Genomic DNA, 56777 nt, shown 5'->3' with positions numbered 1-56777 from the left:
CGCGCTGGGTTCGATGATGTCGGTAATCGGCCGCAACTACGGCTCGCGGGCCGCGGTCGATCTCCAGATGATCGGCTGCTGCGGGCCGATCCTGATCGCCTGCCTGTTCACCGGCGATCTCCATCTTTCGGCGCTGGCCATCCTGCTGGTCCCCTTCGCGCTGACGACGCGGTTCATGGCGAACGGCATCCGGGATTTTCTCTATCAGAACGTCATTTCCTCCCGGACCATGGCTGTCGTCGCCGGACGTTTCGACATCGCGCTCAACACCATCTCCCACGGGCTCGTCATGCTCGACCGGGAAGGGCGGATCCAGGTGGTCAACCGCCGCGCCCGCGACCTGCTCGGTCTCCACCTGCAGCGCGAACTGAAGGACCGGGACTTTGCCGCCGTGCTCTGCGAAGATGCGGGAAACGTACCGGCTGGCATCCTGCGGCAGCTCTATCGGCTTGCGGATGGCTCGCTCGAACGCGCGCTTCTGACATTCAAGGACGACCGCCATCTGGACTTCTCCGTCAGTCGGCGTTCCGATGGCGGGGTGGTGCTGATCTTCGAGGATGTCAGCGCGCGGATCGAAGCCGAGGAGAAGATGCGGCACATGCTGCAGTTCGACGCGCTGACCGGCCTTCCGAACCGCGCCCACTTCGCTGATCTTGCAGTGGAAAAAGTGCGCGATCGCGGGGAAGTACTTGCGGCGCTGGCGGTCTTCGACGTGGACGGTTTCAAGCACGTCAACGACATGCGCGGCCATGTGGTGGGTGATCGCCTGCTCGCCGCGATCGGGGCGCGGTTTGCAGCGCTCGAGACGGACGGTATCGTCACCGGCCGGCTGATCGGCGACGAATTCGTCCTCCTGTTGCTCGGCGCGGATGCCGGTGAACTGGAGCAGCGGATCCGGCAGATCCATGCGCACGCGCAGGGCGACTACAAGGTGGAAGGGCTCCGCCTGCCGGTAACCATGAATGGCGGCTGCGTCATCCTGACGTCCCGCGATTTCGACATGGAGAACTGGCAGATCAAGGCGGATCTCGCGGTCAACCATGCCAAAGCCGCCGGCAACGGTACGCTTGTCTTCTTCCGCCCGGAAATGGATGCGCAATACATCGACGAACAGAAGCTGCGGGGCGATCTCCGGCAGGCGATCCAGAACCGCGCCCTGCACGTGGTTTACCAGCCGCTGTACCTTCCGGACGGTTCGGGAATCGAATGCAGTGAGGCGCTGGTGCGCTGGCGCCATCCGGACCGCGGCGTGGTCGGGCCGAACGTGTTCATTCCGATGGCCGAGGACATGAACCTGATCTCCCAGATCACCTACCAGGTCATCGAGCAGGCCTGCCGCGACTGCGCGACCTGGCCGGAGGGGGTGGCGGTGTCCGTCAACCTGTCGATCCAGGACCTCGGCAACGACGATATCGTGACGTATGTGGCAGAGGTTCTCGACCGGTATGCGCTCTCGCCGTCACGGCTGCGCCTGGAGGTGACGGAAAGCTGCTTCATGGACGAGCCGGTGGCCGTCAGCGCCATTCTCAACCGGTTCCGGGCCACCGGCGTGACCATTGCGATCGATGATTTCGGCACCGGGTTTTCGAGCCTCAGCTATCTGGATACGCTGCCGGTGGATGTCGTGAAGATCGATCGGGCCTTCATCCGCAACATCGGCGAGGACGAACGCAAATTGAAGCTACTGCGCGGCATCGTCAATCTGTCGCGGGAGCTCGGCTTGAAGATCGTGGTCGAGGGCGTCGAGACGACGGAGCAGCTCGCGCTGATCAACCGTCACCGCTTTGCCGATCTGGTCCAAGGGTTCGTTTTCTCCATGCCGGTCGATTCTGCCCAGATTTCCGTCCTTGCTGCTGCGCCCAAGCCCGTAAAGCCTTCAACCGCTCGGCGCGGCGTCAGACAGACGCCGGTCCGCCGGCTGACGACCGCCGAGCGCTGATCCGCCTCTTGCGGCATTTTACCGCCTCCGCAAAGCTGGCGTACCCGGGAGCACTTAGGTGCCATTGCGCTTTCCCACGCCTTTGTGTAAGGCCTGAAGCAACGTCCGGCATGCTTTTCAAAAGGCATGATTCCGGGCAGGGACGAGGATTTTTCCGCACGCGGATGCTTTCATCTGCAAGGCCGTGTGCGGCTTGCTTCAAGGAGACGCGACTGATGGACAATCACCATAGCGGACCGGTGGAAACGGGCGCTTCCATGGACTATGCGGAACATGAAAAGACCTACAGCATGTTCCTCGCCGGCGCCAAATGGGGCTCGATGGTCCTCGTCGTGCTGTTGATTGCCATGGCCGCCGGCTTCTTCGGCGGCGTCGGCTTCCTCGGCAGCCTCATCCTGTTCGTCGTTCTCAACATCGCCGGCGCATTCCTGCTGCGCTGATCTTCACAAGCCGGCTTTTGCCCGTGGCCTGAGGAAGGACGGAGCATTCCGTTCTGTTGCGATACCGACTGGGAGGAGACAGTCTTTGGCAAAGATCATTCATGTAAGTCGCGAAGGCTCGGACGAACCGCGCGTGTCGGCGTCACCGGAGACGGTGAAACGCCTAGCTGGTCTTGGTTTCACCATCGTGGTCGAGAGCGGAGCGGGGATTGCCTCCGGTATCCCGGACGGTGATTTCGAGGCGGCAGGTGCACGCATCGGTGCGGCTTCGGATGCCGGTTCTGCCGACATCGTGCTTCGGGTCAACCGACCGACCGCTGCTGAAGCTGCCTCCTACAAATCCGGCGCGGTCGTCTTTGCGGTCATGGATCCTTACGGCAACGAAGCGGCGCTTGCCGCGATGGCCAAGGCCGGCCTGACGACCTTTGCCATGGAGCTGATGCCGCGCATCACCCGCGCACAATCGATGGACGTGCTGTCCTCCCAGGCAAACCTTGCCGGCTATCGCGCCGTCATCGACGCGTCCCACGAATATGGCCGCGCGATGCCGATGATGATGACGGCGGCCGGCACAGTGCCCGCCGCAAAGGTCTTCGTCATGGGGGCCGGTGTTGCCGGCCTGCAGGCGATCGCCACAGCCCGCCGTCTCGGTGCTGTGGTGTCGGCGACCGACGTTCGCCCGGCTGCAAAGGAACAGGTCGCCTCGCTCGGTGCCAAATTCATCGCCGTCGAGGATGAGGAATTCAAGGCGGCCGAAACGGCGGCCGGTTATGCCAAACCGATGTCGGAAGCCTATCAGGCGAAGCAGGCGGCACTCGTTGCCGAACACATCGCCAAGCAGGATATCGTCATTACCACGGCGTTGATCCCCGGCCGTCCGGCGCCGCAGCTCGTGACGCGTGCCATGCTATCCTCAATGAAGCCTGGTTCGGTTGCCGTCGACCTCGCCGTCGAGCGCGGCGGCAATATCGAAGGCTCGCAAAAGGGCAAGGTGGCAAGTGTCGAAGGCGTTACCGTGATCGGTTATGCCAATGTGGCCGGGCGCATCGCCGCCTCCGCCTCGGCGCTTTATGCCAAAAACCTCTTCGCCTTCATCGAGACCATGGTCGACAAGACCTCCAAGGAGTTCGCGGTCAATCCGGAGGACGAGCTGGTCAAGGCGACCATGCTGACCCATGCCGGCCATGTGGTGCATCCGAATTTCGCAGCGGCTGTCGCAGCTCTCGTCAGGGAGGCGCCGGCCGCGCCTGCCGCCATCGCTGAGCCGGTGCCGGCAAAAGCTGCCCGGCCGCGCAAAAAGGCCGTGGCGGAAAGTGCCGCGAAGGGGGAGGAGCTTTGATGGCCAACGAAATGATGAACAAGGCGCTCGAAGGGCTCGACCAGGCCGTCGCCGCGGTCAAGGCGGCAGCGGAAACGGCGCCGGATGCCGTGGCGCAGGCAGCCCATGGTGTATCGGGCGGGGCGATCGATCCCTTCGTCTTCCGGTTTGCGATCTTCGTGCTGTCGATCTTTGTCGGCTATTACGTTGTGTGGTCGGTGACGCCGGCGCTGCACACCCCGCTGATGGCCGTCACCAACGCCATTTCTTCGGTCATTGTCGTCGGCGCGCTTCTGGCGGTCGGCGTCGCAGCCAGCGGTTTTGCCACCGGCTTCGGCTTCATCGCGCTGGTGCTCGTCTCGGTGAACATCTTCGGCGGCTTCCTGGTGACCAGCCGAATGCTCGCCATGTACAAGAAAAAAGATCGCTGAGGGGTTCTGGAAACACATGTCGCAGAATTTCGCAGCCTTCCTTTACCTCGTTTCCGGCGTGCTGTTCATCATGGCACTGCGCGGACTTTCCCACCCGACCACCAGCCGCAAGGGCAATGTCTACGGCATGGTCGGCATGGGGATCGCCATCGCCACCACGCTGCTGCTCGCCACGCCGAGTTTCGGCGGCTTCATCCTGATCGTGCTGGCGCTCAGCATCGGCGGTGGGGCAGGTGCCTATATCGCCCGTACCATTCCAATGACGGCGATGCCGCAGCTCGTCGCGGGCTTCCACTCGCTGGTCGGTTTCGCCGCCGTCATGGTGGCCGCTGCCGCCCTTTATGCGCCGGCCTCCTTCGGCATCGGCGAGCCGGGCGCGATCCACGGCCAGGCACTTATCGAACTGGCGCTCGGTGCAGCGATCGGCGCGATCACCTTCACCGGATCGGTCATCGCATTCCTGAAGCTCGACGGGCGCATGTCCGGAAAGCCGATCATGCTGCCCTACCGGCACTTCATCAATGCCGGCCTGCTTCTTCTGGTCGTCATCTTCATGATCGGCCTGGTACAGACCGAAAGCCATGCGGATTTCTGGCTGATCGTCTTCCTGTCGCTGGCGCTCGGCGTGCTGATCATCGTGCCGATCGGCGGTGCAGACATGCCGGTCGTCGTGTCGATGCTGAACTCCTATTCCGGCTGGGCCGCCGCCGGCATCGGCTTCACGCTCGGCAACCTGGCGCTGATCATCACCGGTGCCCTGGTCGGCTCGTCAGGCGCGATCCTCTCATACATCATGTGCAAGGGCATGAACCGGTCCTTCATCTCGGTTATCCTCGGTGGCTTCGGCGGCGAGACGGCGGCAGCCGGCGGCGACGACGGCGTGCAGCGGACGGTGAAGCAGGGCTCCGCGGATGACGCCGCCTTCCTGATGCAGAACGCCGAGAAGGTGATCATCGTGCCGGGTTACGGTATGGCGGTCGCCCAGGCCCAGCATGCGCTGCGCGAATTGGCCGATACGCTGAAGAGCCACGGTGTCGAGGTCAAATACGCAATCCATCCGGTGGCCGGGCGCATGCCGGGGCACATGAACGTGCTGCTCGCGGAAGCCAACGTGCCCTATGACGAGGTCTTCGAGCTGGAAGACATCAATGCGGAGTTCGCGCAAGCGGACGTCGCCTATGTCATCGGCGCCAACGACGTCACCAATCCGGCTGCGCGCGACGACAAGTCCTCACCGATCTATGGGATGCCGATCCTCGACGTCGACAAGGCGAAGACCTGCCTCTTCGTCAAGCGCTCCCTCGGCTCGGGTTACGCCGGCATAGACAACACGCTGTTCTACAAAGATGGTACGATGATGTTGCTCGGCGATGCCAAGAAGATGACGGAAGATATCGTCAAGGCGATGAAGCACTGAGAAGAGCGAACAAATCGCAGCAAAGAGGCCCGGCAATGCCGGGCTTTTTTAATGTGCGGAAAGTGTTAGGATATACATTATTCAAAATGTCTATCCGGAGAGATGCCATGCAAGTTTCCAAGTGGGGCAATAGCCTGGCGGTTCGGTTGCCCGCGACAGTGGTCGAAGCTCTCGAGCTGAAGGAAGGCGACGAGATCCAGATACGGGCGGTTGATGCAAGGGAGTTCGAGGTGGCGCGCAAGCCCACGCGCGAGGAACTTCTTCAGCGGTTGAGAAAATTCCGGGGTCGTCTACCCGAGGACTTCGTGTTCGATCGGAACGAGGCGAATGCCCGGTAATTTCTATGATACCAATATCCTGCTCCATCTTGCTTCAGGTGACGCCACGAAGGCTGCGGCAGCCGAGCGCGTGGTCGATTTGGGTGGGGCGATCAGCATCCAGGTGCTGAACGAATTCGTTCACGTCGCACGGCGCAAGATGGGATTTTCCTGGGAGGATGTTTACTCCTTTATCACGACAATCCGCGCCCTTTTGACGGTCGTGCCCTTAACTATCGACATCCATGACAAAGGCCTTCAATTGGCCGAGCGATATAATTTTTCGATCTATGATGCGATGATCGTTGCCGCAGCGCTTTCCAGCGACTGTGATACCTTGTTTTCCGAAGATCTCCAGGAGGGGATGCAGATCGAAGGTCTTTCGATCGTCAATCCGCTGCAGAACACTTGATGACCATCCCCACCTCTCACCCGTTCGATTTCGATCCGACCTACGGCCTGGGGCTCAAGGAGTTGCGGGCGATTGCGCCGCCGGAGGCGCCGGAGGGTTTCGATGAGTTCTGGGAGCGCCGCTATCGCCGGGCGCTGGGTGTGGATCCGCGGCCAAAACTCCAGAAAAGCAAACTTGCCCATCCGAAATGGCATGTCTTCGACCTTACCTATATGTCGAGCGGCGCCTTTCCGATCGGGGGCTGGCTTCTCCTTCCGCGTCGGGGCGAAGTGCGGCGCGGTCTGGTCGTCGGGCATGGTTACGGCGGGCGCGATGCACCGGATTTCGACATGCCGGTGGACGAAACTGCGCTGCTTTTCCCATGCTTCCGGGGCATGTCGCGGAGCGCCCGGCCGCCGATCTCCTCTGATTCCAGCTGGCACGTGCTGCATGATATCGACAAGCCGGAACGCTACATCATCGGCGACTGCGTCGACGATCTGTGGATCGCGGTCAGCACGCTGCTCCTTCTCTACCCCTGGCTTGCCGGCCGGATCGGCTATAGCGGCGTCAGCTTCGGCGGCGGCATCGGCGGGCTCGGCATTGCCTATGACAGCCGCATCTGCCGCGGGCATCTGTCGCTGCCGACCTTCGGACATCAGGAACTGAGACTGAGGCTGCCGAGCATCGGCAGCGCCGCGGCGGTGCAGGCGTACCAGCAGAAATACGGCAATGCGCTTCCCACGTTGCGCCTGCACGATTCGGCGGTGGCGGCGGGACGCATTACCGTGCCGATGCTGATGAGCGTCGCGCTTTTCGATCCTGCCGTGGCGCCGCCCTGCCAGTTCGCGATCGCCAATGCGCTGCCGCAGCCCCCGGCGCCTTCAAAATTTAATGAAATCTTCATCCTCGACGCCGGGCATTTCGATTATCCTGGTCAGGAGGCGCAACACGCTATCCTCAACGAAAAGGTCAGGTCTTTCTTCGGAGCGTCATGAACCGCGAATATCATCGCTGGTACAGCCCCAGGCTTCACCGGGACATGGAACTCCTGGTGTTCGGCCATGCCGGTGCCAAGGTGCTGATGTTTCCGACGCGGGACGGGCGCTTCTTCGAATATGAAGAGCTCGGCGTCGTCGCGAGCCTCAGCGACAAGATCACTGCCGGCCATCTGCAGCTCTATTGCGTTGACGGGCTGGCAAGGGAGACATTCTACGCCTCGCATTGGCATCCGGCCGATCGCCTGCGCCGCCACGAAGCCTTCGAGGCCTATATCCTCGACGAGGTCCTGCCGCTGATGGCGAGGAACCCGCACGACTGCACCATCGCGCAGGGCTGCAGTCTTGGCGCCTTTCAAGCGGCAAACCTGGTCTTCCGGCACCCGCATCTTTTCCGCAAGCTGGCCGCTTTTTCGGGCCGCTACGATCTCACGCTGAAGGTCGAGTCCTTCGGCGATCTCTTGGACGGCTATTACGACGATAGCGTCTATTTCCACACGCCGTCGCATTTTCTTCCCGGTCTTTCAGGCGATTGGCGGCTCGACAGGTTGAGACAGGTGGAGATTGTCTTGACCATCGGCAATGCCGATCCCTTCCTCGACAACAACCGGCACCTGAGCCAGGTGCTCGCCGAAAAGGGCGTCGGGCACCAGATGCATGTCTGGGATGGACGTGCCCACCGGGCCGGCGCCTGGCGAAGGATGGCCGCTCTCTATATTTGAGCGGTTCTCAGCGCTGCATGGATGTCAGCTGGCGAGGCGCGGCGTACTGACGATCTTCAGGAACAGGGTGTTCATTGCCTTCTCGATGCCTTCGGAGGGGCTCACTTCGAAGAAATAGCCGGGGGAAGCACACTCCTCCATGCGGGTGCCTATCTCGTGCTGGAAAGGCTTGATCCAGTTCTTGTACCAGTCATTTGTTGGCAGCGGCAGGTAGGTCGTATAGAGAACGGCAATCTTGTAACCCTTCTTCTTCAGCACGTCGCAGGCCCTTATATCGATCGGCTCCTGACAGCGGGTTCCCGTGGTCTTCTTCGTGCAACCCGCGCCCTTGGCGCTGTCGTTCACACCATCGGAAACGAAGAACACGATCTTCTCGGGGCTCCCGGCAGAGAGGCCGGTCCCCGCCGGTCCCATCTGAGCTCCCATGTTCTTCAGCGCCCGGTCAAAATCGGTCTGCTGGTCATTGTCGTATCCCTGATAGGGAATGGACATCAGGTCGATCAACGCCGCCTTCTCCTTGGCTTTGACCAGGTCCGAACTGATGGAGCTGATTTCCAGAAGCTTTGTGTCCTCGGCCTTTTGGCCGAATGTATAGACTGCCATTCGGTACTGATTAGAAGCCTTGCGCACCGCCATCGCAGTATCCATCAAGGCTGCCGTGGCTTTGGCCACGACGTTGATGCGGATGGTGACGCCCAACTTCTTTGCAAGATTGTAGTAGCTGTTCTTGTCCTCGACGTCGTTCTTGACGATGTGGCAGGCAAAGGCGCATTGATCGGGAGTATTTGCCACCATCCTATTGATATCCGCGGTCGTGGCGCCCACGCCCATGGATGGCGTATTGTCGAGCAGCAGATAGAAATCGCGGAAGGTCTCGGTCTGGAAGACCGCCGTGGCCTGACCCGCGACCGTGATCTCACTCTTGTTGATGACTTTGAGCAGTGTGGTGGGAAGGGAAGCCGAATAGGTGAAGACGGCCTTGAGCTGATTGTCCTCGCGGACCACCGTGGCCTTGATGTCATTGAGGGTGAATCCACCGCTTCTTGCGAGCTGCGCGCGGAAGATGTTCTCGGCATCCTTGATGGCGGCTTCGATGGAGCCGTTGCCTGTCATCTTCATCGCTTCCGATACGCCGATCGAACTTTCCGCGACGGCGCCGAGCGCCGCCGCGTCGGCGGCGTCCTGAAGTTGCTGCTTGATCGTCAAGGCGTCTGCGAAATCGATCGACAAGCCTGCAACGCCGATAAGCGGCACGAGCATCAGAGCGCTCATGAGGCCAAAGTTGCCGGATCTGTCCCTCAGTAGTTTGCCAAGCATTCCACGCCCCTCGATTTTGAGGGGTCCAGAATATCGTGTAAGCGTAACGCCTTTATTAGAATTTATAGTTTACGCATATTAGAGATAAGCGGGGATGGAGCCGGAGATATTGCGGGCGCACGTCTTTGAGGCACCGGTTGCCCCGGTGCGATCAGTCCGCTTCATCGAGCTTGCTGCGTTGTCGATGTCAGCTCGTCGCACGGGTGCGCGCGGCACCATCCTGGGCCGGCTTGTAGTTGGGATCCAGACGGATGGCATGCGAATAGGACTTATAGGCCCGTGCCTTGTCGCCGCGGCGCTCATAGACCAATGCCTGGTTCGCCCATGATTCGGCGAGCTTGTCGTTAAGCTCGATGGCATGGTTGAAGTCGGCAAACGCGTTGTCGTCGTCGTTCAGGGCCACGTAGGAAATGCCGCGCCCGTTATAGGGTTCGGCCGAATTCGGCGAGAGCGAGATCGCCTTGGCAAAGTCCTCGATCGCCTGGGCATGCTGGCCGCGAAGCTGATAGATCAGGCCGCGATTGTGGTAGGCGCGGCCGTCGGTGGTGTCCAGCTCGATCGCCTTGGAGAAATCGTTGAAGGCTTCGTTGGTGCGGCCCGCCTGCCGGTAGATATTGCCGCGGCCGATATAGGCGACGTCGTAGTTCGGATTGATCTGCAGCGCCCGATTATAGTCGTTGGCGGCTTCCACCGGCTTGCCCATGTTGCGATAGACGAGCGCCCGGTTGGCATAGGCCTGGTAGAATTGCGGATTGAGCTGGAGGGCGCGGTTGAAATCGTTGAGCGCCTTCGAGAATTCGCCGGCCCGCCCGTAGGCCGTTCCACGCACGTTGTAGGCTTCCGGATCGTTCGGGCTGGCGTTGATGACGGTGGACAGGGACGCAATGTTTTCCTGGCTGCCCTGCGCGCGATCCACGGTGATCATGTCCGAGGTGGTATTGGTCGTCGAGCAGCCGGCCAGCGCAAGCGTCAGAAGGGTGGCGGAAAGTGCGGTCTTGCCGCGAATACTTGAAAAGATGGTCAAAGGGCCGGAAATTCGAGTTCCACGATTGAGAACGGCAGTTTTGGCGGCCATCAGACGCTTTTCCTCTTATCGGGCGAAAGGGTAGTTTCCTGCATGCCTTACCCCATTCCGGGCCTGAACATGCAGTCGGTTCAAGACCAAATCAAAAGAGCGGCGGCGCCCATGTCGCCACCGCCCTACAAGCATTAGAAAACGTCGAAATAACGGCCGATCAACGGCTCGGGCGCGGTGCAGCGATCAGGCCTTCACGCTGAGCGCGCTTGCGGGCAAGCTTGCGAACGCGACGAACGGCTTCGGCCTTTTCACGAGCCCGCTTCTGCGAGGGCTTTTCGTAATAGTCGCGCATCTTCATTTCACGGAAAATGCCTTCGCGCTGCATCTTTTTCTTGAGAGCGCGGAGCGCCTGGTCGACGTTGTTGTCGCGGACTAGTACCTGCACGTGAATCCCGTTCCTTTGGTTGTTGCTCGCCGAGATCGGTACGATTCGAGGCGAAAAAATAACGTCCGCCCGGCGTGAGCCTGAGCGATTGGTGAAGGCAGATATCAGAAGAGTCTGCGGAAGTCCAGATGGTCGATATCCTTTATCGATCAAAATCGATTTTGGGAGAGCGGCGCGTCCGGATGTACCGTTCCGGCCGCAAGTGCAAGGTATCACGGGAGGCGCAGAACGCGACCAATCGTCTCGCTCCCCGCTTTGTCGAAACAATCCTCGAATGCGTCGCAAAAGAGCCATTGCGACGGATATTGATTTGCGATGGGTATGGCTCTACCCAGAATGGCCGGTTTGTCGATCCCAGGAGTTTGAGGCGAGATGCGCAAATATTCGATTTTCGCCGTAGCCCGCGAGGCCTTGCGCGCCCACAAGGGCTGGGAGGCTCAGTGGAGCTCTCCGGAGCCCCGGTCAAGCTATGACGTCGTCATCGTCGGTGCAGGCGGGCATGGACTTGGTGCCGCCTATTATCTCGCCAAGGAGCACGGCATCACCAATGTCGCGGTGATCGAAAAGGGCTGGCTCGGGGGTGGCAATACCGGCCGTAACACGACCATCATCCGCTCCAACTATCTCTACGAAGAGAGCATGGACATCTATGAGCATTCCCTGAAGCTGTGGGAAGGCTTGAGCCAGGATCTCAACTACAACGTCATGTATTCGCCGCGCGGCGTGATGATGCTGTCGCACAATGTCCATGACCAGCAGTCGTTCAAGCGGCACATCAATGCCCACAGGCTTTACGGTATCGACAACGAATGGCTGACGCCGGAGCAGGCCAAGGCTTACTGCCCGCCGCTCGATATTTCCAAGACGGCGCGCTATCCGATCAATGGTGCGACCCTGCAGCGGCGCGGCGGCACGGCGCGCCACGATGCCGTCGCCTGGGGTTATGCGCGGGCGGCGTCCGACCGCGGCGTCCACATCATCCAGAACTGTGAGGTGACCGGCATCCGCCGCGGGCCGAACGGCGAGGTGCAGGGCGTGGAAACGACGCGCGGCTTCATCGGTGCGAAGAAGATCGGCGTCTCGGCCGCCGGCCACTCCTCGGTGGTCATGGAAATGGCAGGCGTGCGCGTGCCGCTCCATTCCACGCCGCTGCAGGCGCTGGTTTCCGAACCGCTGAAGCCGATCTTTCCCTGTGTCGTGATGTCGAACACGGTGCATGCCTATATCTCGCAGTCCGATAAGGGCGAGCTTGTGATCGGCGCCGGCACCGACCAGTACAATTCCTATTCCCAGACCGGCGGCCTGCAGATCATCACCCATACGCTCGATGCGATCTGCGAGCTTTTCCCGATTTTCCGCCGCGTGAAAATGATGCGCCAGTGGGGCGGCATAACCGACAACACGCCCGACCGTTCGCCGATCCAGGGCGTGACGCCGGTGCCGGGCCTATTCGTCAATTGCGGCTGGGGCACGGGCGGCTTCAAGGCGACGCCGGGTTCGGCCAACCTCTTAGCGCATCTGATCGCCAAGGGTGAGCCGCACCGTCTGGCGGCAGGGCTGACGCTCGACCGGTTCCGCACCGGCCGGCTGATCGACGAAGCGGCTGCTGCTGCGGTGGCGCATTGATGAGGAGCGGGATGTTTTGCCTTTCGGACCGAAACCTGCCCCTCACCCTAACCACATGGCGGTTGCATAGGGAAAAAGACAGTGCGGCATATCGATCTCCCCCCTTGAGGGGGAGATGCCCGGCAGGGCAGAGGGGGGTAAGCCTCTCGGCATATTCTTCCGACACTGTATTTGCTGCACCGTCGCTACCCCCCTCTATCACCTTCGGTGACATCTCCCCCTCAAGGGGGGAGATCAGCGGGAGTGTGTCTCGCTCGCCTACATCCTTCCAACGCCGGAGCCCCGCATGCTTCTGATCCATTGTCCCTATTGCGAGGAAGATCGCTCGGAACTCGAATTCCGCTGGGCCGGCGAGGCGCATATCGCCCGGCCGGAAAACATCGCGGCGATCACGGATGAAGAATTCGCGGAATATTTCTTCCTGCGCAACAACGAAAAAGGCCTCACCTATGAGCGCTGGCGGCATATCCATGGCTGCGGCCGCTTCTTCAATGCGGCGCGCGATACGGTGAGCGACAAGTTCCTGATGACCTATAAGGCCGGCCTGCCAAAACAGCCGATCCCGACGGCGGAACAAGCCGCAGCGATCGCAGAGGAAAAGACGGTGGAGACCTGGGAAGCGACGGAAGGAGACGCCCGATGAGCGCGTCTTCGAAAGATCTCGGCGCCTTCCGCATCAGGGGCGCCGGCCGGCACACGCCGGCCAGGACCGCGCGCTTCACCTTCGACGGCAAGAGCTACACCGCCATGGAGGGCGACACGGTTGCCTCCGCGCTTCTGGCGCATGGCGTGCATCTGGTCGGCCGCTCGTTCAAATACCACCGGCCGCGCGGCATTCTCTCTGCCGGTCCGGAAGAGCCGAACGCGCTCCTCGACGTTTCCCGGGATGCAGGCCGCCGCCAGCCGAACGTTCGGGCGACCGTGCAGGAAGTGTTCGATGGCGTGAAGATCGCCTCTCAGAACCGCTGGCCGTCGCTGAAATACGATATCGGCGCCTTCAACGACCTGCTGTCGCCCTTCTTCGCCGCCGGCTTCTATTACAAGACCTTTATGTGGCCGAAGGAAGCCTGGCACAAACTCTACGAGCCCTTCATCCGCCGGGCCGCAGGCCTCGGCGAGGCGCCGAAGGAAGAAGATCCGGATCACTATGCCAACCGCTATGCCCATTGCGACGTGCTGATCGCGGGTGCAGGCGTGGCCGGTTTGACCGCGGCCCTTTCGGCCGCCGCAACGGGTGCCAGCGTCTTCCTCGTCGACGAACAGCCGGAAGTCGGCGGTGCGCTGCATTTCGATGCGGCGGCCACCATCGACGGGATGAATGGTTACGAGTGGGCGCAAAAGACGGCGGCCAAGCTGAAGGCCATGCCGAATGTGACGGTGCTGACCCGCACGACCGTGTTCGGTTACTACAACCACGGTTTTGTCGGCCTTGTGGAGCGGGTGACCGACCACGTGGCCCGGCCGGGCAGGGATCTTCCCCGCGAGCGGCTGTGGCAGGTGCGGGCGAAACGCGTGGTGCTGGCGACGGGCTCGATCGAACGGCACATGGTTTTTGCCAACAACGACCGGCCGGGCATCATGCTGGCGTCCGCGGCGCGGACCTTCCTCAACCATCACGGCGTGGCGGTCGGCAAAAAGGTCGGCGTCTACACGGCACACGATTCGGCTTATGAAGCCGCTTTCGACCTCAAGCGGGCCGGCGTCTCGATCGCCGCGATCGTCGATTGCCGCAACCATCCGGGCGATGCGGTTTTGGCGGAGGCACGCGCGCTCGGCATCGACGTGCTGACGGGGCATTCCGTCGTCAACACATCCGGACGGCTGCGGGTCTCGTCCATGAGCGTCGTGCGCAACGGCGGCTCGAATGCCCGCAAGGTCGCGGTCGATTCGCTGATCGTCTCGGCAGGCTGGACGCCGTCCGTCCATCTCTTCTCCCAGTCGCGCGGAAAGCTGCGCTTCGACGAGCAGAACCAACGTTTCCTGCCGGATATCTATGCGCAGGATTGTGTCTCGGTAGGCGCCTGCAGCGGCACCGACAATCTTTCCGACCTGATCGACGAGGCGATTGCAGCCGGCGGCGGCGCGCTGGCGCTTTCCGGCGAAAACCGGTTCGAATGGACCGGCGGCATGATCGGTGCAGCGGAAGGTGCAGGGCCGGATCAAGTGGTCAAGGCTTTCGTGGATTTCCAGCATGACGTGACCGCCAAGGACATCCGCCTTGCGGTTCGCGAAGGCATGCATTCGATCGAGCACATCAAGCGTTTCACCACCAACGGCATGGCCTCCGATCAGGGCAAGCTTTCCAACATGCACGGCCTGGCGATTGCTGCCGAAATGCTGGGACGACCAATCCCGAAGGTCGGGCTCACCACCTTCCGTGCGCCCTATACGCCGGTCACATACGGCACGCTGGTCGGGCATTCACGCGGCGATCTTTTCGACCCGGCGCGCAAGACGCCGATGCACGTCCTGGAAGCGGCTGAAGGCGCCGAGTTCGAGGATGTCGGCAACTGGAAGCGGGCCTGGTATTTTCCGAAGCGCGGCGAAGACATGCATGCTGCCGTCAACCGCGAATGCCGGACCGTGCGCGAAGCGGCGGGCGTGTTCGACGCGTCGACGCTCGGCAAGATCGAGGTTGTCGGTCCGGATGCGGCGCAGTTCCTCAACCTGCTCTACACCAATGCGTGGGACACGCTGAAACCCGGCAAGTGCCGTTACGGCATCATGACTCGCGAGGACGGCTTCGTTTACGACGACGGCGTCGTGGGACGTCTTGCAGAAGACCGCTTCCATGTGACCACCACGACCGGCGGCGCGCCACGGGTGCTGCACCACATGGAAGATTATCTGCAGACCGAATTCCCGCATCTGAAGGTCTGGCTGACGTCGACCACCGAGCAATGGGCCGTGATCGCGGTGCAGGGACCGAAGGCGCGTGAAATCATCCAGCCTTTCGTCGAAGGGCTCGATATTTCGAACGAGGCTTTCCCGCATATGAGCGTTGCCGAGTGCAAAGTCATGGGGGTTCCGGCGCGATTGTTCCGCATGTCGTTTACCGGCGAGCTGGGCTTCGAAGTGAACGTTCCGGCCGATTACGGCCCGGCGGTATGGAAGGCCATCTGGGAACGGGCGGAGGGCATGGGCGCCTGCCTTTACGGCACGGAAACCATGCACGTGCTGCGCGCCGAGAAGGGCTATATAATCGTCGGCCAGGACACGGACGGAACCGTCACGCCGGACGATGCAGGGCTCGGCTGGGCAGTCTCCAAGAAGAAGGCGGATTTCGTCGGCATCCGCGGCCTGAAGAGGCCGGACTTGATCCGCGATGGCCGCAAACAGCTTGTCGGGCTTGTCACCAACAGGCCAAGCGATGTGCTGGAAGAGGGCGCTCAGATCGTCGCCGACCCGAACCAGCCAAAGCCGATGACCATGCTCGGCCATGTAACGTCGTCCTATTGGTCCGAGAATTGCGGCCGTTCCATCGCGATGGCGCTGGTGGCGGACGGCCGGGCGAGGATCGGTCAGACACTCTACGTGCCGATGAGCGACAGGACAATTGCCGTGGAAGTCACCGACATGGTGTTCTTCGACAAGGAAGGGGGCCGCATCCATGGCTGATCTTGCATCTCGCAGCCTGCCTCTCGCAGGCTTTCATGGCGGCTCCGCCACCGTTCGTCTCGAAGCAGCGCCGCCTGCCGAGCGGTTATCGTTGAGAGTGAGGCCGGAGGATCTGGCGGCACTCTCCGGCGCACTCGGCCTTGATTTGCCGACGAAGCCGAAAACTTCCGTTTCGGCCAACGGGCGCACGGCGCTCTGGCTCGGCCCGGATGAATGGCTGGTGATCGGCGACGTGAATGGCGGTCTGATGCAGGCTGCGGCAAATTCCGCAACGCTGCATTCGGCTGTCGATGTCTCTCACCGCAACACGGCGATCCTCGTGTCAGGTCCGGGTGCGGCCAATGCGATCAATGCCGGTTGCCCGCAGGATCTCTCGCTGAAGGCGTTCCCTCTCGGTGCATGTTCACGCACCATTTTCGGCAAGGTGGAGATCGTGTTGCTGAGGACCGCGGAGGATGCCTTTCGCGTCGAAGTATGGCGGTCGTTTTCCGACTATGCTTTCGGACTACTGTCGGAAGGCGCGCGGGACGCGTCGGTTTAAAATCGGACGGAGTGACTTTCTCCGAGCGGCGCGGTTCTTCATGCGGGAGAATTCGTGGATGCCGTTTGCTACCTGACTATCGTGGTAGGCGAAACAGTCTCGAACAACCTCGGAAACGATCCGAGCTGGACGCTCTTGCACGAGATCTTCGTGAACGAAATACAGGCTTGCAGGACACCGCTGTCCGGGCTGATGGACCAGACGATTTTCGGCGGATAGGTGTTCCGGCGCACCACCGGTATCCAGCCGCCGGACCAACCTGGAACCATATCGGTCGATGCAGTGGATCGACGCAAACACTCAAGCTTCGTGACAATCGTTTTCACGTTGACATAATAAACGCACCACCAGGTTATGTTTTGCTGGGTATCGACGGCAAGGCCATGAAGCGACCAGACGCCGTTTGAAAGCCCGGCGGTTGCTGCACGGAACTCGTATCTGTCGCCCGGCTCGGCAAGAGCCTGCGTGCGGATTAGGAGTGTAAGTGCGAGTGCGAATGGCACTATCGTACCCATGACTGCCTCGTGGTCGGTCAGTCATCGGATATTAACCTCTCGTCGCGCGAACGCATCGCCATCTTTTGACGTAGGCCCGACCCATGCCGGTCCTCCAACTTCCAAGCGGAATTGCGGGAACCGCGACGGGCATATGCTCAATTTAGAGCGATAGCCGGACTTGACTTGCAGTGCAGGAACCGCACTCTCTGGCGTCAAAACGGGAGGGGTTGATGGGCGAATATCAGTTGATGGCGATTGCGGTCGCGCTGGCCGTGATCGGCGGCGGGGTCGCGGCAAAACTGGCAAAGATCGAGATCTGGAAGGGTATCGTTGTCGCGGCCGTGGCAGCGCTCGCCGCAATCGTGGCGTTCTTCGTGCCAGGTTTCGACAGAAGCCTTGCCATGCCGCTCGCAGGCCTCGTCGGTGCGGGCGTATCGGGCGCTGTGCTCGGCCTTTCGGCGTCCACCACGGCCAACATCCTGATCGGCACAGCCGTGCCGCCGATGCTTGTTTTCGTGATCATGGAGATGAGTGCTTAAATCGCGGCGAAATCACTCGCCCGGATGGCGGTTCTTGTGCTTCCGGTCGAGGTCCCATTCGTGCAGGCGCACGGCTATATAGGCGATCAAGACGATGATTGCCGGCAAAACCACGGAATAGAAAAACCAGAAGTCCATCAGGCAAGTCTCCTGAGTGCTCGTCTTGCCAGATAATGTAATAGAATGGCGCTCAAAAGCCAACCGGCAAGGCTAACCACCATTCTAGCGCCGGAAATTGTATTGAACGCGGCGAGGTTATAGACATAGCCTGCCAGCGGTGTTGCTATGCCCACGGTAAAGCAAGCAGTCGAGGCGCGATCGAGCGCATTCGCGAGAAGTTTCGTCTGCTCGATCTCGGCAGGATTGGGAACTCCCATATCGCTTAAACGCCTTCCGGGCGGTCCTTGGGGTCGAACTGGACGATGGTGGTCCAGATGGCGGTCAGCGCCGGCTTCAGCTCGTTTTCTATCTCGACCGACACGTCATAGGTGATCATCAGCATGCCGCCGCCCCGAAAGCGGGCCTCCGACAGCTTGAAATGTCCGCGGACGCGGGCGCCGGACTTCACCGGCGACATGAAGCGGATGCGGTCGAAACCGTAATTGATGCCCATGGTCTGCTCGCGGATCTTGGGCACGCAGTCGTAGTTCATGGCCGAGAGCAAGGAGAGCGTCAGAAAGCCATGGGCGATCGTGCCGCCGAAGGGGCTTCCGGCTGCGGCGCGTTCCGGATCGACATGGATGAACTGGTGGTCATGAGTCGCATCGGCAAAGAGGTTGATCATCGTCTGGTCGACGGTCATCCATTCGGATACGCCGAGTTCGGTGCCAACCAGGCCGCCGACTTCGGCGAGCGAAACTTCACGCATGCAACCTCACTGATTTCAGTATTGGTTAGAAGACTTTACAGGATTTGATCCGCTTGGCGAGCGGAAGATTTTGCGTCGCATCATTCCTCGATGCAGAAGCGGACGGAGCGGGCCGGCAGGACCTGATTCCAGAGCTCGCCAGAGGCGAGATGCTTCCAGCCCCAACCGGGCAGGGCGAAGCTCATCTGCTCGTGACCGCGATTGAGAAGCATGGCCAAGCGGACTTTTTTTCCGGTCTCTCGGTCGAGCGTCGCCAGGATAGCGCCGAGGACGGGATTGTCGGGACTGTCCCAGTCGCCGGCCTCCATCGGCTGGCCGCTGGCCGCAAGCCATTCGATATCGCCATTGCCGGCGAAGAAGCCGGTCTCGGAAAAGACGGAGAAGCGCTTGCGGATGACGGCAAGGGTGGCGGTGTGCTCGACGAGATGTTCGTCGATCGCTTTCCAGTCGAGCCAGGTGATCTCGTTGTCCTGGGCATAGGCATTGTTGTTGCCGCGCTGGCTGCGGCCGACCTCGTCACCCATGGTGAGCATGACCCAGCCGCGGCTGACAAACAATGTCGAGAGGAGAGCGGCGACATCCCGGCGGCGGTTTTCGAGGATCGCCGGATCATCCGTCTCTCCCTCGACACCGTTGTTCCAGGAAAAATTGTCGTTGTGGCCGTCGCGGTTTTCCTCGCCATTCGCTTCGTTGTGCTTCTTCTCGTGGGAGACAAGGTCCATCAGCGTGAAGCCGTCATGGGCGGCGAGGAAATTGACGCTGCGGGTGGCATGATGGCCGTGACGGCCGAAGATGTCGGAGGAGCCGGCAAGCCGGGTGGCGAGCGCGCCGGTGGTCCAGCGTTCGCCGCGCCAGTAGCGGCGGATATCGTCGCGGGCGCGGTCGTTCCATTCGAGGAAAGGCTCGGGAAAATTACCGAGCTGGTAGCCGCCGGGGCCGATATCCCATGGTTCTGCGATCAGAATGCGGTCCTTCAGCGCCTCGTCAGCAAGCATGGCCTTCAGCGTCTCACTCTGCGGATCGAAGCCTGAAGCGGTGCGGCCGATGACCGGGGCAAGGTCGAAGCGGAAGCCGTCGACGCCTGCATGGATAACGAAATGGCGAAGCGTGTCGATGATCAGCCGGCGAACATGGGGTTGATCGCAGGCGACGGTGTTGCCGGTGCCGGTGTCATTGACGAGATGACCCGGCTCGCCCGGCACGTGCCGGTAATAGGAGAGGTTGTCGAGGCCGCGCATGGAGAGGGTCGCGCCATGACGGTCGCTTTCTCCGGTGTGGTTGAAGACGAGGTCGAGGATGACGCCGATGCCTGCCTGATGCAGCGCCGAGACGGTGTCGCGCAACTCCTTGACGCCGCCGGGGCAAAGGCGCGGGTCGAGCGCCATGAAGGCGATCGGGTTGTAACCCCAGCCGTTGGTGAGCTTCAGCGGCGGCAAGTGGCGCTCATCGATCCAGGCGGTGATCGGCATCAGCTCGATTGCATCGACGCCGAGTTTCTTAAGATGGGTGATGATGGAGGGATGGGCGAGTGCCGCGACCGTACCGCGGATCGCTTCGGGTATGTCGGGGTGGAGGATGGTGAAGGGCTTTACCGCCACCTCGTAGATGAAGCCGCCGGTCGGCAGCAGCGGCTTGCGGATTTTTGCCAGCGGGTCGCTGGTCACGATCGCCTTCGGCACCAGGCCGGCGGTATCGACGCCGAATACCGAAAGCTTCGTATCGTGCCGGAAGGGCCGGTCCAGTTCGCGGGCGTATGGGTCGATCAGAAGCTTCGACGGGTCGAACCACAGGCCCTTTTCCGGATCATAGATGCCCCAGGCGCGATAAGCGTAGCGCTGTCCGGCAGCAATGCCTCGAATCGATGCGCGATGGATGTCGTCGCGGCCGCGCACCAGCCGGTGGCGCGCGGTCTCCTTATTGCCATCTGTATCGAAAAGGCAAAGCTCTATCCGCTCGGCATGATGGGACCAGATTGCGAAGTCAGCGCCGTCTGGCGTGAGGGTTACGCCGAGTTTGGGGTCGGAGGGTTTGGGCAACGGAATCACCCCCCTCCGCCCTGCCGGGCATCTCCCCCACAAGGGGGGAGATCGGCAGGAGGCGCGACCGGTCGTCCCTCTTCAATGAGGAGGATGGCCGAAACGGAAACGTTCAAGAGAGGCGAGACGCTGCAACATCCGATCTCCCCCCTTGTGGGGGAGATGCCCGGCAGGGCAGAGGGGGGTGCCAGCATCATCGCCTCCGGTCTTGCGCGCTCAAGCAATCACGTAATCACCGTCGGTTTGTCCCGGCCGGTGCGCTTCTTCAACTCGGAAATCTGGTCGGCGATGGCGATGAGGTCGGAGAGTGCTTCCTGCGTTTCGATTCCGTGGCGGGAGGGATCGGGTTCGTAGCGCTCGACATAAACGCGGATCGTGGCGCCGGAGGTGCCGGTGCCGGAGAGGCGGAAGACGACGCGGGAACCGCCTTCGAAGAGGATGCGGATGCCCTGGTTCTTCGAGACCGAGCCGTCGATCGGGTCGTTGTAGGCGAAGTCGTCGGCCGCCGCGACCTTGAGGGAGCCGAAAGTCTTTCCGGGCAGCGTTGGGAGCTTCTCGCGCAGCGCGGCGATCAAGCTGTTGGCAGCGTCGGTATCGACTTCCTCGTAATCGTGGCGGGAATAGTAGTTGCGGCCGTATTCGGCCCAGTGCTTGGTGACAATTTCAGCGACGCTTTCGTTGCGGGCGGCCATGATGTTCAGCCAGAAGAGGACCGCCCAGAGGCCGTCCTTCTCGCGCACGTGGTCGGAACCGGTGCCGAAGCTTTCTTCGCCGCAGACCGTGACCTTGCCGGCATCCATCAGATTGCCGAAGAACTTCCAGCCGGTCGGCGTTTCATACATGCCGATGCCGAGCTTTTCCGCCACCCGGTCGGCGGCGGCGCTGGTCGGCATGGAGCGGGCGATGCCGGCGATGCCCTTGGCATAACCCGGCGCCACGGTGGCATTCGCCGCGATGATCGCGAGGCTGTCGGAAGGGGTGACGAACATGCCCTTGCCGACGACCATGTTGCGGTCGCCGTCGCCGTCCGAGGCCGCGCCGAAATGCGGGCCGTCGGCGCTCATCACGTCGTCGTAGAGTTCCTTGGCGTGGACGAGGTTTGGGTCCGGGTGGTGGCCGCCGAAATCCGGAAGCGGCGTCGCATTGCGCACCGATCCGGGAGCTGCGCCGAGGCGGTTTTCGAAGATTTCCCTGGCATAGGGGCCGGTCACGGCGCCCATGGAATCCATCGCGACATTGACCCCGCTGGCCAGAAGCGCGCGGATGGCGGGGAAGTCGAAGAGTTGCTCCATCAGATCCGCGTAATCGGCAACCGGGTCGATGACCTCGACCGTCATGCCGGCGACATCGAATGAGCCGATTTCGTCGAGGTTCACGTCGGCCACGTCGGCGATCTTGTATTCGCTGATGATCTTGGAGCGGGCGAAGATGGCGTCGGTGATCCTTTCCGGCGCCGGGCCGCCATTACCGATATTGTACTTGATGCCGAAATCCTCCGTGGGTCCGCCGGGATTGTGGCTGGCCGACAGGATGATGCCGCCGAAGGCATGGTATTTGCGGATGACGTTGGAGGCTGCAGGCGTCGAGAGGATGCCGCCCTGACCGACCATGACCTTGCCGAAGCCGCTAGCGGCTGCCATCTTGATCGCCTTCTGGATGACTTCGCGGTTGTAGTAGCGGCCGTCGCCGCCGATCACCAGGGTCTTGCCGTCGAAGTCTTCGAGCGAATCGAAGATCGAATGGATGAAGTTCTCGGCATAGTTCTCCTGAGCAAAGACCGGCACTTTCTTGCGCAGGCCGGAGGTTCCCGGCTTCTGGTCCTGATAGGGGGCGGTTGCGACGGTTTTTATCATGCTCATGCACCTTTTTTCGCAAGGAGTTCGGAATAGAGCGCGGCATAAAGCCCGGCACTCTTTTCCCAGGAAACGTCGGATTTCATGCCCTGCTTCTGCAACTGGGTCCAGACCTTGGGGTCGTGGTATAGCCGGACGGCGCGACGGATCGCCCGGCGCAGGTTTGGCGCAGTGACGGGGCCGAAGGAAATGCCGGTCGCGGCCTTTGTGGCGAGCGCCGCGTGACTTGCATCGATGACCGTATCGTTCAGGCCACCGGTTCGGGCGACGACCGGCACGCAGCCGTAGCGCAAGCCATAGAGCTGCGTCAGCCCGCAGGGTTCGAAGCGGGACGGGATGATGATGGCGTCGGAGCCGGCCTGCATCAGATGCGATAGCGGCTCGTCGTAGATCGAGAGAACCGAAACGCTGCCGGGATGACGGGCAGCGGCGGCGTGAAAGGCGTTTTCCAGCGCCCGGTCGCCGGAGCCGAGGACTGCCAGCCTGCCACCGAGATGCACGAGATCGTCGACGGCTTCGGCCAGAAGGTCCATGCCTTTCTGCCAGGTCAGCCGCGAGATGACGCAGAAAAGCGGGCCATCCCCCTTGGTCAGGCCGAAACGATCCGCAACGGCGCGCTTGTTGCCGGCACGGGTCTTCAGCGTCGATGCGGTATAATTGACCTTTACGGCAGGATCCGCAGCGGGGTCCCAGACATGGGCGTCGATGCCGTTGACGATACCATGCAGATCGGAGTGGCGGAGCGATAGCAGTCCCTCGAGGCCCATGCCGAATTCGGGCGTGAGTATTTCCTCGGCATAGGAGGGGCTGACCGTGCTGATCGCCCAGCTCGTCTGCAGCCCTGCCTTCAGGTATCCGACGCCGCCGAAATATTCGACGCCGTCGATGCCGAAGGCATGGGGGGGCAGTTCGAGATAGGGGAATATGTCGGCGCCGAACTGGCCCTGGAAGGCGATGTTGTGGATGGTGATGAGGGTCGGAACCTCCGGCTCCGGCGCATAACGCATATAGGCCGGCAGCATGGCGGCCTGCCAGTCGTGCACATGCACGATATCCGGTTTCCAGCCCTCAAGGCCGGCTTGGGCAATCATCGCGCCGGCCTTGGAAAGGGCCGCAAATCGCCGCCAGTTGTCGAAATGATCCTTACCGGTCGCATCCGCATAAGGTCCGCCCGGCCGATCGAAGAAGGTCGGCGAATGAAGGATCAGGAGGTCAAGGCCCTGATGTTCGACTTCCAGCACCTCGGCCTTGCCGCCCAGCAGGCTGTCGAAACTCAGAACGCGTTCGGCATCCTTTACGGCGCTCAGGACTGCCGGATAGCCCGGCATCAGCGTCTTCACCGAGACGCCGTGACCCTTCAAGGCAAGCGGCAGAGCGCCGGCGACGTCGGCAAGTCCGCCGGTCTTGACCAGCGGATAGACTTCGGACGCGACCGATAGAACTTTCATTACAGATCCAGTTTGTCGATCATCGGCTGGGTGATCAGGCAGATGCCGGTTTCCGTCCGGCGGAACCGCTTCGCATCGAGTTCCGGATCCTCGCCGACCACCAGGCCTTCGGGAATGGTTACACCGTGATCGATGACGACATTGCGAAGCTGCGCACGCCGGCCGATGCGGACATTCGGGAGAATGACGGCACCTTCAAGGCGGGAGTAGGAATTTGCGCGAACGCCGGTAAAAAGAAGGCTGTTGTAGAGCGTCGAGCCGGAGATGATGCAGTCGCCCGACACGACGGAAGAGATTGCCGAGCCGCGGCGGTCTTCGTCATCATGGACGAATTTCGCGGGCGGGGTGATTTCCGCATAGGTCCAGATCGGCCAGGACTTGTCGTAGATGTCGAGTTCGGGGGTCACGGCAGTGAGATCGACATTTGCCTGCCAATAGGCGTCGATGGTGCCGACATCGCGCCAATAGGGTTCGCGCTCGAAATCGGAGCGGACGCAGGAGCTTGCGAAACGGTGGGCGACCGCTTTGCCGTTCTTGACTATGTGAGGAATGATGTCCTTGCCGAAATCGCGGCTGGAACCGGGATCGGCGGCATCGCGCTTCAGCGCATCCATCAGGAACTTGGTGTGGAAGACGTAGATGCCCATGGAGGCAAGCGCGAAATCCGGATTGCCCGGAATGCCTGGCGGATCGGCAGGTTTTTCCACGAAGGCGATGATCTCGTCCTTCTCGTTGACATGCATGACGCCGAAGGCGGTCGCGTCCATACGCGGTACTTCGAGGCAGCCGACGGTGACATCCGCGCCGGAATCCACATGCTGCTGGAGCATGTATTCGTAGTCCATCTTGTAGACGTGGTCGCCGGCCAGGATGACCATGTATTCGGGCGCGTAGGACTCGATGATGTCGATGTTCTGGAATACCGCGTCGGCGGTGCCCTCGTACCACTGCGTTTCGGAGACGCGCTGGGAGGCGGGAAGGATGTCGAAGCTTTCGTTGCGTTCGGGACGGAAGAAGTTCCAGCCGCGCTGCATGTGGCGGATCAGCGAATGGGCCTTGTATTGGGTGGCGACGCCGATGCGCCGGATGCCGGAATTCAACGCGTTCGAAAGCGCAAAGTCGATGATGCGCGCCTTACCGCCGAAATAGACGGCGGGCTTGGCGCGGCGGTCCGTCAGTTCCTTCAACCGGCTGCCGCGTCCTCCGGCGAGCACATAGGCCATCGCATCCCGCGACAGAGGCTGAATTCTTTTTTCCGTCATCGATCCCTCCCTATTGTTCAAATTCCAGCATGATCGTCGCGAGCGGCGGCAACGTGACCTCGGCGCTGACGGATCCTCCCGCGTTCACCGCCTGAACGCGCCCGCCATTGCCCTTGCCGCTGCCCCCGTAGATTTCGGCGTCGGTATTGAGGATTTCCCGCCATCTGCCTTCGTTTGGCAAGGGGAGGCGATAATTTTCACGATAGACAGGGGTGAAATTGCTGATCACCGCCACCGGCTTTTCTCCCGGCGCCATGCGTAGCCAGGCAAAGACCGAATTTTCCGCGTCGTCGACGACCAGCCAGCTGAAACCTTCGCCTTCGCAGTCGCGGGCATGCAGCGCGGGCTTGGAGCGGTAACAGAAGTTCAGGTCGCGCACGAGACGGCGCACGCCTTCATGCGGATGATACTGAAGCAGGTTCCAGTCGAGGGATTTGGCCTCGCTCCATTCGCCCCATTGGGCGAATTCCTGGCCCATAAAGAGCAGCTTCTTGCCGGGATACCCCCACATGAAACCGTAATAGGCGCGCAGGTTGGCAAACTTCTGCCAGTCGTCGCCGGCCATCTTGGCAATCAGCGAGCCCTTTCCGTGCACCACTTCGTCATGGGAGAGCGGCAGCACGAAGTTTTCGGCAAAGGCATAAACAAGGCCGAAGGTGATCTCGTTGTGGTGATGCTTGCGGTGGATGGGCTCACGCTTCAGGTAGCTCAGCGTGTCGTGCATGAAGCCCATGTTCCACTTGAAGCCGAACCCCAGGCCGCCTTCGTGGACAGGATGGGAGACTTTTGGCCAGGAGGTGCTCTCTTCGGCGATAGTCATGACATTGGGATGGGCGCCGTAGGAGAGCGAATTCATCTTCTGGAGGAAGCGCACCGATTCCAGGTTTTCGCGCCCCCCGTACTCGTTCGGCACCCATTCGCCTTCCTTGCGCGAATAGTCGAGGTAGAGCATCGAGGCGACCGCATCGACACGCAGTCCGTCGAGATGGAATTTTTCAGCCCAGTAGAGCGCGTTGTTGACGAGATAGGAAAGCACCTCGATGCGGCCGAAATTGTAGATCGCCGTGTTCCAGTCCGGGTGAAAACCCTGGCGCGGATCTTCATGCTCGTAGAGCGCCGTGCCGTCGAACTCGCGCAGGCCGTGCTCGTCGGTCGGGAAATGCGCCGGCACCCAGTCGAGGATGACGCCGATGCCGACCTTGTGGCAGCCGTTGACGAAACGGGCAAAACCCTCCGGCTCGCCGAAACGGGCGGTTGGCGCAAAGAGGCCGGTCGTCTGGTAACCCCAGGAAGGATCGAAGGGATGTTCGGTGATCGGCAGAAACTCGATATGGGTGAAGCCCATGTCGGTGCAATAGGGGATCAGCTCCGAGGCGAGCTCGTCCCAGGTGAGGAAGGAGCCGTCAGGCTTCTGGCGCCACGAGCCGGCATGCACCTCGTAGATTGTGATCGGCTGGCGGCGGTGATCGGCCTTTTCCCAGAACTGACGATGGGCGTTGTCTTCCCATTTCTGTTCCAGTTCCGACGCGGTGACGGAAGCGTTCTTGGGACGCATTTCGGCGCGCCGGGCATAGGGGTCGGCCTTCAGCGGCAGGACCTTGCCGTTCTTGCCGACGATCTCGAACTTATAGGCGGAACCTGCCCGGACATCCGGCGCGAAGATTTCCCAGATCCCGGTATCGACCCGCAGCCGCATCACGTGGCGGCGGCCGTCCCAATTGTTGAAGTCGCCGACCACCGAGACGCGCTTGGCGTTCGGCGCCCAGACGGCGAAATGGAACCCTTCCACACCCTCATGCTTCACGGGGTGGGCGCCCATCTTGTCAAAGAGGCGAAGATGCGAACCTTCCCGGACGAAATAGTCGTCCATGGGGCCGAGGACCGGGCCGAACGAGTAGGGATCGGTCACCGCCCATTCATCGTCGCCGCGTCGGGCGCGGTAGCGGACGGGCTGCAGGTGCGAGGCGCTGACGAGGCCTTCGAAATAACCCGCATCGTGGCGGCGGGTGAGTTCTCCGAGTTCTGTCCCGCTGAGCGTGAGCGCAGTGACCGCCTCGGCACCGGGAATGAAACAGCGGGCCCGGAACGCGTCCCCGAGCTTGTGGAGCCCGAGGACGGCGAAGGGATTGGTATGCCTGCCTTCCAAAATCGCCTCGATCTCGGATAACGGAATTTCGCCTGGGGCTCTTCCGTCATCGGTGACGCGCGGCGGTTTCTTCATCAGGCTCTCCAGATTTCCGACGCGTACTGGCGAATAGTTCTGTCAGAGGAGAACCATCCCATGCGGGCGGTATTGCGAATTGTTTTTGAATACCAGGATTTAGGGTCGGTCCAGATTTGGTCAACGTGCCGCTGCGCTTCGGCATAGGCGTCGAAATCGGCAGCGACCATGAACCAGTCGTGATTGTAGATGCCGTCGATCAGCTCGCTGAAGCGGGACCGGTCGTCCGGCGAGAAGACGCCAGTGGCGATCGCGTTCAGCGCCTGGGAAAGCTCGCGGGACTTTTCGATGATGGCGCGTGGATTGTGGCCGTCGGCGCGTACCTTCGCCACCTCGTCGGCCTTCAGGCCGAAAATGACGATGTTGTCATCCCCGACATGATCACGCATCTCGACATTGGCGCCGTCGAGCGTGCCGATCGTCAGCGCCCCGTTCAGCGCGAACTTCATGTTGCCTGTGCCGGAGGCTTCCATGCCGGCGGTGGAAATCTGCTCGGAAAGGTCTGCCGCCGGAACCATGATCTCGGCCAGCGAGACGTTGTAGTTCGGCACGAAGACGACCTTGAGCAGACCGCGCACGGCCGGGTCGTTGTTGATGACGCGCGCCACGTCGTTGGCGAGCTTGATGATCAGTTTCGCATTGTGATAGCTCGGCGCCGCCTTGCCGGCAAAAAGCTTCACCCGCGGAACCCAGTCGAGTTCCGGATGCGAGCGGATCTGATCGTAGAGCGCCACGGCTTCGATGATATTGAGCAGCTGGCGCTTGTATTCATGGATTCGCTTGATCTGGATGTCGAACATGGCCGAGGGATCGAGGCGGATGCCCATGCGGCTGCCGACGAGGTTTGCCAGCTGCACCTTGTTCGCCCGCTTGACGGCCGCGAACTTCTCCTGGAAGGCCGCGTTGTCGGCAAAGGCGTCGAGCGCCGTCAATGCCTCCGTGTCGTCCAGGAACTTGTCGCCGATCGCCTCCTGAACGAGGGAGACGAGAGCAGGGTTGCACTGCATCAGCCAGCGTCGCGGCGTAATGCCGTTGGTCTTGTTGTTGATGCGGGTCGGGTAGAGCGTGTGAAGATCGGCAAAGACCGTGACCTTCATCAGATCGGTATGGAGCGCCGAGACGCCGTTGACCGAATGCGATCCGACAAAGGCGAGGTTGCCCATGCGCACGCGGCGCTCGCCGGCTTCGTCGATCAGTGAGATCGAGCGGATCTGGGTATCGGAGAAGCTCTTGTGCTTGCGTGCCTCGATCAGGATCAATGCGTTGACCGCATAAACGATCTGCATATGGCGCGGCAGCAGGCGCTCAAACAGCGGCACCGGCCAGCTTTCGAGCGCTTCCGGCAGCAGCGTGTGGTTTGTGTAGGAGAAGGTCTGGCGGGTGATGTCCCAGGCCTGTTCGAAATCGAGCCCATGGATGTCCGTCAGCAGGCGCATCAGTTCGGCGATCGAGACGGCCGGATGGGTGTCGTTGAGCTGGATCGCCACCTTTTCATGAAGGTTGGTGAAGTCCGGATATTGCTGCAGGTGGCGGCGCAGGATGTCCTGCAGCGAGGCCGAGGAGAAAAAGAACTCTTGGCGCAGGCGCAGTTCCTGCCCGGCAGGATTTGCGTCGGCCGGATAGAGGACGCGGGTCAGGCTTTCGGCCTTGTTGCTCTCGCGCAGTGCGCCGATATGGTCGCCGGCGTTGAAGGCATCGAGCAGGATCGGATCGATCGGCTGTGCCGACCAGAGACGCAGCGTATTGACGCGTTTGCCGCGCCAGCCGACGATCGGCGTGTCGTAGGCCATGGCGATGACGCGTTCGGCCGGTTTCCAGACATAACGGGGCGTTTCCTCGTAACCGCCGACCGTCTCCACGCTACCGCCGTAGCCAATCTCGTAGGAACTTTCGCGGCGCTCGAATTCCCAGGGGTTGCCGTGGGCGAGCCAGGTTTCCGGCAATTCCACCTGCCAGCCGTCGGCCATCTGCTGGCGAAAGAGGCCGTGAACGTAGCGGATGCCGTAACCATAGGCGGGGATGTCGACTGTCGCCATGCTCTCCATGAAACAGGCGGCGAGACGACCGAGGCCGCCGTTGCCGAGTGCGGCGTCCGGCTCGAGCCCGGCGATCACGTCGACGTCGACACCAAGCGAGGTCAGAGCATCGCGGATTTCCTTCATCAGACCCATATTGCTGACCGCGTCGCGCATAAGCCGGCCGATCAGGAATTCGAGCGAGAGGTAATAAACGCGCTTGCCGCCGGTCCTGTAGACCTTGCGGGTCGACTCCATCCATTTGTCGATGATTCGGTCTCGCACCACGAGGATCGCCGCGGTCAGCCAGTCGTGCGGCTTGGCAACCTTCGCATCCTTGCCGATGCGGTAGGTCAGGCGTTCGATAATTTCTTCCGCCATGATTTCGGGGCGGGAGCTGCGGGGAGCCGGCTGAAGGGTTTCAGCCGTGGAAGACGTTTCATTCATAAGTCGCCAACTTTCTGGTGGAGCGGGGGGATAGCGTCCGATTCAGTCCATCTGGCACGATGTTGTGGCGACAGTTTATGCACCGTTATGACCCAGTTGCAACGGTCGTTTTATCTTTGCGCAATTGATGGGCAAAAGCACAACGAAAAACGCCCCGCCGGAGGCGGAGCGTTCCGTGGCCTGACTTTGCGGGGTCAGTTGGTCAGGCGGGTGCCGGTCTTTGCGGCCTTGCGGGCGATTTCGCCGAAGCTCTGGACCAGCTGGGTCATGCTGTTCGGCTCGTAGTAATAATCTTCCTTGCCGCTGGAGCAGTATTCGAGCAGTTCCTTGCCCTTCGTGGGTGCCATGAAAGCGATCGTATAGATCTTGATGGCATTGCCGGCCTGGTCCTTGTCTGCCTTTGCCTGATCGCAGAGGGCGCGGACCTTGACGTCGATGGTCGAGTTCCAAGTGCCGCTGTTGCCGGTCATTTCACCGTCGGTCATCAGCACGATGAAGCGCTCGAAGCTCGTATTGCCTTTGCCGGTATGCGCAGTCTTTTCGGCCCCATTCGCTGCCTTGAGCGCTGCAAATGCATTGGCCATGGCCCCGCTGGCATCGGTTCCGCCATCCGGGACGGCCGGCATGTTATTTACATAGGTCTTGACGTAGGACGTGCCCCACTGGATCGATTGTTCGGGTTTGGTTCTGTCGTCGTAGGAATCGGCGCCAACGCGGATGAGTTCCATGTTGGGATCCGCCTTGTCCAGTTCCCCGAACATGACGGCGGCCGCAGCCTTCAGAGATGCCATCTTGGTCAGGTAGTTTGGTACCTCCTTGTAGACCGTACGCTCGCACATCTTGTTAGGGTTGTACTTCGTGGGGCAGCTATATTTTTCTTTTTGATCTGTCGCGACCAGTTTTGTCGGCTGCGCGGGATTGACCGTCGTCGTATCCCAGGCCATCGAGCCGGATTCGTCGAGCGCCAGATACATGGAGAGCGCATTGCCCTCGCGGCCGCTTGCGGACTGGCTCTCGACGCTGATCGTCATCTTGTCGAAGCCGAGAAGGGCGGTCAGTCCGCTCATCGGTACGTCATAGGTCGCCTTGAGGCGGATGTCGTAGCTTGCGGCGGTGTTCGTGGCGATCGTGGCCGTCGCCGCCGCCTCGGCGTTCTGCCTGAGCGCCTCCCGGGCCGCTGCCTTTTCTTCCTCGGTCATGTCGGACGTGTTGATCGTCTGCGCGGCCTGGGCGACGTAGAAATCCATCATCAGCTTTTCCGCGTCCGTCTCGCTCATGGTGCCTTCTTCGGACATGGCGGACGCCGCGGCGAGCGTGGCCGCGTCGGCGGCGGCCTGAAGATGGTTCTTTTCCTCGATCACGCGCGTCAGATCGATCGCGACACCGGCAGCTCCCATGAGGACCGGTATCGCAATGGCTGTCATGATTCCGAAATTTCCGGCGCGGTCCTTCATCAGCCGCGCAAAATGCGTGCAGGTTTTCATAGCCCCAACCCCCGTCCAAATCATTTGAACAACTGAAGCCATGCTAAGTTAAGGCGCGTATAGGAAGGCCTAATGGAATTAATAGAATTTTAGCAATTACAATAAATTAGCCTCATAACGAGGCGGAATTGTCAGGAATTCAAGGGAACGACGTCGACCGCCTGGACGACTTTCTGATTTCCGTAGCCCTTGAGGACGCCGACAACCGGGGCGATGTCGGCATAGTCACGGCCATAGGCGACGACGATGTGGTCGCTGCCGGCCGGAATGTCGTTGGTCGGATCCAGCTCCAGATAACCGAGCGTCTCGCCGCACCATACCCTGACCCAGGCATGCATGGCATCCGCTCCTTCGAGGCGCTCCTTGCCGGGCGGCGGAATGGTGCGCAGGAAGCCCGAGACATAACCGGCCGGGATGCCAAGGCTGCGTAGGCCGACGATCATCACATGGGCGAAATCCTGGCAGACGCCGCGCTGCAAACGGAAGGCCTCCTTCGGGGTCGTGTCGACGGTGGTGGCCTCGGGGTCGTAGGTGAAATCCTTGTGGATGCGGGCGCAAAGGGCCAAGGCGATTTCGCGCACGGTCTGTCCGGGCCTGGCGATCTCGCGGGCATAGGCGGCGATCTGCGGCTCCTCCGCGAGACGGGGGCTCGGGCCGGCGAGGTGATGCGGCGAGGCGGGATCGACCGACCAGAGTTCCGCGAGCTCCTCCTTGAGTTCGTCGAGTTCCGGCGAGAGGTCTGCCGTTATCGTCGGCGCTTCCACCATGACGCGGGCCTGCATGCGGATATCGAGCCGGTCATGCGGCGCGCGGACGAGAACCGAGGTCGCCTGCTGGCCGAAGAAATCGATGAAGGTGGTCCGCTCGTCAGCGTTCGGCGCGACGGTCACGGAGCCGGCAATCAGCCGCTGCCGGTCGGGAAGCGACAAAGGCAGGACGCGGATCACATGACGGGCGCCGGAAGCCGGAACGTCGTAGACGTAACCCATGTGGAGGTTGAGATCGTAGAGCATGGCCACTCTTCCCGCACCCTAACTGAAGTAAGTCTGGCCGAGAATATCGGACAGCTTCTCCATCTCCTGTTCGAGCTTTCGGTAGACCTCATGGTCCATCGCCTCCGGCGTCATGACGGCGAGGCCGGAATGAAGCCGCATCGCCTCGCGGTAGAAAGGCGACATCTGGCCGTTGACGAAGGCATTCGGCAATTGCTCCACCTCGGTGCGGATCTCATTCAGCTGGAAAAGGATCGAGCGCGGGTTCAAGGGATCGAGCGCCAGCAGGTCGGCGACCGTCAATCGGGCGGTGGCGACGTTGTAGCGGCGCCGATGGGTCATGACGCTGTCGCCGATCTCCAGCAGCATGTCGAGCGAGCCATCCGGGGCCTCGGGGCCGGACATATGGCCGAGCAGCCGGGTCATGTGCAGCGCACGTTCCAGATGGCGGCCGATCGACAGGAACCGCCAGCCGGTGAAGCGGTACATGTTTTCGTGAACGAGACCGGCAAAGCCGGCGAGCTTGCGGAGCAGGATGGTGGTGGCGTGGCTGGCGTCATCGCCCGGCTGGACCGCCTCGTGGAAGCGGCGGGCGGTCTTGGCAAGGTCGGTCAGGGCCAGCCAGCCGTCCGGCGAAAAGCGATCCCGGATGTTGCTGGCCGAATAGATCGCGCTGTCGATATTGCGCAAGAGCGGGGCCGGCACGGCCTTCGACATGTCGATGTCGATCGCCTTGAGGTAACGCGACACATCGGCCAGCAGCGGCTGCCCCGGATCGGCGGATTCGGCGTAACGCAAGTGCCAGGCGCGCAGGATGCGCAAAGCCCCTTCCGCCCGCTCGATATACCGGCCGAGCCAGTAGAGATTGTCGGCCGCGCGGCTCGGCAGGCTGCCGGGCATGTTGCGGGTGAAACTCTCCTCCGGCGGCAGCAGCGTCGGCTTGGGCACGGGCTTGTCGCTGACGATCCAGACGTCGGCCGCCGCGCCGCCCGCCTGCATAGCGATCGCCGCGACGTCGGGGCCTGAACCGATGCGGGCAAAGCCGCCGGGCATGATCTGCCAGCCGTTTTCGGTGCGCGCCGCAAAGACGCGCAACGACATCGGCCGCGGGACAAGCTTGCCGTTCACATAAGCCGGGGTCGTGGAAAGCGTCACGACTTCCTGGCCGACAAGCTTGGCGCCTTCCGAGGAGAGCCAGTCGCCGATCGACGCCTTCGCGGTTTGGCGAAGCGACGAGCCGAGCACCGACTGGCCATTGTCGTCGAAGAAGGGGAGGCGGGAATAGGCGGGGCCGATGACCATCTTCTCGATGTTCTTCGCCACATGATCGCGTTCGGCCTTCTGGCCGCACCACCAGGTGGCGATCGACGGCATCAACAGATCATCGCCGAGCAGACGACGACAGACGGTCGGCATGAAGGCAAGAAGGGCGCGGGTTTCGAGGATGCCGGAGCCGAGCGCATTGACGAAGGTGACCGCGCCCGAGCGCAGCGCCTGGACCATACCCGGCGTGCCGATATGGGAGTTCTGGTTGAGTTCCAGCGGATCGGCATAGGAAGCATCGAGACGCCGCCAAAGGACGCCGATCGGCTTCAGGCCGGCCACGGTCCTCACCATGACGCGGTTGTTCACCACCGTCAGGTCCTCACCCTCGAGCAGCATGAAGCCGAGGTAGCGGGCGATATAGGCGTGCTCGAAATAGGTCTCATTGGCCGGGCCTGGCGTCAGGACCGCGATCCGGTCCTCCGGATATTGCTTGTGCGCCTGCAGCGCGTCGCGGAAGGCGCCGAAGAAGGAGGCGAGACGATGCACGTGGCTTTCGCCATAGATGTCGGAAAGGGCGCGCGTGGTGGCGACGCGGTTTTCCAGCGCAAAGCCGGCGCCCGACGGCGCCTGGGTGCGGTCTGCAAGCACCCACCAGTTGCCGTCCGGGCCGCGGCCGATCTCGAAGGAACAGAAATGCAGGTAATGGCCGCCGACCGGTTTGACGCCGACCAGCGGCCGCAGGAATTCGGAATTGCCGGCGATCAGGGCCGGCGGCAGGATGCCTTCCTGCACCAGCCGGTTTTCGCCGTAGATATCGGAGACCACCGCTTCCAGAAGATCGGCACGCTGCACGAGGCCTTTGGAAACCGCTTCCCATTCCTTGCCGTCGATCAGCACGGGCACGTGGCTGATCGGCCAGTTGCGCTCGCCGCTCCCTTGCGCCCCATAGGTCCGGTAGAAGACGCCGGCATCGCGCAGATACCGGTCGGCGCGTGCGAACCGCTCCTGAAGATCGCCTTCCGGCATCCGGCTCAGATGCGAGATCAGGTTGCGCCAGACCGGCCGGATCTGGCCATTGGCGTCCAGCATCTCGTCTGCGATGCCCGGCAATGCTGCATAGCCGAGAACCGGATCATTGAGGATCCGCGTTTCGGTTACACGGTCGGTTGCCGGTGCCTTGGACATCGGGCGTTTCAGACTCCTAGCGGCCGGCGCAGATCGAGCGTCAGCGGGAATTCGGGAGAGGGCGTTTCGGCAAGAAGCGCATAGCGCCCTGCCGTGTGCCCCCACGGTTCGAACCGGGAAAGCCGGCGGGCCTCGGCCTCGTTGCCGTTGACTGGGAAGGTCTCATAATTGCGACCGCCCGGATGGGCAACATGGTAGATGCAGCCGCCGATCGATCGGCCGGACCATGTATCATAAATGTCGAAGGTGAGCGGCGTATTAACCGGCAGCACCGGATGAAGGCCGGCGGACGGCTGCCATGCCTTGAAACGTACGCCGGCAACTGCGACGCCGGACGTGCCGGTCTCCTTCAACGGCACGGCCCGGCCATTGCAGGCGACCGTGTAACGCGACGGATTGCTGGTTTCGAGCCGCACCTGCAGCCGCTCCACGGAGGAATCGACATACCGGACGGTGCCGCCGATGGCGCCCTGTTCGCCCATCACATGCCAGGGTTCGAGCGCCTGACGAAGCTCCAGTTTGGAGCCCTCGTATTCCACCTCGCCGAAGAAGGGGAAGCGGAATTCGAGTTGTGCGGTGAACCATTCGGGCCGGAGGTCGAAGCCGTTCTCCCTGAGATCGGCGAGCACGTCCAGGAAATCGGCCCAGACATAGTGCGGCAGCATGAACCGATCCGCGAGTGCCGTGCCCCAACGGACGAACCTGCCTTGCAGCGGGTTCTTCCAGAAGCGGGCGATCAGCGCGCGGACGAGAAGCTGCTGGGCGAGCGACATGCGCGCATTCGGCGGCATTTCGAAGCCGCGGAACTCAACGAGGCCGAGGCGGCCGGTCGGGCCGTCCGGCGAAAACAGCTTGTCGATGCAGATTTCGGAGCGGTGGGTATTGCCGGTGACATCCGTCAGAAGGTTGCGGAAGAGGCGGTCGACCAGCCAGGGCAGGGGCGGCACGCCCTGGCCGGGCGCCGGCACCTGGGAAAGCGCGATTTCCAGCTCGTACATCGAATCGTGGCGGGCTTCGTCGATACGTGGCGCCTGCGAGGTGGGGCCGATGAACAGACCGGAGAAGAGATAGGATAGCGAAGGATGCCGCTGCCAGTGCAGCACGATGCTCTTCAAAAGGTCCGGGCGGCGCAGGAATGGACTGTCGTTCGGATTGGCGCCGCCGACCACCACATGGTTGCCGCCGCCGGTGCCGGTGTGGCGGCCGTCGATCATGAACTTGTCGGCGCCGAGCCGGCTCTGGCGGGCCTCCTCGTAGATCGCCGTAGTGATCGACACGGTTTCCTTCCAGCTTGCGGCCGGATGGATGTTGACCTCGATGACGCCGGGATCGGGCGCGACGCGGATGACATTGATGCGTTCGTCGTGCGGCGGCGCATAACCCTCGATATGGACCGGCAGACCGAGTTCGGCAGCGGCGTTCTCGGCGGCGGCGATCAGTTCGAGATAGTCCTCGATCTTCTCCACCGGCGGCATGAAGACGCAGAGCCTGCCGTCTCGCGGTTCGACGGATATGGCAGTGCGCACGGCGCCGCCGATTTCGCCCAGCACCTGCTCGACGCGGCCGAGATTGGCCGGATCATCCGCCTTGAACGAGGATTCGGGCATGGCGCGGCCCGCCGGCACGATAGCATCGGGCAGGGGCTGGCGGGGGATGGAGGGATCGGCTTCGTGGATATAGGGAAACTGCGACGGGGGCACGTAAGGCAGCGTGCCGAGCGGCAGACGATAACCGACGGGGCTGTCTCCGGGAACGAGGAAGATCTTGCCGCGGCGGGTGCGCCACTTTTCGCTCATCCAGCGTTTGCGGCTTGCCGTTCCTCTGGCCTGTGCATTCCAGGCCTGGACGGGCAGGACATAACCGCTCGGACGCGTCAGGCCGCGCTCGAAGACACGGGCGATGCGGTTGCGTTCCTCCGGATCCTTGAGTTTGGAATTCGAGGGATCAACGTTTTCCGGCAGGCTGCCTTCCTTGATGATCCATTCCGCCGGATCCTCGTAGGCCGGGGCCACATAGTCAGGATCCAGGCCAAGCTCACCGGCAATGCCCGCCAGCAGCTTTTCCGCATCGTCATCGCCGATGTCGTAGTCGCGGCCTTCCTCAGCCACCAGGTCGGGATTGCTCCAGATGGGGCTGCCGTCCTTGCGCCAGTAGAGCGAGAAGGTCCAGCGTGGCAGGCTCTCGCCGGGATACCACTTGCCCTGACCGTAATGCAGGAAACCGCCCGGCGCGAAACGCTCGCGCAGCCTGCGGATCAGGATATCGGCCTTCTCGCGCTTGGTGGGGCCGACGGCGTCGGTATTCCATTCGTCGGATTCGAAGTCGTCGATCGACACGAAGGTCGGCTCGCCGCCCATGGTGAGGCGGACGTCCTGCGCGTGCAAGATGCGGTCGACCTCTTCACCGAGATCGTTGAGCGCTTCCCAGGATTCGTCGGAGAACGGCTTGGTGATGCGGGGGTGTTCGGCGACGCGGGCAACCTTCATGTCGAAGTCGAAGGAGGTTTCCGCCTCGCCGAAATAACCGCCGGAGATCGGCGCGGCGTTGCGGTAGTGCGGCGTTGCTGCAAGCGGGATATGGCTTTCGCCGGTCAAGAGGCCGGAGGTCGGGTCGAGACCCACCCAGCCGGCTCCCGGCAGATAGACTTCGCACCAGGCGTGCAGATCGGTGAAGTCGACTTCAGTGCCGGAGGGGCCGTCGAGCGCTTTCAGGTCGGGTGTCAGTTGGATGAGATAGCCCGAGACGAAACGGGCGGCGAGACCGAGGTGGCGAAGGATCTGGACCAGTAGCCAGCTGGTGTCGCGGCAGGAGCCCATGGCCGAGGTCAGCGTCTGCTCCGGCGTCTGCACGCCGGGCTCCATGCGGATGACATAACCGATCGCCTGCTGCAGGCGGGCGTTGATGCCCACCACCATATCGACCGTTGGCTGGCCGGGGGACATGTCGAAGGTCTTGAGATAGTCGACAAGCGCCGGCTCCGCCGGCTCCGGCTTCATATAGATCGACAGGTCTTCGACCAGCGTTTCCGGATAGTCGAAAGGCCACTTTGTGGCTTCCTCCTCCACGAAAAAGTCGAAGGGATTGTAGACCGTCATATCGGCGATCAGATCGACCTCGATCTTCAATTCGGTGACCGGATCGGGAAAGACATAGCGGGCGAGGTAGTTGCCGTAAGGGTCCTGCTGCAGGTTCACGAAGTGGTTTGATGGGGTGACCTTCAGCGAATGGCTCAACACCTTCGTTCGGGAATGAGCGGCGGGCTTCAACCGGATGATCTGAGGCCCAAGGCGGACAGGCCTGTCGTATTTGTAATGGGTGAGGTGGTAGATACTCGCCTTGATCGCCATGCTGCCCCTTTGGTCGCCCCTTGCCGGCCTTCGATGGCCGATCAATGATCGTTGCAAGGATTTTGTGCGTTGCACGAAAATAATGCAAGGCGGATTCGGGAGGTTATCCTGGTTCGGGCCATATCGGGGAAATACGCAGGAAAATCTGTCAGTCGAGCGTCCGGCGGAAGCGGGTGACGGCAATCAGCATGGCGAACGTCATCAGGCCGGCGAGGACGCTCGTATCATAGGCGAGCGTGGCGATATCCGCACCCTTCAGCATGATCGCGCGGACGATGCGGATGTAATGGGTCAGCGGCAGCGCCTCGCCGATCCATTGTGCCCAGCCCGGCATGCCGGCGAAGGGGAACATGAAGCCCGAGAGCAGAATGTTCGGCAGGAAGAACATCATCGCCATCTGAACCGCCTGCAACTGGTTGGTCGCCAGGGTCGAGAAGGTGTAGCCGATCGACAGGTTGGCGACGACGAAGAGCGCCGTCGCGGCGGCCAGTGACGGCAGGTCGCCGAGGATCGGAACCCGGAACACCAGGATGCCCGCCGAAATGATGATGAGGGCCTGGATGAGGCCTATCAGGACGTAGGGCGTGATCTTGCCGAACATGATTTCCAGAGGCCTGATCGGCATGGAGAGCAGGTTTTCCATGGTGCCGCGCTCCATCTCGCGGGTGACGGAGAGGGCGGTGAAGATCAAAAGCGTCATCGTCAGGATCGTGCCGAGCAGGCCGGGGACGATGTTGAGCGTCGACGAACCCGCAGGGTTGTAGCGGCGATGCTGCACGATCGAGAAAGCGGGTTTCGACGGTTCCGAAAACTCGATCTGCCGGTCGTTGGCGAGGGCCGACGCAACGATGCCGGAGAGCGCGCCGAGCGCCGAGCTCGATGCAACCGGATCGGTGGCATCGGCGGCGACGAGAAGGGCGGGCGTCTCGCCGCGCCTTACCGCCCGTTCGAAGCCTTCCGGAATCTCGACCACGAACAGCGCCCGGCCCGATTCCAGCAGCGAATCCATGTCCTCGGTGCGGGTGATGACGGACTGGACCTCGAAGAAATCGGTGTTCTTCAATGCGGCGAGGATCGAGCGGCCGATATCGCTGTTCTCGCGCATCAGAACGGCGGTCGGCAGATCGTGCGGGGTTGTGTTGATCGCGAAACCGAACAGGAAGAGCTGCATGACCGGGATCATGATCATGGTGGCGAGCGTCACGCGGTCGCGGGTCATCTGGATGAATTCCTTGACGGTCATCGCCCAGAAGCGCTTGAAGAAACCTCCATTGCCGTTGAGTTCCGGGTCATGGGGCGCGGTCATCGGAAATTGTCCTCCGAGCGGCCCATCAGGTCGATGAAGGCATCCTCCAGCGTCGGCTCGCCCTTTTCCCATTTGAAGCCCGGGCGCTGGCGATAGGGGGCGATCGCCTGTTCAAGCGCCGATTCGTCATGTCCCGCCACATGCAGGCTCAGTCCGAACGGGGCGATCATGTCGATGCCCGGCTGCTGCAGGAGTTCGGCCTGGAGGTGGTGGACATCGGGGCCGGAGACGGTCCACGTGACGAGACCGGTGCCTTCGATGACTTCATCGACAGTCCCCTGGACCAACAGCTTGCCGTAGGCGATATAGGCAATCTCGTGGCAGCGCTCCGCTTCGTCCATGTAGTGGGTGGAAACCAGAACCGAGAGGCCATCGGCGGCGAGCGCATGGATCTCGTTCCAGAAGTCGCGGCGCGCCTGCGGGTCGACACCTGCGGTCGGTTCGTCGAGGAGGAGAAGTGCAGGCTCGGGCAGGATGCAGGCGCCGAGCGCCAAGCGCTGCTTCCAGCCGCCGGAGAGTTCGCCCGCGAGCTGCTTTTCGCGACCCTTCAGACCGAGCCGCTCGATCGCTGCCTTCGCCTTGCCGCGGGCATCGGGAAGTCCGTAAACGCGGGCGACGAATTCCAGGTTCTCGCGGATGGACAGATCCTGATAGAGCGAGAATTTCTGCGTCATGTACCCGACGCGGCGACGGATGCGGTCGCTCTCGGTCAGGATGTCGAAGCCAAGGCAGGTGCCGTTGCCGCTGTCGGGGGTCAACAGGCCGCAGAGCATGCGGATGGTGGTCGTCTTGCCGGAACCGTTGGGGCCCAGGAAACCGTGGATGCGGCCCTTCCTCACCGACATGGAGACATCGTCGACCACCTTGCGGCCGCCGAAGCTCTTGGTCAGATGATGCACGTCGATGACGGTTTCGGGGGACTCGGCGGTTGCGGTCATGGCCGGGCTCCTGCGGCAACATCGACCGGCTGGCCGGGACGCAGCGTTGCAGGATCGGCGGGAATTGCCTCGATGCGATAGACGAGTTTTGCTCGTTCCTCGAGGCTGTAGATCTCCGGCGGCGTGTATTCGGCAGTTTTCGCGATAAAGCTGATCCTCGCATCCGACGGCCGGCAGGCGTCGCAGGTGACACGGACCGGCTGGCCGAGGGACAGCGCTGCAATTTCGGTCTCAGGCACGAAGAAGCGGATGCGGACGTTTTCGGGCGGGAGGAGTGCCACGATCGGTCGCCCGACCGGTACGACCTCGCCGAGGCGATAATAGAGGGTTTCGATGCTGCCGGCGGCGGGCGCGGCGACGGCGCGGCGGGCAAGCGCTGCTTGCGCCGAGGCGAGTTCGGCCTTGGCCGCAGCCATGGATTCCTTTGCCTGGCGGAGCGTCTGTTCGCGCGCCGGCAGATGGGCGAGCGTGATCTGGCTGCGCACATTGTCGAGCGCGGCACGGTTGGCGGCTTCGGTCGCGATCGCCGCGTCGAGGCTCGCCTGTGTGGCGGTGCCGCGCTCGGCGAGAACGCGGGTCCGGTCGAGATCCTGTTTGGCGAGTTCCAGTCTGGCATTCGCCTCGCGCTCGGATGCGCGCAGCACGTCAATCTCTTCCGGCCGCTTCTGGGCCGCTTCGGCAAGGTCGAGCTCGGCCTGTGCGCGTGCAAGCGCTGCACGGGCCGCGGCGACGGCCGCCTCTTCGCTCGATGTCTCCAGCTTGAAGAGCGGGTTGCCTGCAGCGACGGTGCCGCCTTCCTGCACGTCGACCCTTTCCAGGCGGCCCGTGCCTTCCGCGCCGATGAAGAGCGTATCAGCCTCAACCCAGCCCTGATACGGACGCGGGCTCTTCTCTGCAAAAAGGAAGGGCAGGGCGGCAAGCGCGATACCGGCCAAGAGTGCGATGACGAATATCCGCTTCATTGCGTGCCTCCTTCCGAGAGGTCCTCAGCCGGCACGAAGAGCGTGTCGAGAAACGTGTCGAAGAGCTTTTGTGTGTCGAGGTGTTCGTAGGGTTCGAAAAGCGTCGTCCAGATGATCGAGAGCAGGGGCGGGGCCATGACGAGCTGCGGCGTCTCGACGATCTTCGGGTTGCGCAGCTCACCGCGGGCGGCCGCGCGGCCGAGCAGGATGCGCAGCACGCCGAGCCCCCTGGAGATGATTTCCCGGTGATAAAATTCCGCGACGGCTGGAAACATCGGTCCCTCCGCCAGGATCAGCCGCAGCAGATGCCGGCGATCGGTCTCCAGCACCTCCCGCCTGAAGAGAGCGTAGAACATCGAGACCGCGAAGCGCGGCGTAATGCTTTCGTTCGCGACGAATTCGCCCATCTGGCCGAGGATGGGCGAGGCGACACCGGACACCAGTTCGGTAAACAGCGCGTCCTTGTCCGGAAAATGCAGGTAGACGGTGCCCTTGGCGATGCCGGCGCGGGCTGCGACATCCTCCATCCGGGTGGCGGCAAAGCCCCGCTCGGCAAAACAGGCAAAGGCGGACGCAAGGATTTCGGCCCGGCGCTGCTGCGGATCCCGCTTCTCTCTTCGTTTCTCGGCCATCGCGATTCCAAATATGACTGACTGGTCGGTCATTATCACCTATTGGAGGATTTTGCAAACAAAAGTCATTAGGGTGGTGGTAGGGGTAGGTGCAGTATAATGAAGCGGACGGAGGGTTCTGAGTGAAAGGCGTTCGAGGGCGAGATACGGAGAATGGCTGAAATTCCGGAGGCAAGGCCTCAGACCTATGAGTTGCCGCTGAGCGGACAGCTTCGAATGATGATTGGCGCCTTTTGGGCAGCGCCGGTCCGCAATCGGGTGCTTGTCCTGACGGCGGCGCTTTTGATCGTCATCTTCTCCACGACCTATGCCCAATACCGCCTCAACGTATGGAACGGGCCTTTTTACGATTCGCTCGAACGGCGCGACATGCCGGAATTTCTGAACCAGCTCGTCGTGTTCGCGGTACTCGCCTTCACATTGACGCTTCTCAACGTCATCCAGGCATGGCTCAACCAGATCACGGCGATGCGGATGCGGGAAGGGTTGGCGCGAGATCTGGCGAATGTCTGGCTCGTGCCGGGGCGGGCGCTGAAGCTCACGAGCGCCGGCGCGATCGCCGCCAATCCCGACCAGCGGCTGCACGAGGATACCCGAATCCTGGCGGAGAACACCACGAACCTGGCGATCGGGCTCGTCAATTCCACGATTCTTCTGGCAAGCTTCATCGGCGTGCTCTGGGCCATCTCGTCCGACTTCGTTTTCCATTTCGGCGACAGAAGCATCTCGATCCCGGGCTATATGGTCTGGGCAACGGTCCTCTATGCGGTGATCGGCTCGATGCTCAGCAATATCGTGGGACAACGGCTGCCGCGGCTCAACGCGGACCGTTACGCCCGCGAGGCGGACCTGCGCGCGGTGCTGATGCGCACCAACGAGAACATGAAGCCGATCACGCTTGCCCGCGGCGAAACGAGCGAGCTGCGCCGGGTCCACCTGGCGATCGACAACGTGCTCGAAATGCTTCGCCAAGTCGCCTGGGCGCTTACCAACCTGACCTGGGTTTCCGCAGGCTTCGGCTGGCTGGCGCTGGTCGCTCCGATCATCATCGCCTCGCCGATGTATTTCTCCGGCGGGCTTTCCTTCGGCGGCTTGATGATGGCCGTCGGCGCGTTCAACCAGGTCAATCTGGCGCTCAGGTGGTATGTCAACAATTTCGGGGTCATCGCCGATTGGAAAGCCACGCTGGCACGCGTCTCCTCCTTCCGCAACGCGTTGCTTGCGATGGACACGCCGGCTGTGGAAGGTGAACTGCTCACCTATCGCGAACAATCCGATGCGCAGGGCATCCGCCTGTGCGGCGTAATGGTCTATGGCGACCCCGACCGCGGCGAGGCGGGGCACGGCATCCGTCTCAGGGAAGGCGAATGCGTGATCAGGCCGAGCGGGCGGGTGATGATCAACGGCGATCCGGGCGCCGACCGGCATCTCTTCTTCCAGGCGCTCGCCGGCATCTGGCCGTGGGGGCGGGGCGAGATCGGCCTGCCGCCCAGGGATGGCATGGTCTTCCTGCCTCAGGAAGGCTACCTGCCGACAGCGACCCTCAAAGAGGCGATGACCTATCCCACCGGCCTGCCGGATGGCAGCGACAAAGCGCTGGCCGAGGCGCTGGAAAAAGTCGGGCTGCACCGGCTCGTGGATCGCCTGAACGATGTGGAGCGATGGGACAGGGTTCTCGACAAGGATGAGGAGGCGCTTCTTTCGATTGCCAATGCCGTGCTGCGCAAACCCGAATGGGTGATCATGGACGACGTGCTGGAAGGCCTGGAGCCGGAAACGCGGGAGCGTATGCTCGACGTGCTTGCCGGCCTCGACACTTCGACCCTGGTCTATATCGGCCGCGCCGAGGACTATCTTGAAAAGTTCTCGCCGACGATTTTCCATCTGTCGCCATTGCAGCAAAACGGCAAGGGTTCCCAGAAGGCAGCTGAAGCCAAGGAAGAGGCATGACATGAGCCGCCATCCGGGAACCAACAGGACGGCGCAGTGTGTTGTCTGCGGCCGAGCCTTTCCGTTGCCGAAGCTTCGCAAGATCGGTCAGCTCAGGCCGGGCCTGCACGAGATGATTGCCGCCGAAGTCGCCGATTGCGGGACCGAAAGCCTGATCTGCGACGAAGATCTCGCCCATTATCGCCGCCGCTATGTGGAAAAGCTGCTCGCGGAGGAGCGCGGAGAGCTTTCCGAACTCGACAGACAGGTGCTCGACAGTTTCGAGAAGGGTGTTTCCACAGTGCAGAGCAGCGCTGCCAATGTGCTGGAGCGCAAACCCACATTGGGAGAGCGGACAGCCGACCGGGTTGCTTCGTTCGGCGGCTCCTGGACCTTCATCCTGTTCTTCATGGGCGTGCTTTTTTCCTGGATGGCGCTCAACGTCTCCGGCCTTTTTGCCGAGCCTTTCGATCCATATCCCTTCATCCTGCTGAACCTTGTCCTGTCCTGTCTTGCAGCCCTGCAGGCGCCTGTCATCATGATGAGCCAGCGGCGGCAGGAGGAGAAGGACAGGCGGCGCGCCGAAAACGACTATATGATCAACCTGCGCGCCGAACTCGAAATCCGCCAGCTGCACGAAAAGATCGACCATCAGATGGCCCATCAGTGGGAGAGGCTGGCCGAATTGCAGCAGATCCAGATCGACCTTCTGGAGCGGGGCGATACCCAGAGGGGGTAGCTCTTTTGATGATGCCGGCCCGCGGAAGGCGGCGCAAAATCATCAGGTCGGCGTGCACTGGATGCGGTTGGCGTTCGGCCTGCGCAGGTTGAAAAGGTTACCGGCAAGAATCAAGGCAGCGCCCAGCGCCGTCAGGCCATCGACAGCCTCGGCATAGAGCAGATATCCGAGCAGCGCCGACAGCGGAACCCGCAGATAGTCCATCGGCATGACCGTCATCGCGTCGCCGTGGGAGAGAGCCTTGGCCATGCAATAGTGGGCAAATGTGCCTGAAAACGCGATGACGAGGATCCACGGCCACATTTCTGCGGATGGCCAGACCCAGACCCGGAGCGCCGGTACGAGCCCGACCACCGACTGGATTATGAGCATCCAGAAGATGATCTTCGTCGCACTGTCCGTGCGCGTCAGGAGCTTGGTCATGATGAAGGATATGGCGAAGACGAAGGCGGCTCCAAGTACGACCAGGTGACCGGGGTTGAGTGGGGCTGCTCCCGGCCGGACGATCAGCACGACGCCCACGACGCCGAACAGGATCGCCACGCCCTTGCGCCATGTCAACCGCTCGCCGAGAAAGGCCGCGGCCATCAGGGCTGCCCAGATCGGCGCAGTGAACTCGATGGCGATGACCTGCGCCATCGGAATCAGGGTGAGGCCCATCAGCCACGCGAACTGGCCGATATAGTGGGCGACGTTGCGGCCGATATGGCTCGGCAGGATCGACGTGCGCATCGCCCGTATGCCGCCTTCGCGAAAGACGAACGGCAGCAGCATGAAAAACGCGATCACGGAACGCATCTCCATGACCTGGAAGACATCGAGTTCACGCGTTATCGCACGCCCCGAGACGGCCATCAGCAGAAGCAGGGCGATCGAAGCCATCATCCAGGCCGCAGCCTTCATGTTCGACGGACTATTGTTCACTGATGTCTCCTCTGGACGCAGGACGGAGGCGAAAGCCTAGCGCCACATGCCCCGCATGCGGGCAGTCACGTCGATACGCACCTGATGGCGGGCCTGGCGTTCGGCGTCGGACATGGGTGCGACGACCGGCCAGGCGGCGGTTTCGAAGAATTGCAGCAGCGTTGCCGGGATGAAGCGGGTGCGAGCGGCGTAGACATGCTTGTCGCCCTGCGACGCCTGGCCGTGCACAAAGAAGCGCTGCGGGGTGATGAGGTGCAGGTGGTCCTTCGCCCGGGTCATCGCGACATAGAGCAGGCGGCGTTCCTCCTCGATCTCGGCGGTCGAGCCGACGCCGAGATCGGACGGGATGCAGCCGTCGACGCAGTTCAGAAGGAACACCGACCGCCATTCCTGGCCCTTGGCGGAATGGATAGTGGAGAGGATCAGGTAATCCTCGTCAAGCAGCGGCGTCCCAGCCTCGGCGCTCGTGGCATCGGGCGGATCGAGCGTCAGTTCGGTGAGGAAACGTTCGCGGGAATTATAGCCGGACGCAATCTGTTCGAGCTGCAGGAGGTCGGCTTTCCGCGTCTCGGCATCTTCGTGGATACGGGCGAGATGAGGCTCGTACCATTGGCGGGCAAGGCCGATCTCGGCAGGCCAGCCGGCGCCGCTTTTGCGCAGTGCCGCCAGCATGTCGACGAAGGCCGGCCAGTCCTCGCCGGAACGCGGCGGGGTGGGGATTTCCTGCAATGCGGCGAGCGGTTCGGGATCGGCAGCGATGGCGTCGAGGATTTTTCCTGCCGTCTGCGGGCCGATGCCGGGGATGAGCTGCATCAGCCGGAAGCCGGCGACCCGGTCGCGCGGGTTCTGGGCAAAGCGCAGCGCAGCCAGCATGTCCTTCACATGTGCGCTGTCCAGAAACTTCAGGCCGCCGAACTTCACGAAAGGGATGTTGCGGCGGGTGAGCTCCACTTCCAGCGGACCGGAATGGTGCGAGGCGCGGAAAAGCACGGCCTGCTGTTTGAGCGTCATCCCGGTTTCGCGGTTTTCGAGGATCTTTTCGACGATGTAGTTCGCCTGCTCGGTCTCGTCCTTGACGGCGACCAAGCGCGGGCGCTCCGCGGACTGTCGGTCGGTCCAGAGGTTCTTGGTAAACCGCTCGCGGGCGAGGTCGATGACGCCGTTGGCGGCGGCGAGGATCGTATTCGTGGACCGGTAGTTACGGTCGAGGGTTACGATATTGGCCGGCGGATCGAAGGAGGCCGGGAAATCGAGGATGTTGCGGATCGTCGCGGAGCGGAAGGAGTAGATCGACTGGGCATCGTCACCGACGACCGTCAAACCTCGCCCGCCGGGCTTCATCGCCATGAGGACCGAGGACTGCAGGCGGTTGGTGTCCTGGTATTCGTCGACCAGAACGTGGTCGAAGCGGCTGCCGATATCCTCGGCGATTGCAGCCTCGCTGATCATCTGCGCCCAGTAGAGCAGGAGATCGTCGTAATCGAGGACGTTCTGGGCCTGCTTGGCCTCCACATAGGTCGCGAACAGTTCGCGGAGCTGCTTTTCCCAGGCGGAGCACCAGGGGAAGTGAAGCTTCAGCACCTCGTCCAGCGGCGTTTCGGAATTGACGGCGCGGGAATAGATGGCGAGGCAGGTGCCTTTCGTCGGAAAGCGGTTTTCGGTCTTCGAGAAGCCGAGCTCGTGGCGGACAAGGTTCATCAGGTCGGCGGAGTCTTCCCGGTCGTGGATGGTGAAATCCGGATCCAGGCCTATCTCACCCGCATGCAGGCGAAGCAGCCGGGCACCGATGCCGTGGAAGGTGCCTGCCCAGGCGAGAGCATCGGTCATGATCCCCGACTTGGCGCCCAGCACCTGCGAGCAGATACGCTCGACGCGCCGGGCCATTTCAGAGGCCGCGCGGCGGGAAAAGGTCATCAGGAGGATGCGGCGCGGGTCGGCGCCGGAGACGATCAGGTGCGCGACGCGATGGGCAAGCGTATTGGTCTTGCCAGAGCCCGCGCCGGCAATCACCAGAAGCGGGCCCGCTGGTCCGCCATTCGGCACGTCCGAGCCATGCTCCACCGCCCGGCGCTGCGCATCGTTGAGTTTTTCCAGATAGGCGACCGACATTCCGTTCCTGATTGGGCCGTTCCTGATTGAGCCCGTTCCCGATGTGTTCGAATTAGCTCTAGCTGATTCGCTTGGCTTCGCCTTCCTTTCCGTCTTCCTGCCTCCCGCTTTTCAGGCAACTGCAGAGGTTTACGCCGGATTGGAACCTTGGAACCTTTTTTCACGTTATCCGCCCATCAACGCGAAGGAATAACTCCATGCTGAAGTGGGCACTTATTTTTCTGGTCATCTCGCTGATCACGGGCTTTCTCGGCTTTTCCGGCATTTCGGCCGCAACCGCGAGCATCGCCAAGATCCTGTTCTTCATCGCGCTCGTCATCTTCCTGGTCTTCCTCGTGCTGGCGCTGATGGCCGGCGCCGCATTGACCTAGGCCTTCCGACGCGACATCCCGATCCCTCGGCGGACGCGGGGAGGTGCCCATCGCGGCCCTCTCCGCGTTTCGTATCTGTGGACGCCGGAAAAGAAAAAGCCCCGCCGAGATACGGGCAGGGCAGTTGGGGAAAATCCGCGCCAGCTGACGCGGATGAACTGACATTTCGCATATCCAGCGGCGATCGGCGAGGCTGGTTCCGGGTGATTCGGTACGGTTGCCCGCAACAATTTGCAGCCGGTCACGCCGTCTTGCGGTAGCGGCGGGCCACGTAGACAACGCCGCCTCCGGAAAGTCCCTTATAGAGGATCGAGCCTTGCGCTCCTGAAAATTCGGTCATGAAGCGCCGCATCAGCCGGGCACGGCCGATGCGTTCGCGTTTTCTCGCTTCCGCCGCGTCAAGCGCCGCAACGACGCCTACGGAAAGGCTGCGCTCCGCCACCAGCTCAAGCCCCGGTACGGAGAGCTGACGGTCGAGTTCGGAAAGTTTGCCCTTTGGCCGCATGTCGGCAAAGGTGAACCAGCCGCCCGGCGCAAGCACGCGGGCCGCTTCGCTGGCAAAGGCGGGGACGTTTGCGTAGCAATGGGAGGATTCGATGTTGACGACCACGTCAAACGAGCCGTCGGCAAAAGGCAGTCGCTCCGCATCGCCGACTTCAAAGGAAAGCGAAGCCGTGTCGGCGTTCAGCCGCCGCGCAAGGCGCACCGTCTCCGGCGAGTAGTCGAGGCCGACGACGCTCGCCGGCGCATGGTAGCGCGCGATATAACGCGATCCGCCGCCACGCCCCGAACCGATTTCGAGAACCCGCGCGCCTGCCAGCGGCAATCCTTCGACCGCCTGATGATAGAGGCCGATAAAGGCCCGTTCGGGCTCGTCTTCCGCTTTCAGCGGAAAGGCGGCGCCTTCGGGCATGAAGCCGTAGTTCATGAAACGCCAGTCGTCGTCCCGCCAGAACCGGGACAAGATGTTGTAAACGCCGCGCCATGCCCATTTCTGGGTTCGCGGAAAGGCGCCGCGCTCGACCGCGTTCAGGACATTGGAGAACATGTTTCTTGCCATGGTCTCGGTCCTACTGAGCCGGCGCGGCAGCGGCTGCCGGCGGCATATCCTGATAAAGCCAGGCCCGCCCCTTGCGCACCAGTTCGGCATCGTCGCTGTTCTTCGGATCGAAACCCGGCAGGTAATATTTCAACACCAGGGGCATGCAGCGCCGCCAGAAGCCGGGGGCGAAGAACACGACCCAGATGAAGCGCAGCCAGAAGCGGATGCCGGTCTTGACGCCGTCGGTGCGGGCATAAAGCCGCGTATTTCGCAGAAAGATCAGCAGGAATGGAATGACCGTGGCATTCATCGCCGAGACCCGCAGCAGGTAGCGTTTCCAGCCGGGCAGATCTGGCGTCACCGCCTTCAAGACATCGAGCGCCACCGCCTTGTGCTCGAGCTCCTCCAGAGCATGCCACATCCACAGGCGACGGTAGGCTGGCGCTGCCGTTTCCAGAAGGTCCGGGCGGCGCAGGGTCACCGTCGACAAGGTTGCGGTCAGGTGTTCGATGGCGCAGGTAACGGCCAGCCGGTGCAGCGGGTTCTTGGCGACCCCGAGCGCAAAACGGACCGGCTTTTCCATTTCCTCGACGTCATAGCCGAGCGACGCCATGGCCTTGTTATAGTCTTCGTGTTCGCGGGTATGGAAAGCTTCCTGCACCGCATAGCCGTTGATTTCCGCCGCCAGCTCCCGATCCGTGAGCTTCGACGCGTAGTGCTTCAGGGAGCGGATGAAATAGCGCTCGCCTTCCGGCAGGAAGATGGAAAGACCGTCCGCCATCACCGTCTTGATGATGTCGCCGTCATACCAGTGCCGCGTGGCGTTTTCCAAAATTCCGAAGCGGATGTCGCGTGGGATGATGTCTGCTTCGTCTCCCGCCGCATGCTCACTAAAGCTGCTCGATCCTGCCATTATCCACCTGTTTGTTCGAAACCGGACGCCGGTGCACCGCGACCCGCCGGACTGCAACCACTGTCCCCCGCGTTATTGCAGATCGGCAAGCGGCAGGGCAAGATCATCGTTGTCCGTTGCCGACCCAATACCGAAATTGCGTCGGGATTGCGCCGGCCGAAAGGCCAAGACGCAAAAGCGCCGCCCAAGCAGCGGGTTCGGCCAGCCGGATCAAAGTCGTGAGAAGGTGAAAAAGCGGGTTATGTCGTCAACCGCGCAAACGCCTGAGAAACCAGGAAAGAGGGATGGTGGGCGTGACAAGGATCGAACTTGTGACCCCTACGATGTCAACATTGCTCTCCTAGCTGAACACCCGGCAAATCCGGCAAAAGAGCACTATGTGTAGCGAACCTAACGGCGTTTCCGGCAGCAAGTTCCGTTTCCGTTCCAAGTTTCAGGTTTTCCGAACCTAAGGAGCACTATGTGCACCTAGATGTTCAGGCTGTCCGCAAGCTTCCGCAGATGTGTCGGTGAGAATCGCGCATAGATCCGGGTCGTCACTTTCACGTCATTGTGGCCAAGGTACTGACTGATCTCCTCCATGTTGTGCCCGTCCTCGGCCATCCAGACCGCCGCGGAGTGTCGGAGCATATGCGGAGAAACATCCGGACGGCCGATCGCCGTGCCGGCAGCCTTGAGGCCCTTCTTTATGGATTTGATCGGTTCTCCGGCCCATTCAACGACATAGTTCGTGACGCTGAGCCGGTGCGCGGCCTCAAGCGCCTCGAAGAGGGTGTCGTTGATCGGGATCGTTGCACGACCTTTGCGCTTAGCCTTGTCAAAGGGGTTTCGTAGCCGGATCATGCGGCGCTCGAAGTCAACTCGGTCCCAGGTAAGCTGCAGCGCGGCTTCATTCCTGGCGCCGGTCCCGATCATCAACCGAATCGCCAAGGCAACATGCGGAGCTTTCGCAGCTTCGATGAGGGAGCGGACTTCCTCGCGTGTAAGATGGGCGTCCTTCGGCTCCGGCTTTGACGGGCGCTCGATGTGCGGCGCTTTCGTGATGAGTTTGTTCTTCTCCGCCCAGAGCAGGACCATTCGCAGATGGCCAAGCTCTGTATGGATCGTGCCGTCTTGCACACCCTCAGGGCACTGCTTGGTACGAACGGCGCGCCGTTCCTCGGTGTGAGCGCGGCAGTCAGCGACCGATATTGTCTCTGCCTCCATCGCGCCGAAGCGCTTCTGCAGCGCTTTCCAAGTATGCTCCATGGTGCCGACAACGGCGCGGCCTTCCATGTCGAGCTTATAGCCCTCCCATAGATCTGCTACCGTTGTCCCGCGCGGGCGAGTGAGTTCCGCGTATCGAGACGTGGCGAGGCGGGCCGCCTCTGCCTTGTCTGTTGTTCCAAGTCGATAACGTCGGCGGATTCCGTCGGCGTCGTCCCATGTGACGCAGAATTCTCCGTTAAGCCTTGTGAGGCGCCAGTCTGGCATTCGAATTTCTCCACGTCTTCCAGTCGTATTCTAAGCAGTTTCCCGCCGAGCCGGAAAGACGGCAATTCACCTGAGGTGATCATGTTTCTGATGTGTCTTTCAGAGCAAAGCCAACGCTCCGCCAACATCGCGGGTGTCAAAGCTTGCATTGTAGGTTCTCCCCGTTATTCGACTTATCCACAGGGTGAGACGCCACCTCCCGCGTCGAGGGTGATGGGGAGAGAGCTGCGCGACCAGCATCAGTGATCCGATACGTGGCGTTGACCTCACCGTATTCTACGAGGCCGCGTTTATGGAGCGCCATAAGAACGTCTTGTGTGCGCTTCCAATCGGTTCTGGCGCCGTCGTCTACGCGCCGTTCCGCAACCTCGAATGCCGCTGACCAGTCCTGGCAATGACCTAGGACTTCTCGCTGCGTTGGCGTCAGCTTAGCCATCGTTCTGGCCCTCCGATGCGAGGGCGGCGCGAGCCGCGTTGATCGCGGCGACCTTGTGATGGATTAGGACGCCGTCTGCATCCCGCCTCCACGGCAAGTCAGGCGGGAGCATATCAGCCAGCACCTTGCGAAGGCGGTCCACCTCGACTTGAAGCGCATTCGCAGCTTTTACGGCTTCGTTCGCTCGTTCCCATGCTTCGCTATCACTGGCCTGCTGTTTCGAGAGAGACAATCGCCGATACGCTATGATGACGCGCTCGTAGGAAGCGATCCACGCGGCCGGGTCGGTTGTTGCTTCCCTCTGCATCTCCTCAAGGGCGAGCTTGGCGAGATGGTGGATTTCTTCTTTGGATGGGAAGACGCTGTCACCCCGCAAATGTTTCTCAGGTGCTGGGTCAGGGAAAGCACAGCCGTCGTCGCAGTTGTACCCGTCGCAGTCCCGGCACCGCTCATGATGCTGGGGTGCTGATCCCGTCAGGGCAGCAATGACCGCCTCTGCCTGCTTCCGCTGCTTAACCTCGCGAATACGCGCATACACCTGATCCGTGGCGCCGCCGCCGTCGTTGTCGGTGAACTCCTCGGTCGGCATCCCGTCGATGGTCAGGGTGTAAGTGTTGATGCCGTCGACAAGGCGGACCTGCCTCATGCTGTAGCCTAGTTCGGCGCTGTCGATCGCGGCGGCAACGCGGTCGATCGTAGCTTGATCGATACCCCGCACATGATGTTGGGGCGGTGGGCTGGAACGAAGAATACCGGCGACTGTGAGGGCGATATGCTCGGCAACCTCCATCGGACAGGGGTAGGTCGTCTCCTCCTCTGCCTTTCGTGCCAACTGGTCTACGAAATCATGAGAGAGCGTCCATCCGCCGAGCTTTTCTATGTCGCTGGCAAGCGGCAGACCCTCCACATGCTGCTGCGGTGCGAGGGTGGCGATGACCAATTCTAGTTCGCTCAGATGGTCGCGGATGTGCTGAGCAAGAATATCCTGTGAGTGGGTAAGCCCCTTCACGCGCTTGCCGTCTACGATCGGACCCTCGGGGCTGTTCTGTTCAGCAATTTGGACGTTGATTTCCAGCTGGTGGCGGATAGCCGCAATGATCTCGCTCGCCTTGCTATGAGACTCGGGCGCCATCGCTGCTGCCTCTTCTCCATGTGGGGTGAGGGCGGCGGAGAGGCCGTCTATAAATCTCTGCTTGTGGGAGCGATCATCCCTGATGTCTTTTACCTGGGCCTCTTTCCATCCGGCTTCGATCATCTCATCCGTCACAATAGCGGTAGTCATGGCTGTTCCTCGCGATAGAGTTGGCGCGGTGGCAATGGAGGGAGGAAGGCCTTCGGCTCGCGCTTGGCTGCCTTTTCGGACTTGGGGAATCCGGCGCCGCGAAGCTTTTTCGCCGGAATGGTTTTGAAACCGAGATGGTTGGCCTCATTGCGCTTCGCTTTGGCGATGGCGCCTTGATCCTCGACTGTCTTTGGTTTGTGGCAGCACTCGACGCCGAGCAGCTTGCCGTCGTCGACAGTGAGCTTGCGGCTCTTGTCGACCTGGAGGGCGTCAGGAACGGTGTGGTCGACGTGATAGGGCTTGCGGCCAAGGATAAGACCGCAGCCTTCGCAGGCGATCTCGCCGTTCGACTGCATCGCGCGCTTGACGATCGCCGCATAGACAGACTTCGTGAACTCGCGGCGGCTCATCCCTGCCACCCGATCATCTTGGCGATGTCCTTCAATTGCTGCTTGAGGGATTCGAGAGAGACGCGACCGGGACCAGTAACTGGATCGGCTACGGGTGCGGCAAGCCGGTCGTCGTTCGCGCCGATGAGTTCGACGCCCCATTTTCGAGCGTAGGCAGCGCGCTTCGCTTCCAAGACCGGGGCAAATGGATCGGGTGCCTTTTCGGGAAGGCGGCGGGTATGGCTGGAGACTGAGGTCGTGCGGGTCAAAACGCATCCTCCTCTTGCTTCGGAGCGGGTTCTTCGGCCTTGATGCACCCATTCGGAACCCAGACCTGCCCGGCAGATCGGTAGCAGCGATCTTCCTGTCCCTCGACCTGATAGCAGGTCAGGCAGACAGATTTGGCGGGCTCGTTGAGAGGGCGCATATCCTCTGGACGGACCTTTATCAGCAGGGCATCGTTTTTCCTGAAGACTTCGGATGCCTCGATCTCTTCCTCGATATCCTTGCCGCTATCCACTTGGATAACGAACTTAGTGCCTCTCTCGCGGATCACGGTTCCGGTGAAAGTCAGGTGCAGAACGGATGTGTCGTATTCGTCGGATTCAAATGACTTCCAATCGAAAGCCACTCGCTGCCCGGGTGCGAAAAAGGCCTGACGCTCCCGGCATTTGAATTTCAGGCTCGTGACGGCGCTGCCGGCCAATGCCTTCTGAAGGGCAATACGCCGCTGGCACGAGGCCTTGTCGACGGCACAGTTGAAGCAGGTTGCGTAGTGCGTCATGCTGCCTTCCTTTTCCCAAGCGTGAAAGGAAGCCGCTCCGGCAAGACCCAAATGTGGTACAAGTCGGCGGCGTCGATGAGTTCGGACGCCGGAGGCATCACCTGGACGGCCGTTGCCTCAGATCCGAACAGTTCATTCTTGATGCGCTGAAGATCGCGCCACGGTGGCTCAAGGTTCGAGGCGGTGCGGATTGCGCAATGGTGGGTCAGATGACCGTCCATGTCATAGAACGGCCGGATCAGGACGACGTAAAGGTTATTCGCCTTGGCGCTCCGCACCTGCTTGCACCATCCGGAGCCGCCGGGAATGCCATCGGGCAAGTCGGTGACCCGCCATGGGCCCCAGTCACCTTTCAGGCCCTTGCGCTCGATCGCGCGGGCGGCGAGGCGTTGCTGACGGTTGCTCATTTCGCGCCGCCTTTCTTGTCCTGCTCCCGGTACTGGCGCAAAAGCTCGGTGCCTGCCTCGGCGTTGATCCTGTCAAGCTGGCGCAGCGCCCAATTCAGGCCATCGGCAAAGCCCGCAGCGCGTCCCTTGTTGTGCTCGTCGATCCAGCGCTGAGTTTGCTTGCGCTCGCGATCCTCGACGACATGGGTGACGGTGACAGCGAAGGCTCCACGCGAACGCGGTTCGGCGTTGTGATATGAGATGACGCCAGGTTCTCCGCCGACGGGAACGGTGCGCCACCATTCCTGCCGGCAGTCCTCCGCCCGAACGTATCGGCGATCATAATAAGGATCGGCGCCGGTATATTCGTTGCAGGCTTCCGCGAACTTGTAAGCATCGTAGTGGCCGCGAGCAAAGAAGCCCATGACGGAGCCGCTATCCAGCTCACGGGATTCCTCAATGTAAATTCCGTGGCTCCTGCCCTCCTTCCACTTCAAGGACGCATCGACGAGGAAATTCTGCAACTCCTCTCGGGTGATGAGGCACATCTCCGGATATTCAGAAGGGCTGGTGCGGTCGCCCTTGTCGAGCAATGTCTGCCAAGATTGTTCCAGGAGGGGCTGGATGCTCATACTTGCGCTCCCTTTGCCTTGGCGATCATGCGCTCAAGCGGTGAGAGGTGGTTTTCGATGGACTTTGGCTTCAGCGGCGGCAGGCCGTGCTTTTCGAGATACTTGCGGGAGTGCTTAGCCCAGACCTTCCGGCCCCAACTCGTCGAGGCAAACTCCCATGGGCGAGCGGCGCGCAACGCTTTCTTCCGAGCGGCTAGATCAGCGTCAGCCGGAAGGTTGCGGTCAACTTCGCCGATGACGTGGGAGGCGGTGGCTTGCCAATTGATCATCGGCTGTACCTCGCCTCGATAGTCTTCACGTCCTCGCCTGTCAGGGCGGCGTGAGCATCGGTCAGGAGGCGGAAAGATTCGGTGCCGAAGCCAACATGGTAATAGAGCTTGTCGTCCCGTTGGGACCGGTCGAGCAGATACTTGATTGCTCTGCCGGCCTTGTCGATCTTGGCTTGCAAACCGGCGAAGTGCCGATCGGGCGAGGTGTCTTCCGGCACGTCATCCTGATGGATGGCCTTCATGTGCCAAGGCTCGACTGAAGCTTCTGCCTCGGCGTCCGCCTTTGTGTAGCGGCCGGCGTCGAACTTGAAGCTGGTGTAACCCTGCTTGTTCGGGCGGTAGAAATACGAGCCCTTCTTGATGAGGTGGTCGGGAGCTTCGGTCATGCCGCGCCGCCTTTCGCCTTGGCGATGGCGGATCGAGCGTAATGTTCGGCCTGCTGGTGAACTGTCGAACCCATGCAGCCGCAGTCCCGCCCATCGCAGCAAAGTCTACGATCAGGCTCTGAATAGGCGTGAAGCAGTTCTTCCAGCGCCAGCAAGAGCTCTGGCGCGGCGGCGATCAGGCGACCATTCGAAATGTCACGGTCTTCATCACGACCGTTGCTGTGCGCGAGGAAACAGACGCGGTTGTCTGGCCCGCTCCATACGATCTGGTTATCTGGCGCGCCGTCTACGGTCCACGGGCCGGGGGTGTGGGAAGGTGCTTCGGTCATGCCGCAACCCTCACGCTCGCGCGCCTGACGAACTCACCGAATTTGAGGCTCGGGTAGATGTCGGAGATATTGAGGTAGAGCAGGTATCTCGCCTGGGCTCTGGACCTGGCCGGGATGCTTTCCCTGTAGCCGTTGAACTCGACGATATAGGATCGCCATGGCTTGCCCATATGGACCGCCTGTTCTTCCAGATGCTTCTTGAGCGCTATCCGGCCCGCGTCGGTAACTGAGAAATAGGCCATGCCCCGGACGAGCCCGTCGAGTTCCCAGTTCTCTGACGCACCGAAGGCCTTGGCGTCATCGCTGTTCACATCGGTGGCGAAATAGTTGCGGTAGGATTCGCGCATAGGATCGACCGGCCGACCGAGCGCGTGGTCAATATGGTCGAACGCCTTGTCTTTGAGGTATCGGTTGACGCTGGGGTTGTTCATGCTGCTCTTTCCTCCGCCAGAAAGGCCAGCGGATCAAAGCCGACGGTGTCGGCGATCAGCGCCATGGCCTGGTTCATGAATTCGCAGAATTCTTCGTGGCTCATCTTGTCGAGCGCG

General features: G+C 61.7%; 53 protein-coding genes and 1 pseudogene (2 of these 54 cut by a window edge). 17 read left to right on the top strand and 37 right to left on the bottom strand.

Annotated features, from left to right (window positions below):
- The 9 genes from EDE09_RS20145 to EDE09_RS20105 form a co-directional block, all read left to right on the top strand.
- Positions 1-1939 carry the 3' portion of a GGDEF domain-containing phosphodiesterase gene (locus EDE09_RS20145; RefSeq protein ID WP_245505207.1) on the top strand. It extends 377 nt beyond the left edge of the window, so 1939 of the gene's 2316 nt are visible here — the last part of the coding sequence; the start codon falls outside the window, past its left edge; the stop codon is at positions 1937-1939.
- Positions 1940-2154: 215 nt separating this feature from the next.
- On the top strand, positions 2155-2379 hold the full coding sequence (locus EDE09_RS20140; protein ID WP_132412618.1) for an aa3-type cytochrome c oxidase subunit IV: 225 nt from the start codon (positions 2155-2157) through the stop codon (positions 2377-2379).
- Positions 2380-2464: 85 nt separating this feature from the next.
- The gene (locus tag EDE09_RS20135; protein WP_132412616.1) at positions 2465-3718 is read left to right on the top strand and encodes a Re/Si-specific NAD(P)(+) transhydrogenase subunit alpha; all 1254 of its coding nucleotides are present in this window, start codon (positions 2465-2467) and stop codon (positions 3716-3718) included.
- Positions 3718-4128, top strand: coding sequence for a proton-translocating transhydrogenase family protein (locus tag EDE09_RS20130; RefSeq protein WP_105374195.1), 411 nt, complete (start codon positions 3718-3720; stop codon positions 4126-4128). The genes EDE09_RS20135 and EDE09_RS20130 overlap by 1 nt, the downstream gene beginning before the upstream one ends.
- Before the next feature lie 16 nt (positions 4129-4144).
- Positions 4145-5545, top strand: a complete 1401-nt coding sequence (locus EDE09_RS20125; RefSeq protein ID WP_132412614.1) for an NAD(P)(+) transhydrogenase (Re/Si-specific) subunit beta — start codon at positions 4145-4147, stop codon at positions 5543-5545.
- A gap of 107 nt (positions 5546-5652) precedes the next feature.
- On the top strand, positions 5653-5883 hold the full coding sequence (locus EDE09_RS20120) for an AbrB/MazE/SpoVT family DNA-binding domain-containing protein (protein ID WP_132412612.1): 231 nt from the start codon (positions 5653-5655) through the stop codon (positions 5881-5883).
- Positions 5873-6274, top strand: coding sequence for a PIN domain-containing protein (locus EDE09_RS20115; protein ID WP_132412610.1), 402 nt, complete (start codon positions 5873-5875; stop codon positions 6272-6274). The genes EDE09_RS20120 and EDE09_RS20115 overlap by 11 nt, the downstream gene beginning before the upstream one ends.
- A complete protein-coding gene (locus EDE09_RS20110; RefSeq protein WP_132412608.1) occupies positions 6274-7251 on the top strand; it encodes an acetylxylan esterase in 978 nt (325 codons plus the stop codon). Before EDE09_RS20115 ends, EDE09_RS20110 begins: the two co-directional genes overlap by 1 nt.
- A complete protein-coding gene (locus tag EDE09_RS20105) occupies positions 7248-7973 on the top strand; it encodes an alpha/beta hydrolase-fold protein (RefSeq protein ID WP_132412606.1) in 726 nt (241 codons plus the stop codon). The genes EDE09_RS20110 and EDE09_RS20105 overlap by 4 nt, the downstream gene beginning before the upstream one ends.
- A gap of 24 nt (positions 7974-7997) precedes the next feature.
- Here the strand turns inward: EDE09_RS20105 and EDE09_RS20100 are convergent, their stop codons facing one another.
- The 3 genes from EDE09_RS20100 to rpsU all read right to left on the bottom strand — a co-directional run bounded on the left by EDE09_RS20100 (position 7998) and on the right by rpsU (position 10753).
- Positions 7998-9290 (bottom strand): pilus assembly protein TadG-related protein, encoded by a 1293-nt coding sequence (locus tag EDE09_RS20100; RefSeq protein ID WP_132412604.1) that lies wholly within the window; start codon positions 9288-9290, stop codon positions 7998-8000.
- A gap of 187 nt (positions 9291-9477) precedes the next feature.
- Positions 9478-10365, bottom strand: coding sequence for a tetratricopeptide repeat protein (locus EDE09_RS20095; protein ID WP_132412602.1), 888 nt, complete (start codon positions 10363-10365; stop codon positions 9478-9480).
- Between the two features lie 160 nt (positions 10366-10525).
- On the bottom strand, positions 10526-10753 hold the full coding sequence (gene rpsU, locus EDE09_RS20090) for a 30S ribosomal protein S21 (RefSeq protein WP_105374187.1): 228 nt from the start codon (positions 10751-10753) through the stop codon (positions 10526-10528).
- A 372-nt stretch (positions 10754-11125) separates the two neighbouring features.
- On the opposite strand from rpsU, the gene EDE09_RS20085 reads away from it, so the two are divergent.
- From EDE09_RS20085 to EDE09_RS20070, 4 genes are all read left to right on the top strand, one after another.
- Positions 11126-12379, top strand: coding sequence for a sarcosine oxidase subunit beta family protein (locus EDE09_RS20085; RefSeq protein ID WP_132412600.1), 1254 nt, complete (start codon positions 11126-11128; stop codon positions 12377-12379).
- Between the two features lie 286 nt (positions 12380-12665).
- Positions 12666-13022 carry a sarcosine oxidase subunit delta gene (locus tag EDE09_RS20080; RefSeq protein ID WP_105374185.1) on the top strand — a complete coding sequence of 119 codons (357 nt, stop codon included), beginning with the start codon at positions 12666-12668 and terminating at the stop codon, positions 13020-13022.
- Positions 13019-15997: a sarcosine oxidase subunit alpha gene (locus EDE09_RS20075; protein WP_132412598.1), complete on the top strand. Its 2979-nt coding sequence runs from the start codon at positions 13019-13021 to the stop codon at positions 15995-15997. The genes EDE09_RS20080 and EDE09_RS20075 overlap by 4 nt, the downstream gene beginning before the upstream one ends.
- Positions 15990-16538: a sarcosine oxidase subunit gamma gene (locus EDE09_RS20070; RefSeq protein ID WP_132412596.1), complete on the top strand. Its 549-nt coding sequence runs from the start codon at positions 15990-15992 to the stop codon at positions 16536-16538. Before EDE09_RS20075 ends, EDE09_RS20070 begins: the two co-directional genes overlap by 8 nt.
- A 68-nt stretch (positions 16539-16606) precedes the next feature.
- Here EDE09_RS20070 and EDE09_RS20065 read toward each other — a convergent pair whose 3' ends face one another.
- The gene (locus EDE09_RS20065; protein WP_132412594.1) at positions 16607-17053 is read right to left on the bottom strand and encodes a hypothetical protein; all 447 of its coding nucleotides are present in this window, start codon (positions 17051-17053) and stop codon (positions 16607-16609) included.
- 212 nt (positions 17054-17265) lie between these two features.
- Here EDE09_RS20065 and EDE09_RS20060 point away from each other — a divergent pair, with 212 nt between their 5' ends.
- Positions 17266-17574 (top strand): hypothetical protein, encoded by a 309-nt coding sequence (locus EDE09_RS20060; protein ID WP_112799024.1) that lies wholly within the window; start codon positions 17266-17268, stop codon positions 17572-17574.
- 12 nt (positions 17575-17586) lie between these two features.
- On the opposite strand, the gene EDE09_RS28860 is transcribed toward EDE09_RS20060, so the two are convergent.
- The 17 genes and pseudogenes from EDE09_RS28860 to EDE09_RS19980 form a co-directional block, all read right to left on the bottom strand.
- A complete protein-coding gene (locus tag EDE09_RS28860) occupies positions 17587-17712 on the bottom strand; it encodes a hypothetical protein (RefSeq protein WP_281033675.1) in 126 nt (41 codons plus the stop codon).
- Positions 17712-17951, bottom strand: coding sequence for a hypothetical protein (locus tag EDE09_RS20055; protein WP_132412593.1), 240 nt, complete (start codon positions 17949-17951; stop codon positions 17712-17714). The genes EDE09_RS28860 and EDE09_RS20055 overlap by 1 nt, the downstream gene beginning before the upstream one ends.
- Before the next feature lie 5 nt (positions 17952-17956).
- Positions 17957-18442 carry a MaoC family dehydratase gene (locus EDE09_RS20050; protein ID WP_132412591.1) on the bottom strand — a complete coding sequence of 162 codons (486 nt, stop codon included), beginning with the start codon at positions 18440-18442 and terminating at the stop codon, positions 17957-17959.
- A gap of 80 nt (positions 18443-18522) precedes the next feature.
- On the bottom strand, positions 18523-20478 hold the full coding sequence (gene glgX, locus EDE09_RS20045) for a glycogen debranching protein GlgX (protein WP_165924241.1): 1956 nt from the start codon (positions 20476-20478) through the stop codon (positions 18523-18525).
- Between the two features lie 224 nt (positions 20479-20702).
- Complete coding sequence (locus EDE09_RS20040; RefSeq protein WP_132412632.1) at positions 20703-22331, bottom strand: alpha-D-glucose phosphate-specific phosphoglucomutase; 1629 nt, start codon at positions 22329-22331, stop codon at positions 20703-20705.
- A 2-nt stretch (positions 22332-22333) separates the two neighbouring features.
- Positions 22334-23779 carry a glycogen synthase GlgA gene (gene glgA / locus EDE09_RS20035; RefSeq protein ID WP_132412589.1) on the bottom strand — a complete coding sequence of 482 codons (1446 nt, stop codon included), beginning with the start codon at positions 23777-23779 and terminating at the stop codon, positions 22334-22336.
- Entirely contained in the window at positions 23779-25041 is a 1263-nt protein-coding gene (gene glgC / locus EDE09_RS20030) for a glucose-1-phosphate adenylyltransferase (RefSeq protein WP_105374176.1), read from the bottom strand. Before glgC ends, glgA begins: the two co-directional genes overlap by 1 nt.
- Before the next feature lie 10 nt (positions 25042-25051).
- The gene (gene glgB / locus EDE09_RS20025; protein WP_105374175.1) at positions 25052-27262 is read right to left on the bottom strand and encodes a 1,4-alpha-glucan branching protein GlgB; all 2211 of its coding nucleotides are present in this window, start codon (positions 27260-27262) and stop codon (positions 25052-25054) included.
- Positions 27262-29724 (bottom strand): glycogen/starch/alpha-glucan phosphorylase, encoded by a 2463-nt coding sequence (locus EDE09_RS20020; protein ID WP_105374174.1) that lies wholly within the window; start codon positions 29722-29724, stop codon positions 27262-27264. The genes glgB and EDE09_RS20020 overlap by 1 nt, the downstream gene beginning before the upstream one ends.
- Positions 29725-29918: 194 nt before the next feature.
- On the bottom strand, positions 29919-31178 hold the full coding sequence (locus EDE09_RS20015) for a VWA domain-containing protein (protein WP_281033677.1): 1260 nt from the start codon (positions 31176-31178) through the stop codon (positions 29919-29921).
- 161 nt (positions 31179-31339) lie between these two features.
- Entirely contained in the window at positions 31340-32221 is an 882-nt protein-coding gene (locus EDE09_RS20010) for a transglutaminase family protein (protein WP_105374172.1), read from the bottom strand.
- Between the two features lie 18 nt (positions 32222-32239).
- A pseudogene (locus EDE09_RS20005) lies at positions 32240-34588 on the bottom strand (circularly permuted type 2 ATP-grasp protein); the annotation flags it as partial.
- Positions 34589-34659: 71 nt separating this feature from the next.
- Positions 34660-37998 (bottom strand): transglutaminase family protein, encoded by a 3339-nt coding sequence (locus tag EDE09_RS20000; RefSeq protein WP_105374170.1) that lies wholly within the window; start codon positions 37996-37998, stop codon positions 34660-34662.
- 148 nt (positions 37999-38146) lie between these two features.
- Positions 38147-39304, bottom strand: coding sequence for an ABC transporter permease (locus EDE09_RS19995; RefSeq protein WP_105374169.1), 1158 nt, complete (start codon positions 39302-39304; stop codon positions 38147-38149).
- Positions 39301-40242 carry an ABC transporter ATP-binding protein gene (locus EDE09_RS19990; RefSeq protein ID WP_105374168.1) on the bottom strand — a complete coding sequence of 314 codons (942 nt, stop codon included), beginning with the start codon at positions 40240-40242 and terminating at the stop codon, positions 39301-39303. The genes EDE09_RS19995 and EDE09_RS19990 overlap by 4 nt, the downstream gene beginning before the upstream one ends.
- On the bottom strand, positions 40239-41204 hold the full coding sequence (locus tag EDE09_RS19985) for an HlyD family efflux transporter periplasmic adaptor subunit (protein WP_132412587.1): 966 nt from the start codon (positions 41202-41204) through the stop codon (positions 40239-40241). Before EDE09_RS19985 ends, EDE09_RS19990 begins: the two co-directional genes overlap by 4 nt.
- The gene (locus tag EDE09_RS19980) at positions 41201-41836 is read right to left on the bottom strand and encodes a TetR/AcrR family transcriptional regulator (protein WP_105374241.1); all 636 of its coding nucleotides are present in this window, start codon (positions 41834-41836) and stop codon (positions 41201-41203) included. The genes EDE09_RS19985 and EDE09_RS19980 overlap by 4 nt, the downstream gene beginning before the upstream one ends.
- Positions 41837-41989: 153 nt before the next feature.
- On the opposite strand from EDE09_RS19980, the gene EDE09_RS19975 reads away from it, so the two are divergent.
- Positions 41990-43786: an ABC transporter ATP-binding protein/permease gene (locus EDE09_RS19975; RefSeq protein ID WP_105374166.1), complete on the top strand. Its 1797-nt coding sequence runs from the start codon at positions 41990-41992 to the stop codon at positions 43784-43786.
- 1 nt (position 43787) lies between these two features.
- On the top strand, positions 43788-44504 hold the full coding sequence (locus EDE09_RS19970) for a DUF1003 domain-containing protein (protein ID WP_105374165.1): 717 nt from the start codon (positions 43788-43790) through the stop codon (positions 44502-44504).
- Positions 44505-44546: 42 nt separating this feature from the next.
- Here the strand turns inward: EDE09_RS19970 and EDE09_RS19965 are convergent, their stop codons facing one another.
- Both EDE09_RS19965 and EDE09_RS19960 read right to left on the bottom strand, forming a co-directional pair.
- Positions 44547-45428 carry a DMT family transporter gene (locus tag EDE09_RS19965; protein WP_105374164.1) on the bottom strand — a complete coding sequence of 294 codons (882 nt, stop codon included), beginning with the start codon at positions 45426-45428 and terminating at the stop codon, positions 44547-44549.
- Positions 45429-45464: 36 nt separating this feature from the next.
- A complete protein-coding gene (locus EDE09_RS19960) occupies positions 45465-47537 on the bottom strand; it encodes an ATP-dependent helicase (protein WP_105374163.1) in 2073 nt (690 codons plus the stop codon).
- 197 nt (positions 47538-47734) lie between these two features.
- On the opposite strand from EDE09_RS19960, the gene EDE09_RS19955 reads away from it, so the two are divergent.
- The gene (locus tag EDE09_RS19955) at positions 47735-47908 is read left to right on the top strand and encodes a DUF1328 domain-containing protein (protein WP_105374162.1); all 174 of its coding nucleotides are present in this window, start codon (positions 47735-47737) and stop codon (positions 47906-47908) included.
- Between the two features lie 241 nt (positions 47909-48149).
- On the opposite strand, the gene EDE09_RS19950 is transcribed toward EDE09_RS19955, so the two are convergent.
- The 14 genes from EDE09_RS19950 to EDE09_RS19880 all read right to left on the bottom strand — a co-directional run.
- On the bottom strand, positions 48150-48968 hold the full coding sequence (locus EDE09_RS19950) for a class I SAM-dependent methyltransferase (protein WP_157949099.1): 819 nt from the start codon (positions 48966-48968) through the stop codon (positions 48150-48152).
- 10 nt (positions 48969-48978) lie between these two features.
- Positions 48979-49863, bottom strand: coding sequence for a metal-dependent hydrolase (locus tag EDE09_RS19945; RefSeq protein ID WP_105374160.1), 885 nt, complete (start codon positions 49861-49863; stop codon positions 48979-48981).
- 468 nt (positions 49864-50331) lie between these two features.
- A complete protein-coding gene (locus tag EDE09_RS19940; RefSeq protein WP_132412585.1) occupies positions 50332-51336 on the bottom strand; it encodes a site-specific integrase in 1005 nt (334 codons plus the stop codon).
- A gap of 428 nt (positions 51337-51764) precedes the next feature.
- Positions 51765-53027 (bottom strand): hypothetical protein, encoded by a 1263-nt coding sequence (locus EDE09_RS19930; RefSeq protein ID WP_132412581.1) that lies wholly within the window; start codon positions 53025-53027, stop codon positions 51765-51767.
- A 23-nt stretch (positions 53028-53050) separates the two neighbouring features.
- On the bottom strand, positions 53051-53464 hold the full coding sequence (locus EDE09_RS19925; protein WP_132412579.1) for a hypothetical protein: 414 nt from the start codon (positions 53462-53464) through the stop codon (positions 53051-53053).
- Positions 53461-53712 (bottom strand): hypothetical protein, encoded by a 252-nt coding sequence (locus tag EDE09_RS19920; RefSeq protein WP_132412577.1) that lies wholly within the window; start codon positions 53710-53712, stop codon positions 53461-53463. Before EDE09_RS19920 ends, EDE09_RS19925 begins: the two co-directional genes overlap by 4 nt.
- On the bottom strand, positions 53709-54227 hold the full coding sequence (locus tag EDE09_RS19915; protein WP_132412575.1) for a hypothetical protein: 519 nt from the start codon (positions 54225-54227) through the stop codon (positions 53709-53711). Before EDE09_RS19915 ends, EDE09_RS19920 begins: the two co-directional genes overlap by 4 nt.
- Complete coding sequence (locus EDE09_RS19910; protein ID WP_132412573.1) at positions 54224-54634, bottom strand: hypothetical protein; 411 nt, start codon at positions 54632-54634, stop codon at positions 54224-54226. The genes EDE09_RS19915 and EDE09_RS19910 overlap by 4 nt, the downstream gene beginning before the upstream one ends.
- Positions 54631-55245: a hypothetical protein gene (locus EDE09_RS19905; protein ID WP_132412571.1), complete on the bottom strand. Its 615-nt coding sequence runs from the start codon at positions 55243-55245 to the stop codon at positions 54631-54633. Before EDE09_RS19905 ends, EDE09_RS19910 begins: the two co-directional genes overlap by 4 nt.
- Positions 55242-55514: a hypothetical protein gene (locus EDE09_RS19900; RefSeq protein WP_132412569.1), complete on the bottom strand. Its 273-nt coding sequence runs from the start codon at positions 55512-55514 to the stop codon at positions 55242-55244. The genes EDE09_RS19905 and EDE09_RS19900 overlap by 4 nt, the downstream gene beginning before the upstream one ends.
- The gene (locus tag EDE09_RS19895) at positions 55511-55900 is read right to left on the bottom strand and encodes a hypothetical protein (protein ID WP_132412567.1); all 390 of its coding nucleotides are present in this window, start codon (positions 55898-55900) and stop codon (positions 55511-55513) included. The genes EDE09_RS19900 and EDE09_RS19895 overlap by 4 nt, the downstream gene beginning before the upstream one ends.
- A complete protein-coding gene (locus EDE09_RS19890) occupies positions 55897-56229 on the bottom strand; it encodes a hypothetical protein (protein WP_132412565.1) in 333 nt (110 codons plus the stop codon). Before EDE09_RS19890 ends, EDE09_RS19895 begins: the two co-directional genes overlap by 4 nt.
- Positions 56226-56660, bottom strand: a complete 435-nt coding sequence (locus EDE09_RS19885; RefSeq protein ID WP_132412563.1) for a hypothetical protein — start codon at positions 56658-56660, stop codon at positions 56226-56228. Before EDE09_RS19885 ends, EDE09_RS19890 begins: the two co-directional genes overlap by 4 nt.
- Positions 56657-56777 carry the final stretch of a hypothetical protein gene (locus EDE09_RS19880; protein ID WP_132412561.1) on the bottom strand. The gene runs 311 nt beyond the window's last position, so 121 of the gene's 432 nt are visible here — the last part of the coding sequence; its start codon lies off the right edge, out of view; the stop codon is at positions 56657-56659. Before EDE09_RS19880 ends, EDE09_RS19885 begins: the two co-directional genes overlap by 4 nt.

It is taken from the genome of Neorhizobium sp. S3-V5DH (assembly GCF_004343065.1).
In the GTDB taxonomy this organism is placed as follows: Bacteria; Pseudomonadota; Alphaproteobacteria; order Rhizobiales; family Rhizobiaceae; genus Neorhizobium; species Neorhizobium huautlense.
Note: the sequence above shows the minus strand (reverse complement) of the source record. Positions and strands in the feature narration are given on the sequence as shown.

What these genes read in the sequence shown, in the direction of transcription:
- EDE09_RS20140 (WP_132412618.1), top strand. Translation starts at nt 2,155, where the DNA reads ATGGACAATCACCATAGCGGACCGGTGGAAACGGGCGCTTCCATGGAC.
- EDE09_RS20130 (WP_105374195.1), top strand. Translation starts at nt 3,718, where the DNA reads ATGGCCAACGAAATGATGAACAAGGCGCTCGAAGGGCTCGACCAGGCC.
- EDE09_RS20125 (WP_132412614.1), top strand. Translation starts at nt 4,145, where the DNA reads ATGTCGCAGAATTTCGCAGCCTTCCTTTACCTCGTTTCCGGCGTGCTG.
- EDE09_RS20120 (WP_132412612.1), top strand. Translation starts at nt 5,653, where the DNA reads ATGCAAGTTTCCAAGTGGGGCAATAGCCTGGCGGTTCGGTTGCCCGCG.
- EDE09_RS20115 (WP_132412610.1), top strand. Translation starts at nt 5,873, where the DNA reads ATGCCCGGTAATTTCTATGATACCAATATCCTGCTCCATCTTGCTTCA.
- EDE09_RS20110 (WP_132412608.1), top strand. Translation starts at nt 6,274, where the DNA reads ATGACCATCCCCACCTCTCACCCGTTCGATTTCGATCCGACCTACGGC.
- EDE09_RS20105 (WP_132412606.1), top strand. Translation starts at nt 7,248, where the DNA reads ATGAACCGCGAATATCATCGCTGGTACAGCCCCAGGCTTCACCGGGAC.
- EDE09_RS20100 (WP_132412604.1), bottom strand. Translation starts at nt 9,290, where the DNA reads ATGCTTGGCAAACTACTGAGGGACAGATCCGGCAACTTTGGCCTCATG.
- EDE09_RS20095 (WP_132412602.1), bottom strand. Translation starts at nt 10,365, where the DNA reads ATGGCCGCCAAAACTGCCGTTCTCAATCGTGGAACTCGAATTTCCGGC.
- EDE09_RS20085 (WP_132412600.1), top strand. Translation starts at nt 11,126, where the DNA reads ATGCGCAAATATTCGATTTTCGCCGTAGCCCGCGAGGCCTTGCGCGCC.
- EDE09_RS20080 (WP_105374185.1), top strand. Translation starts at nt 12,666, where the DNA reads ATGCTTCTGATCCATTGTCCCTATTGCGAGGAAGATCGCTCGGAACTC.
- EDE09_RS20075 (WP_132412598.1), top strand. Translation starts at nt 13,019, where the DNA reads ATGAGCGCGTCTTCGAAAGATCTCGGCGCCTTCCGCATCAGGGGCGCC.
- EDE09_RS20070 (WP_132412596.1), top strand. Translation starts at nt 15,990, where the DNA reads ATGGCTGATCTTGCATCTCGCAGCCTGCCTCTCGCAGGCTTTCATGGC.
- EDE09_RS20065 (WP_132412594.1), bottom strand. Translation starts at nt 17,053, where the DNA reads ATGGGTACGATAGTGCCATTCGCACTCGCACTTACACTCCTAATCCGC.
- EDE09_RS20060 (WP_112799024.1), top strand. Translation starts at nt 17,266, where the DNA reads ATGGGCGAATATCAGTTGATGGCGATTGCGGTCGCGCTGGCCGTGATC.
- EDE09_RS28860 (WP_281033675.1), bottom strand. Translation starts at nt 17,712, where the DNA reads ATGGACTTCTGGTTTTTCTATTCCGTGGTTTTGCCGGCAATCATCGTC.
- EDE09_RS20055 (WP_132412593.1), bottom strand. Translation starts at nt 17,951, where the DNA reads ATGGGAGTTCCCAATCCTGCCGAGATCGAGCAGACGAAACTTCTCGCG.
- EDE09_RS20050 (WP_132412591.1), bottom strand. Translation starts at nt 18,442, where the DNA reads ATGCGTGAAGTTTCGCTCGCCGAAGTCGGCGGCCTGGTTGGCACCGAA.
- EDE09_RS20040 (WP_132412632.1), bottom strand. Translation starts at nt 22,331, where the DNA reads ATGATAAAAACCGTCGCAACCGCCCCCTATCAGGACCAGAAGCCGGGA.
- glgA (WP_132412589.1), bottom strand. Translation starts at nt 23,779, where the DNA reads ATGAAAGTTCTATCGGTCGCGTCCGAAGTCTATCCGCTGGTCAAGACC.
- glgC (WP_105374176.1), bottom strand. Translation starts at nt 25,041, where the DNA reads ATGACGGAAAAAAGAATTCAGCCTCTGTCGCGGGATGCGATGGCCTAT.
- glgB (WP_105374175.1), bottom strand. Translation starts at nt 27,262, where the DNA reads ATGAAGAAACCGCCGCGCGTCACCGATGACGGAAGAGCCCCAGGCGAA.
- EDE09_RS20020 (WP_105374174.1), bottom strand. Translation starts at nt 29,724, where the DNA reads ATGAATGAAACGTCTTCCACGGCTGAAACCCTTCAGCCGGCTCCCCGC.
- EDE09_RS20015 (WP_281033677.1), bottom strand. Translation starts at nt 31,178, where the DNA reads ATGAAGGACCGCGCCGGAAATTTCGGAATCATGACAGCCATTGCGATA.
- EDE09_RS20010 (WP_105374172.1), bottom strand. Translation starts at nt 32,221, where the DNA reads ATGCTCTACGATCTCAACCTCCACATGGGTTACGTCTACGACGTTCCG.
- EDE09_RS20000 (WP_105374170.1), bottom strand. Translation starts at nt 37,998, where the DNA reads ATGGCGATCAAGGCGAGTATCTACCACCTCACCCATTACAAATACGAC.
- EDE09_RS19995 (WP_105374169.1), bottom strand. Translation starts at nt 39,304, where the DNA reads ATGACCGCGCCCCATGACCCGGAACTCAACGGCAATGGAGGTTTCTTC.
- EDE09_RS19990 (WP_105374168.1), bottom strand. Translation starts at nt 40,242, where the DNA reads ATGACCGCAACCGCCGAGTCCCCCGAAACCGTCATCGACGTGCATCAT.
- EDE09_RS19985 (WP_132412587.1), bottom strand. Translation starts at nt 41,204, where the DNA reads ATGAAGCGGATATTCGTCATCGCACTCTTGGCCGGTATCGCGCTTGCC.
- EDE09_RS19980 (WP_105374241.1), bottom strand. Translation starts at nt 41,836, where the DNA reads ATGGCCGAGAAACGAAGAGAGAAGCGGGATCCGCAGCAGCGCCGGGCC.
- EDE09_RS19975 (WP_105374166.1), top strand. Translation starts at nt 41,990, where the DNA reads ATGGCTGAAATTCCGGAGGCAAGGCCTCAGACCTATGAGTTGCCGCTG.
- EDE09_RS19970 (WP_105374165.1), top strand. Translation starts at nt 43,788, where the DNA reads ATGAGCCGCCATCCGGGAACCAACAGGACGGCGCAGTGTGTTGTCTGC.
- EDE09_RS19960 (WP_105374163.1), bottom strand. Translation starts at nt 47,537, where the DNA reads ATGTCGGTCGCCTATCTGGAAAAACTCAACGATGCGCAGCGCCGGGCG.
- EDE09_RS19955 (WP_105374162.1), top strand. Translation starts at nt 47,735, where the DNA reads ATGCTGAAGTGGGCACTTATTTTTCTGGTCATCTCGCTGATCACGGGC.
- EDE09_RS19950 (WP_157949099.1), bottom strand. Translation starts at nt 48,968, where the DNA reads ATGGCAAGAAACATGTTCTCCAATGTCCTGAACGCGGTCGAGCGCGGC.
- EDE09_RS19945 (WP_105374160.1), bottom strand. Translation starts at nt 49,863, where the DNA reads ATGGCAGGATCGAGCAGCTTTAGTGAGCATGCGGCGGGAGACGAAGCA.
- EDE09_RS19940 (WP_132412585.1), bottom strand. Translation starts at nt 51,336, where the DNA reads ATGCCAGACTGGCGCCTCACAAGGCTTAACGGAGAATTCTGCGTCACA.
- EDE09_RS19930 (WP_132412581.1), bottom strand. Translation starts at nt 53,027, where the DNA reads ATGATCGAAGCCGGATGGAAAGAGGCCCAGGTAAAAGACATCAGGGAT.
- EDE09_RS19925 (WP_132412579.1), bottom strand. Translation starts at nt 53,464, where the DNA reads ATGAGCCGCCGCGAGTTCACGAAGTCTGTCTATGCGGCGATCGTCAAG.
- EDE09_RS19915 (WP_132412575.1), bottom strand. Translation starts at nt 54,227, where the DNA reads ATGACGCACTACGCAACCTGCTTCAACTGTGCCGTCGACAAGGCCTCG.
- EDE09_RS19910 (WP_132412573.1), bottom strand. Translation starts at nt 54,634, where the DNA reads ATGAGCAACCGTCAGCAACGCCTCGCCGCCCGCGCGATCGAGCGCAAG.
- EDE09_RS19905 (WP_132412571.1), bottom strand. Translation starts at nt 55,245, where the DNA reads ATGAGCATCCAGCCCCTCCTGGAACAATCTTGGCAGACATTGCTCGAC.
- EDE09_RS19900 (WP_132412569.1), bottom strand. Translation starts at nt 55,514, where the DNA reads ATGATCAATTGGCAAGCCACCGCCTCCCACGTCATCGGCGAAGTTGAC.
- EDE09_RS19895 (WP_132412567.1), bottom strand. Translation starts at nt 55,900, where the DNA reads ATGACCGAAGCTCCCGACCACCTCATCAAGAAGGGCTCGTATTTCTAC.
- EDE09_RS19890 (WP_132412565.1), bottom strand. Translation starts at nt 56,229, where the DNA reads ATGACCGAAGCACCTTCCCACACCCCCGGCCCGTGGACCGTAGACGGC.
- EDE09_RS19885 (WP_132412563.1), bottom strand. Translation starts at nt 56,660, where the DNA reads ATGAACAACCCCAGCGTCAACCGATACCTCAAAGACAAGGCGTTCGAC.